This is a genomic window from Flavobacterium potami (assembly GCF_020026915.1).
GTDB classification, from domain to species: domain Bacteria; phylum Bacteroidota; class Bacteroidia; order Flavobacteriales; family Flavobacteriaceae; genus Flavobacterium; species Flavobacterium potami.
Genome location: NZ_JAINUY010000002.1, coordinates 519,043 through 576,713 on the forward strand (window position 1 = coordinate 519,043; position 57,671 = coordinate 576,713).

Genomic DNA, 57,671 nt, shown 5'->3' on the forward strand with positions numbered 1-57,671 from the left:
TGATATCGTTAAGAAAACTACAGTCGTTTTTTAGAATTAGATCATCTAAGTTGTAACGATATTTTTGAGCCATTTCATCATATTCGCTTTTAAGAAAAATATTGCGCGAAGGATCTAATTCGTTAATGAGATTATCAAAAACGAAAACAGATAAACTGTCATCAACAGGTTTTGGTCTAAAATGTTCCGCTTGAACTAGGACATTTATTTTGTTTACTATTTCACAAGTTTCAGCGTTGTTCTGACCAAAAATCAAAGTTGAAGTCAGCAAAAAAAGGAGTAGTGAAATCTTTTTCATAAACCGAAATTCAATGTTTATGATTAAAGTTACACTAATTTTTTTACAAAAGACCGTATTTTTAATGAAATATCGACGACTAAAAGCATTTCATGGTTAAACGGATAATTGAAAAAGATTAATCCCTTTTTTTATTTAAAGACAAAAAAAAATGCATTACAAACGTAATGCATTCCTTGTAGTATAAATTGGAAAAACTATTTCTTATAAAAAGGTAATTTTACCACTTTTGCAGCAACATCATTTTTTCTGATTCTGATGAAAATATCACTATCAACGGCACTATTGGCAACTGTAACATAACCTAAACCAATACCTTTATTCATAGAAGGTGACATAGTTCCAGACGTTACAATTCCTATAACTTCTCCCGAAGCGTCAACAATTTCATAATCATGTCTTGGTACAGCACGTTCCTGCATTTCAAAAGCTACTAATTTTCTTGTAACACCAGCTTCTTTTTGTTTTTTAAGCGCTTCAGAATTAGTGAAATCTTTAGTAAATTTCGTAATCCATCCTAAACCAGCTTCAAGAGGAGAGGTAGTATCGTTAATATCATTTCCGTAAAGACAGAATCCCATTTCCAAACGCAAAGTATCACGTGCAGCAAGACCAATTGGTTTAATACCATAAGAAGCACCAGCTTCAAAAACCTTGTTCCAGATTTGCTCTACCTCATTATTTTTACAGTAAATTTCAAATCCGCCAGAGCCAGTATATCCTGTAGCAGAAATAATTACATGTTCGATTCCGGCAAAATCACCCACTTCAAAATGGTAATACGTAATCGCAGAAAGATCAACAGAAGTCAAAGACTGCATAGCTTCAACCGCTTTTGGACCTTGAATCGCTAAAAGAGAATAATCATCAGAAAGATTTCTCATTTCAACTCCCAAATCATTGTGAGACGAAATCCAGTTCCAGTCTTTTTCAATATTCGAAGCATTTACAACTAGCAAATATTGCTCTTCTTTCATTTTATAAATAATCAAATCGTCAACAATTCCGCCTTCATTATTAGGAAGACAAGAATATTGCGCTCTTCCAATTGTCAAAGTAGATGCATCGTTTGAAGTTACTTTTTGAATCAAAGCCAAAGCATTTGGACCCGTTAACAAAAATTCACCCATATGCGAAACATCAAAAACGCCCACGCCGTTACGAACTGTTTCATGTTCAGCATTAACCCCTTCATAAGTAATAGGCATGTTATAACCCGCAAAAGGAAGCATTTTCGCTCCTAAACCTTCATGTATGTGCGTAAGCGCAGTATTTTTCATTGTGTTGTTTTATAAAATTGTTTTGCAAATCTATTCAAAAAATATCTAATTAAGATGTCTTAAATTATAAATTTCGCAATAATTAGGAGCTATTTCCTGCTATCCGCTATATCTTTTGCTTTTTAAAGAAAAAAGCAAAAGGATGCCGCTCCTATCAGGGCTAGAGGTTTAGGTTTCAAAAGAACGATCGGGATTTCAAAATTTTATGTAACTTTAGTTGATAAAAGCGTTCAGATGAAATCACCGTATTTAATCAATAAAGAAGAAATTCTAAAATTATACAAGCCAATAGATTCCAAAGCACACAAGGGAACACAAGGTCACGCAGTGATTATTGCCGGAAGTTACGGCAAAATAGGAGCAGGAGTTTTAGCTTCAAAATCCTGCCTAAAATCTGGGTGCGGACTCGTAACAACTTTTATCCCTAAATGCGGTTATCAAATCCTTCAAATTTCCATTCCCGAAGTCATGACCGTAACTGATGAAAACACCAATTTCATTACCAACATTCATTTACCACTAATTCCGCAAGCTGTCGGAATTGGTCCAGGAATAGGAAAGGAGCTCGGAACGCAAAAAGCCTTATTTGAGTTTTTAAGAATAAACAAAGCACCTTTGGTTCTAGATGCCGATGCTTTAAATATCATTTCTGAAAATTTATCTTGGTTGGAATTAGTTCCCGAAGACACGATTTTAACACCGCATCCAAAAGAATTAGAACGCCTAGTTGGAAAATGGAATTCAGAATCAGAGAAATTTCAAAAAACAATCGCTTTTTCAGAAAAGTACAAAGTCATTGTCGTCATGAAAGGCGCCCCGACATTCATCATAAACAGAACTTCAGTTTACGAAAACACAAGCGGAAACGCAGCATTAGCAACCGCAGGAAGTGGCGATGTCTTAACCGGAATCCTCACAAGTCTTTTAGCACAAGGTTACGAACCCAAATACGCATCCAAAATGGGAGTTTATTTGCATGGTTTAACAGCAGATTTAGCTTTCCCTAAAACTGGTTACGAATCTTTTACAGCTTCAACGATTATTAAATATCTTGGAAAAGCTTTTCTTGAATTAGATAATTAGGAAATGTGCCAATTAGATAATTTTTGCGAACCGTTTTGTCCTCCTGAGCGAAGTCGAAGGATCACAAGTAGTTAGGCAAAGAAATTAACTGTTGAGGAATAACTTTGCGGTCCTTCGACTTCGCTCAGGAAGACATAAAATGAGAATATGCTCTACGATCTTAAAAAGCAAAGCAATCTTAAAAAAAACTTAGCGCTCTTTGCGAAAAACCTTTGCGAACTTTGCGTTACGATAAACTTTTCAATAAAAAAATCTAAAATCAAAAAATCGTAAGTTTGTAACGTCAAAGATTAGAAACTTAGCAACTCAGTTTCTTAGCATCTTAGAATCTTTAAAAAAATGAAAAACAACTTCGATCTCAGAACGGTAAACGTTACCCGTTATATAACCCCATTACGCGAAGGCGGTTCCTTGCCAGCCCTAGCAGAAGCCGACGACGATTTTAAATACGTCTTAAAATTTAGAGGTGCCGGACATGGCGTAAAAGCCCTAATTGCCGAATTAGTAGGCGGACAAATCGCAAAAGCTTTAAAACTACAACTACCAGAATTAGTTTTCGCCAACCTCGATGAAGCTTTCGGAAGAACCGAAGCCGACGAAGAAATTCAAGATTTATTACAAGGAAGTCAGGGATTAAACTTAGCGCTTCACTTTTTATCTGGCGCGATAACTTTCGATCCGGCTGTTACAACAGTAGATGCAAAATTAGCTTCACAGATTGTTTGGCTAGACGCTTATATCACAAACGTAGACAGAACTTTCAGAAACACGAATATGCTAATTTGGCATAAAGAATTATGGCTGATTGATCATGGAGCGTGTTTGTATTTTCATCATTCCTGGAACAATTGGGAACAACATGCAAAAAGTCCGTTTGCGTTGATAAAAGATCACGTTTTATTGCCACAAGCTTCAATGTTGAAAGAAGTCGATGCCGAATTTAAAGCGATTTTGAAACCAGAAATTTTAGAAGAAATTGTCAATACAATTCCGCTAGACTGGTTGCAATGGGAAGATGCAGACGAAACGCCAGAAGGATTGCGAAATGTGTATTTGCAATTTTTAAAGACAAGATTAGCCAATTCAGAAATTTTTGTAAATCAGGCTCAAAATGCAAGATAATCACTTATACGAATATGCTGTGATTCGTGTTGTGCCAAGGGTAGAGCGCGAAGAATTCCTGAATATCGGAATCATTTTGTTTTGCAAAAAAGCCAAATTTATAAAGGTTCTTTTTCATTTGAATAAAGAAAGAATAGAAGCCCTTTCTGCCGATTTCGACATCGAACAGCTAGAATGCAATTTAACTTCATTAGTAAAAATAGCAAACGGAGCAAAAGACGGCGGTCCAATCGCCGAATTTGAAATTCCAGAGCGTTTTCGCTGGTTAACAGCCATTAGAAGTTCGGCAATTCAAACTTCAAGGCCTCATCCGGGTTTATGTCTGGATTTGGAGAAAACGATTCAGAGACTATTTGAAGAACTGGTTCTTTAAGAGGTTCAAAGGGACATAGGTTCAGAGGCACAAAGGTTTTCTGTAGAGACGCACTGCTGTGCGTCTAACACAATACAATATTTTTTCCCCAATCTTGTCATTTCGACGAAGGAGAAATCACACTCGTAAATCGACAAAGATGATGATTCGCTTTGCAGAGTTTCTAGTGTAGATTTGCTTCGCCTGTTCGCTATCGCTCGGGTCTCCTTCGTCGAAATGACAAACTACACGGTAACTTTGTCAAAAAAATCTTTGCGAACCTTGCGTAATTCCTTGCGTCCTTTGCGGTTAAATTCTCAAAGCTTTTTCTCCAAATAAATAAACTCCAAAGGAACTGCAGAAACCGTAACATGAATTTCACTTTCAGGAAAAGCCTCACGTTCGCCCGTATCCACATAACCATGACGTTTATACCACGCAATAAGTTCCTCACGAACCGAAATAACTGTCATAATAATACTCGATATTCCCAAAGATTCAGCATGAATTTCAGCTTCCGCTAAAAGTTTTTTACCGATTCCACTGTTTTGAAGTTCTGGGGAAACCGTAAGCATTCCTAAATACAATTGATGTCCTTTTTCTACCAATAGAACCGAACCGATAATTTTATTGTTTTCAGTAAACTTTAGAACCGTATTTTTTGGATCCAGAAATATTTCCTTCATTTCCTGTTCGTCGGTTCTTTTTCCTTCTAGTAAATGCGCTTCTGTTGTCCAACCTTTTTTAGAAGTTTCGCCTCTGTAAGCGGAGTTGATTAAAAGGGTTAATGCTGGAATATCTTCGAGTAATGCTTTTGTAATCATGTTGTAGAGTAAAAAAATGAATTGCCTACAGCTTTAGCTGTGGGAGACAAAGTTATAGTAGAAAATGGCTTTAGCCTAATCTTTTGTATTTTTTGGCTAAAGCCCGATATATCTAAAAAAGAAAACCTCCAGCTAAAGCTGAAGGCGAATCAAATTATATATCTTAAGTTTTTGTTTCAATAAATTATGACGCAGTTTTCAGTTTTCTATTAATCAAATAACAATAAACGAAGTGCGAAGATAGAACTAATGTCATGCCAATATTCCAATAAATTTCAAAGTAGGCAAAGGCATTGTACAAACAAAGAATAGATTTTTTTACTTCTTCTTCACCAATTTGAAAACGTAAAGGAAAAACGATTAAAAAAAGCATTAGAAATATGGACAGAACAGTAAAACGACCATATTTAATTTTGTAATAATCTACTATTCCATAAGATAGCATTTGCATCATTAATAGTATTATAAAAAATCCTTCCATGCTTCTTCGTTTCTTTTTATAAATGTAAGGAAATATTTAAATAAAATTATTGAAATTTGTAAGGAATTGAAAACTAAAATGCTATGGCAAGAATTCATTTATTCGAGTTTGAAGATCAACAATGGCTTCCGGAGTTTATTAGAAATTATATGACTGATTTTTTACAGTTTCTGTCTAATAAAACTGCCATGTACAAAGGCATAGTTCCTATAATCGAAAAAGGATTAAAAGAAAGCCAAACCAATCAAATTATTGATCTTGCATCGGGTGGAGGCGGCGGACTAATTTGGCTCAACGCCGAATTGCGAAAAAACAATCCCGATTTAAAAATTTTGCTGACGGATTATTTTCCCAATATTCCCGCATTCGAACATACGCAAAAACAAGCTGATAATTTCGATTTTGTAAAAACACCAGTCGATGCCAGAAATGTTCCCGAAAACCTAAATGGACTTCGAACGCAATTTCTATCTTTTCATCATTTTAAACCGAAAGATGCGCAGCAGATTCTGCAAAATGCTATTGACACCAACAGTTCAATAGCAATTTTTGAAGGGCAGGAAAGAAGTGTTTCAAGTATTGTGGCGATGATTTTTTCGCCGATTTCTGTTTTGCTGACGACGCCTTTTATCAGACCGTTTAAAATTGGCAGAATCATTTTTACTTATCTAATTCCCATTGTACCGATTTTGGTTTTGTGGGATGGCGTAGTTTCGTCTTTAAGAACCTATTCTGTTGAAGAAATGAACGAATTGATTTCTAAGTTAGAAAATAAGGAAAGTTTTAATTGGGAAGTTGGAAAAGTAAAATCTGGACCTGCTAAGATTTTGTATTTGTTGGGGACTAAAAAGTAAACGATTCTATCTTTATAATTATTTGCAAGGTTTGCGAAGTCTCCCGACTTCGCACCCGCAACGATATTCCGTTCTAATTGTTTTTTACTTTGCTTTGTCGTTAATTGGAACATGTACGAAGTCGGGAGACTTCGCACAGCGATGGTAACGCTTCTTAGAGCGGGAAAGTTTATTAACAAATTTATCAAATAATCAACAATTTATGAGTTATGTTGGTTTTTGTTTGGAGTTAAGTGTAGATTTACAAAATAATTTTTATTTTTTAGAATGAAGGGAAAAGTGAGTTTTATACTTGGAGTTATTGGTATTGCAATCTATTTTATCTTAAGTGATACTTATCGAGGAGCAAAAGATACTATTTTAAAAATATCAATCGGTTTTCTTGTGGCTGTAGTTGTAGATTTGTTAGTTTTTTTAGTAGAGAATAGAAAGAAATGGAATATTATAAAAACATTATTCATAAAACCAAATAAAGAAGTTAGGGTGACTGTAGCATATTTATTCCGAATAGAGGTAAATGGCAAATATGCTTTAATAAAGAGACATAAAAAAGATCGAATTGGATATCAACCAATTGGTGGTGCTTTTAAATATTTTAAGGAAGAAAATCGAGAATGTTTTGATAAACTTGGTATTGAGCCGTGCAATTATGTTGAACGTGATGAAGATACTGATAGTGATCTGAGAATAAGAATAAATAAAAGAAAAAATTTAGGGAAATTTCTAAAATGGTTTGAGAGTCGTAAAAACCGCGAAGTTGATCCTTGGCGTGAATTTTATGAAGAGTTAGTCGAGCCTGGTATTTTAAGCTCAGATTTATTTAAACATGTAAAATATGTATTTGTTGGTAAACATTGTGAGGGAATATTTCCTGCAAGAGCTTTTCCTATTGATGAGTTTCGTTACGCTGAAATATATGAACTTAGACCTGATACAGAAGCTCAAAAAAATGCTATAGCGGAAATGAAAAATTCAGATCAAATTATTTTTGTGACGCCTGATGAAATAAGAAATGGTTCAATAAACGGTTTAACTATATTACCACACTCATTTAAAATTTTACCAAGATGATATTTACCACAAACAAAACTGCACAGCTAGACGATTTGCTTGATAAAATGGCAGAAAGTCTTCAGCTTGATGATACTAGGTATGACAGAATGAAAAGTAGTTATGAGGCGCTGAAAAACTGGATTGAAAGTGATGAACTGTTTTTTAAACCTTATAACTATGACCTTTATCCACATGGTTCAGTTAGAATTTTGACTACGGTTAAGCCATATGGAAAAGACGAATTTGATTTGGATGTGGCTTTACATTTAGCTCATGGCACACCTCATACACCAGAAAAGATTTATACTGAACTAAAAAGAAGGTTGAATGAGCATGAACGATATAAGCAGCAAGTAGAGCTTAAAAACAGGTGTATTAGACTTAATTATGCGGGAGATTATCATATGGATATTCTACCTGGTATTCAAGAATATAATTGGGATGATAACACGTTAAAGATTCCAGATCGCGATTTAGGGCACTGGGTAAGTACTAATCCTAGGGGGTATGCTGATTGGTTCAAATCGAAAGCAAATCTAGCATCAAGCAGTATTTTAGAAAAAGCTCTTCGTGCAGAAAATCTTCCCACTGATAATTTCAAGTATAAGAAGCCTTTACAACGAGCGGTACAATTGATTAAAAGATATAGAGATATTTATTTTAGCGAAAATAATGATTATAAAACTTCAAGTATAATCTTAACTACAATTGCTGGAATCTATTACAATGGAGAAGAAAGTATTTTTGAAACAGTTGAGAATATTGTTAAGGCAATTGAATTACATACAAGTTCTTTAGAAAGTCGAATGAAAGTGGTGAATCCTGTAAATAATAAAGAGGATTTTACCGATAAATGGGAATCTGAACCAGAATATTATGATGCTTTCAAAAGCTTTGCTAAACATCTCCGTGACGAATGGCAAAAATTAAAACTTGATAATGGGGTTTTGGTTGAGGGGTCAATTTTAACAAAACTATTTGGTAGTGAAGTATTTTCAGCAGCACAAATTCGTCAAGGAAATCAAATTGAAAATTATCGTAAAAGTGATAAATTAAGTGTTGGTGCTAGTTTAGGAACTCTTTCTAATAAATTATCTGAACACACTACTAATATCAAACCTAATACTTTTTTTGGAAATTGAAAAAAATATTTAATTTTAAGAGACCTAAATCAATAGCGGCTCAGATAAGCTCATTAAGAAGTCACTTTCCAAATTTTAATGTTGTTTTTTCTGGGCATAATAGTTTGAAAGTTAATGGTGTGCTTTGTCCCACATCTAGAAGTGTTCAGTATAGTTTTGAACTTGATTACGTCTTAAAAGGAAAACCAATAATTAAAATTTCTAATCCCACTTTAGTTAAAAATTTTAAAGGGGATAAAATTCCGCATATATATTCTGACGATAGTTTATGTTTATATAGGCCTAAGTATGGTGAGTTTACGAGCTCGGACTTATTATCTGAGACGATTATTCCTTGGGCAGCTCTTTGGCTTTATTATTATGAGGTTTGGCATATGACAGGAGAATGGCTCGGAGGTGGAGAACATATTGGAGCAAAATAGAAGTTTTTAACTTACTTTAAAATTGTGTCAGTCATCATTCTAATGGAAAGCAATAATTTTGAAATTCATGAATCAAAATTTAAATAGAAGAAGTGATCAGATATAAACAAATAAAAATGGCTGAAATTTATTTCAGCCATTTTTATTATTGTAATATAATTTTATACTAAAAAATCCTTCAACTCCTCATAACTCCCAATCTTCACACTTACTTTCTCCTCATTAGTAACACTTTCAATTTGTGTTGGAATTGGAAGCGTAATTCCTAGCGCCGGTTCAACTACATCTAAGAATTTAATTGGGTGAGCGGTTTTTAAGAAAATACCAATGGCGTTCGGGTATTTTTCAAGCTCTTTACGTTAGCGCTAGAAAGGCGCTTTACTTGTAAAAAGTATAATAATTCTTTAAATTATAAATGGTGTCAATCTCATTTGTCTTTTTGATGATTTTTAGTGGAATGCCAAATTTATCAAGATAATATTTTTCAAATCCAAAATAAGAACCGTCTGCCCCTTTATAATGGTATCGTATTAAGGTGTTTTTTTTAAATTCTTTTCTTGAGATTTCAATATTGTTCTCTTTTCTGATTACAATTTTATTTGGGCTTTTATAATCGTATTCAGTACTTTTTAACGTATCACCTTTTTTATTTATGGAGTATGCCTTTTTTAACTTATTGAATTTGTCATACTCGAAGTATTTGGTATTTATGTCCCATTTTTTATTTTTTGCAAAATTTTCGATTCTCTGAATTTTATTGTTTTTATTTAGGATATACAACTTGTACGATTCTTTATCCTTATTATTTGAGAAATTGAAATATTCTTTGATTTCGTGGTTTGAAAATTCTCTTTCAACAACGTAATTGGGTCTTTTTTTATTTTCGGTTTCTATTTTCTTGATAAAATCAATGCAACTTGGGTAGTCTTTTAATTTCTTTATAAGTAAGTGTGGATTGTTATTATAACCTTTTGTATAACCTAAGAGAGAAGATTTTATTTCTTTAATATTGTCACCATCATAATAATACTCAAACATTTCATACTCCGTATTCGAATGTAAATAATACGTTTTTATAAGCTTATTATTATCATAAATATTGGCTTCTATCATGTAGATAAATTTGCCATTCCAAGTTTCATCTACATATTGTTTGTAATACTTAAAAATTAGATTTTTGTTTTTATCAAATTCAAGAATGTTCAATGTATCTTGATTTTGCAATTGATAGAATTTTTTGATTTTATTCGGAAATTTATTTTCAGATAAAATCAGATTAAAAGGCATTTCAGAAGAAGAGGGTAGAATGTTTTCCAAAAGAGGAGGTAAGTCAATTTTATCTTTTTTGCACGATAAAAGAAGAAAAGCAATAAGAAGGCTAATTAGTTTTTTCATCTGAGGGAAAATGATTTTTATCAAACTTATAAATTATATAATTGATAAAAGCCAGAATTGTAAAAATATATTTTACCATTCTGGCTTTTAATTTTTATAAAAACAAATCGGTTACCCCAAAAAAGCTTTCAACTCGTCATAAGTCCCAATCTTCACACTAACTTTCTCCTCATTAATAACACTTTTAATTTGTGTTGGAATTGGAAGCGTAATTCCTAGCGCCGGTTCAACCACATCTAAGAATTTAATTGGGTGAGCGGTTTCTAAGAAAATACCAATAGCGTTCGGGTATTTTTCAAGCTCTTTTTTCAAACCTAAATAACCAACCGCACCGTGAGGTTCTGCAATGTAACCGTCGGTATTGTAAATTTGTTTCATGGCTTTTAGTGTTTCTTCGTCTGTGTAGCTGTACGAAGAGAAATCTTTTTCAAAAGCCTTTAAATCATTATTGTATAATTCCTGAATTCTAATAAAGTTACTTGGGTTTCCAACGTCCATTGCGTTAGAAATTGTCGCTTTAGAAGGTTTTGGGTCGTATTTTCCGTTTTCTAAGAATCTTGGCACCGTGTCGTTTACGTTTGTCGAAGCAACAAAATGTTCAATTGGTAAACCTAATTTTTTTGCCATAATTCCAGCACAGATATTTCCGAAGTTTCCGCTTGGGCAAGAGAAAACCAAAGGTTTGTTTTGGCTCTTCAATGCTTTGTAAGCAAAGAAGAAATAAAACATTTGTGGCAACCAACGCGCAATATTGATAGAATTCGCCGAAGTCAGGTTTTTGTGCGCTAAAGTTTCATCTAAAAACGCTTTTTTCACCATATCCTGGCAATCATCAAAAACACCATCAACTTCAAGCGCTTTAATATTTTGTCCTAAAGTCGTCAATTGTTTTTCCTGAATGTCGCTCACTTTTCCAGACGGATATAAAATGACAACATCAACGCCATCAACGCCTAAAAATCCGCTGGCAACTGCGCCTCCCGTATCTCCAGAAGTCGCTACTAAAACGGTATTTTTAGCGTCTTTTTTGTCTTTATTGAAATAACCCAAACAACGCGACATAAATCGCGCTCCAACGTCTTTAAACGCCATTGTTGGTCCGTGGAATAATTCTAACGAATAGATTCCGTTTTCTACTTTCACGACAGGAAAATCAAAAACTAAAGTTTCAGCGATGATTTCTTTTAATTTTTCTGCAGGTATTTCGTCGCCAACGAATTGTTTAATTGCTTCATAAGCAATTTCTTCGTGGCTTAAACTTTCGATTTTATCAAAAAATGAAGGATCAAGTGGCGTAATGCTTTCCGGGAAATATAATCCTTTATCACTCGCTAATCCTTGTATTACAGCTTCCTGAAAAGAAACTTTTGGGGCATTATGATTTAAACTGTAGTATTTCATTGTTATTAAGTTCTTAGTAATTAGTCCCTAGTAATTAGTCTTTAACTTTTCTGCTAAGGACTAATTACTAAGAGCTAATTACTTATTTTACAAAATTCGTACGCCGTCTGGATTAATTTTCGAAACGTGAATTTCATACGGCAAATTCATTTTTTCGTAAACCTCGCTCATGGCTTTTGCGATTTGATCTGCGGTTTCTTTTCCTCGGCTTAAAGCAAAAATCGACGGACCAGAACCTGAAATTCCAGAACCTAAAGCACCGTTTTCGTAAGCTGTTTGTTTGATTTGGTCGAAACCTGGAATTAAAACACTTCTTAAAGGTTCTACGATTTCGTCATGAAGCGATCTTCCAATCAACTCGTAATCTTTGGTGTAAAGACCCGCTACAAGTCCGCCCACATTTCCCCATTGCATGATGGCGCTTTTTAGGGAAACGTTTTGTTTTAAAACCGAACGAGCGTCAGAAGTTTTCAATTCAATCTGCGGATGAACTACCGTTGCATACAATTCTTCTGGACTGTCAATTCTGATAATATCCAAAGGATCGTAACTTCTTACCAAAGTAAATCCACCAAGAAGGGCAGGAGCAACGTTATCAGCATGCGCATTTCCACTCGCTAATTTTTCGCCCTGCATCGCAAACTGAACCAAATCTTTACGAGAGTATGGTCTTCCCAATAATTCGTTGATTCCGAATACCGCCCCGGCAGAACTTGCAGCACTACTTCCGATTCCGCTTCCTGCTTTTATATTTTTATAAATTTCAATTTCAAATCCGAAATCCAATTCGTCCAAAGTTGCTAACATCGCCAAAGCCGCCACACCTGAAACGTTTTTCTCTGTTTCAAGAGGCAAATCGGCACCCACGATTTTAGTAATTCGAACTCCTTTTTGATCTGATTTTCGAACAATCATTTCATCACCCGCATTGTCTAAGCAAAGTCCCAAAACGTCAAATCCGCATGAGAGGTTTGCAATTGTAGCGGGACAAAAAAGTTTTATTTCTTTCATTTTTGGTTGTTTCAGGTTTCAGGTTTAAAGTTTCAAGTTGCCAAACTTTGCGATCTTAACCGCAAAGTCCGCAAGGTTTTTTCGCAAGGTTCGCAAAGAAAAAAGATTTTGCGAACCTTGCGTCATCCTTTGCGTGCCTTGCGGTTAAACTTCAAACCTGAAACAAAAATTTATATGTTTCCAATTCTAATAACGTCCGCAAAAATTCCTGAAGCCGTAACCGCTGCGCCGGCACCAGCTCCTTTGATCAATAAAGGCTGATCTACGTAACGATCTGTGTAGAAAAGCACGATATTGTCTTTTCCTTCTAAGTTGTAGAAAGGATGATCTTTTGGAATGAATTGAAGTCCTACGCTTGCTTTTCCGTTTTCGAACTGCGCTACGTATTTCAATCTTGAATCTTTTGCTAGAGCTTCTTTGTAAATGTTCTCGAAATGAGATGCATGTTTGATTAACGAAGCAAAGAAATCGTCGTTGTTTGTTGTTGCAAGACATTCTGCAGGCAAGAACGATTCGTTTGCAATGGCATCAATATCCATTTCGTAACCGCTTTCGCGAATAAGAATCAAGATTTTACGAGCCACATCGATTCCGCTTAAGTCGATTTTTGGATCTGGTTCTGTGAAACCTTGAACTCCAGCTTCTTTTACCACATCGTGGAAAGAATTATTTTCATCAAAATTGTTGAAAATAAAGTTTAAACTTCCAGATAAAACCGCTTGAATTTTATGCACTTTATCTCCAGATGCAATCAGATTTTTTACGGTATCGATAATTGGTAATCCCGCACCAACATTCGTTTCAAACAAGAAAGGAGCGTTGTATTGACGTGATAAGCTTTTTAGTTTTTTATAATTGTCGTAAGCAGAAGAACAAGCAATTTTATTACAAGTTACAACGGCAATACTTTCTTTTAAGAATTTCTCGTAAGCTTCAGAAACTGTTGCATTTGCCGTAATATCTACAAAAATGCTGTTACGTAAATTCAGTTCTTTTGCTTTTTTGATGAATTCTTCAATGCTAGCCGGTTCACCTTCGCTTAAAGCGGCATCCCAACTTTTTAGAGAGATTCCGTCTTCATCAAATACCATTTTTCTTGAATTCGATAAAGCAATAACGCGAACATTAATCTTTAAAACATCTTTCAAGAATTTCTTCTGGTTGTGGATTTGCTCGATGAATTTCTCACCTACATTTCCAACCCCCATTACAAATAAATTCAGCTGTTTTGTGTTTTCTTCAAAGAAGTTTTCGTGTAATGTATTCAACGCTTTTTTAACGTCTCTTTCGTTAATTACAGTCGAAATGTTTCTTTCAGAAGCACCTTGCGCAATCGCACGAATGTTTACGTTGTTTTTCCCTAAAGTGCTGAACATTCTTCCGCTTAAACCTTGGTGATTTTTCATGTTTTCACCCACCAAAGCAATAATGCAAAGGTCTTTTTCTACGTAACAAGGATCAATTTTGTTCTGAGAAATTTCGATTTCAAAAGCTTTATTGATCGCAGCTTCAGCATTATCCGCATCAGAATTCAAAATTCCGATACAAATGGAATGCTCTGAAGAAGCCTGAGTAATAAAAATTACGTTGATTTTTTCCTGAGATAATACTTCAAACAAACGTCGAGAAGAACCCGCAACTCCAATCATTCCTGGACCTTCAAGCGTTAAAAGTGAAATGTTATCAATATGGCTAATTCCTTTTACAACAGTATCTTTTGATAAAACAGTATCAGAAATTAAAGTTCCTTCTGCTTCTGGTTCAAAAGTGTTTTTGATTAAAATCGGAATATTTTTTCTTAAAACCGGCTGAATTGTTGGTGGATATAAAACTTTTGCACCAAAGTGCGACAATTCCATTGCTTCCTGATACGAGATATTAGCAATTGGCTGTGCTTGTTTTACGATTTTAGGATTTGCAGTAAACATTCCGTTTACGTCAGTCCAGATTTCTAGTTGTTCAGCATCTAGTGCTCCTGCGATAATTGCTGCAGTATAATCAGATCCGCCGCGTCCTAAAGTCGAAGTGATTCCGTCTAAAGTCTGTGCGATAAATCCCGGCAGAATATTGATTTTTGCTTCGTTTTGAGCAAAATATTCTTTTATTAATTGGTTTGAAACTTCGAAGTTAACAGCAGCTTTTCCAAAGTTATTATCTGTTTTGATTAATTCACGACTGTCTTTGTAAACCGCATCATTGTTAATTTGCTGATAAGCTTTTGCAATAATAAAAGAAGAAAGCAATTCTCCAAAACTTAAAATAGTATCCGCAGTTCTTGGAGATAATTCACCCAAAAGAAAACAACCGTCTAATAGCGTTTCTAAATGGTTGATGATTCTTTTTACATGACTTAAAAGACTACTTTGTTCACTAACAGGAATTAGTTCTTTTAAAGTGTCAAGGTGTTTTTTCTCGATTTCTGCAACAACATCTCTAAAGCTTTCGTCGTTTGCGGCTGCTTTTGCGGCTGCTGATTGCAATAAATCTGTCACTTTGCTAAGAGCAGAAACTACAACAACTAATTGATCTTGTTTTGCTTTTTGATTGACAATTTCGAGAACGAGTTTTATATTTTGAGCATTGGCTACCGAAGTTCCGCCAAATTTTAATACTTTCATTTTATGATATTTTTTTTTTTGATGCAATAGTTTTTATGTATCCAATACCATTCTTCTTTCAAGAAAAAAGTATAGATAACCTAGGATTATATGTAAAAATGTATACCCCTAAGGGGTAGTAGTTGTTGTTGTAGAAATAATGGTAGCAGCAATTGCAACTCCAGTTGGAGTCGTCATTGTAGATTGATATTTTATGCTGTTACTTTTCATTTTTGATTTTTCAAAAGTACAGTTTTTAAGTAGGATTAAAAACTCTTCTAGTCTTTTTGCGAATATTTTAATAATTCAAATTTCAAAAAATCAATATTGAGTATTTGTTAAAATTAGATAAGCTAAATTGAAGTTTTGATAGATTTGATGTTTGTTTTTTTAGATGTAAAACCTAGACAATGAATTGGTTTTTAACTAAAAACTTGTCATAAACCATTTGAAAAGCTGAAATTAGGTTTTATTTATTTAATAAAACAAAGGAATGCTGTTAAGTCAGATTTTAATTATTGTGATAAAATGTTGCTTTTTAATATTGATTTGTTGAATTTTGACGTCTTAAATTTAAAATAATCATGAGAGAGATTCATTATATAAGTACTGAAACCATTACTTTAGAAACATTACAAGAAATTTTAGCTCATAATAAGATGCTTGAATTATCTGAAGAGGCAAAAGTGAATGTTCAGAAGTGCCGTGATTATTTGGATAAAAAAATGGCCTCGCATACAGCGCCAATCTACGGAATCAATACAGGATTTGGTTCTTTATATAGTGTAAAAATCTCAAACGAAAATTTATCTAAACTTCAGGAAAATTTAGTAAAATCTCACGCTTGCGGAACAGGAGAGGAAGTTCCTGCTGAAATCGTAAAGATGATGTTGTTGCTAAAGATTCAATCTTTGAGTTATGGACATTCAGGAGTTCAGTTAATTACTTTACAGCGATTGGTTGATTTCTATAATAATGACATTCTTCCTATAATATATACTCAAGGTTCACTTGGAGCTTCTGGAGATTTAGCGCCATTGGCACATTTATCTTTACCATTAATTGCTGAAGGAGTTGTTCTTTTTGAAGGAAAGAAAATGGCTTCGGCTGAAGTTTTAAAGTATTTTAATTGGGAACCAATTGTTTTGCAGTCAAAGGAAGGTTTGGCTTTATTAAACGGAACGCAGTTTATGAGTGCTTATGGAGCGCATATTTTAATTAAAGCATATAAATATTCATACTTATCCGATTTAATCGGAACAATTTCCTTAGAAGGTTTTGATGGAAGGATTGAGCCGTTTAACGAATTGATACATTATATACGTCCGCACAAAGGACAAATCGTAACTGCTCAGAGAATTACTGAATTCTTAGACGGAAGCGAAATTATCGCTCAAGAAAAGAAACATGTTCAAGATCCATATTCTTTCCGTTGTATGCCGCAAGTTCACGGCGCTTCGAAAGATGCGATCGATTATGTTCGAAAAGTATTTAAAACAGAAATCAATTCGGTTACCGATAATCCTAATATTTTTATTGAAGCCGATCAAATTATTTCTGGAGGAAATTTCCACGGACAGCCTTTAGCTTTAGCTTTAGATTTTATGGCAATTGCTTTGGCAGAATTAGGAAGCATTTCGGAGAGAAGAACCTATCAGTTGATTTCAGGATTACGCAATCTTCCTGCATTTTTGGTTGATAATCCAGGATTAAACTCAGGATTTATGATTCCGCAATATACTGCAGCAAGTATTGCGAGCCAAAACAAACAATTGGCAACACCGGCAAGTATTGATAGTATTGTTTCAAGTAACGGTCAAGAAGATCACGTAAGTATGGGGGCAAACGGAGCTACAAAAGCCTTACGAATTTTAGATAATTTAGAGCGTATTTTGGCAATTGAGTTGTTAAATGCTTCTCAGGCAATTGCGTATAGAGAACCGCTAAAATCAAGTGATTTTATCGAAATGTTTTTGAATAGTTATAGAGAAGTGGTGCCTTTGGTGAAAGAAGACAGAATCTTACATAATGACATAGAAAACACGGTTTTATTCCTTTCGAGTTTTCAAATTGAAAACGATTTGTTAACAATGGCTTAACACTGAAAACTCATAATGAGGGTAATTTTGCGCTATCAAAAATAAACAAATGTCAATAAACAGTATTTTCCAATTTTTAGTGCCGAAAGACAAAAAATTCTTTCCACTTTTTGAAGAAGCTTCAAGCAATCTAATTGAATTAGCTTCTAACTTACACGAAGCTGTAAATTTACCATTAAAAGAAAGAGAAGTTCTTTTTCAAAAAATTGACGAATTAGAGCAAAAAGGTGAAGACATTACACGTCAAACCAATTTGGAATTGAGTAGAAACTTTATCACTCCGTTTGATAGAGAAGATATTCACACATTAATTACTTCTATTGATAACGTTGCAGATTATCTTCATGGTGCTGCAAGCCGTATGAAGTTGTATCAGGTTGATAAGATTACAAAATCTATCAGAAAAATGACCGAAATTAACCTTGAAGCTTGTCAGAATATCGACAGTGCTGTAAAAGAGTTAAGCAACTTAAAAAATATCAACATCATTAAAGAAGCTTGTGCCAGAATTAACAAACTGGAAAACAAATCTGATAATGTATATAACAAAGCAGTTTTTGAAATTTTTGAAAACGAAACAGATGCTAAAAATATTATCAAATATAAAGAGGTATTATCTGTTTTAGAATCAGCAACAGACAAATGTAAGAGTGTTGCGAACATACTAGAATCTATTTCTGTAAAACATTCTTAATTCAATTTTTCAATCTGAAGTTATAATTTTATGACGCTACTTTTATTAATTATAGTATTAGCCTTAATTTTTGATTACATCAATGGTTTTCACGATGCGGCAAATGCTATAGCGACTGTTGTTGCGACAAAGGTTCTTACGCCTTTTCAGGCCGTTCTTTGGGCAGCATTTTTTAACTTTTTAGCTTATTGGGTTTTTGGATTTGGTGTTGCCGATACTGTTGCCAAGACAGCGCACACTATGGAAATTAACCTTGTAGTAATTCTTGCCGGTGTAATAGCAGCGATCTGTTGGAACTTACTAACCTGGTGGTTAGGAATTCCTTCGAGTTCTTCGCATACTCTTATCGGAGGTTTTGCTGGTGCAGCAGTTGCACATGCAATTGCAGTTCACGGGTTTTCTGGTTATGTTGGAGCTGATGGAGCAACACACTATTGGTATGAAATTGTAAGTTGGTATAAAGCAGGAAAAGATGGTGGTATGCCTTCTGGGGTAATCATTATTATTGCCTTTATTGTTTTGGCACCTTTAATCGGAGCCATAGCTTCTTACTTGATTTCTATTTGGTTGTTAAATGCTTCACGTAAAAACATTGGGCCAAAAATCTTTACTGTGGCTTTAATGATTGCTACTGTTTTGTTTGTATGCTTCTTGATCAAACCTTATTCTGAAATTGAAAAACCTCGTTTCGAATCACACTTTTGGAGTGTAGCTTTTGAACCGCATAATATTAAATGGTTTTTAGTTGCTTTTATTGTTTTGACAGTAAGTGCATTCTGTTTGATTTTTAGTAGCTTAAACTTACATCAGGCAGATGCTGCTTTGAAAAAAATGCAATTACTATCTTCTGCAGCCTTTAGTTTAGGTCACGGTGGAAATGACTCTCAAAAAGTAATGGGTATTATTGCTGCTGCTGTAGCGGTTTATATCAATACTAATCCAGGTGTTCATATGGATTCTTGGTTGGATGTTGTTTTGCCAAACGAAGATTTAGGTATTAAAGGTGTAATGCCTGGTTGGATTCCTTTGGCTTGTTATTCTGCAATTGCAGCCGGAACTTTAAGTGGTGGTTGGAAAATTGTGAAAACAATGGGTTCTAAAATCACTAAAGTAAGTTCGTTTGAAGGAGTTACAGCTGAAACTGCAGGAGCCTTGACGCTTTACTTTACAGAGCACTTAAAAATTCCAGTAAGTACAACACATACCATCACTGGTTCTATCATTGGTGTTGGATTAACAAAACGTGTATCTGCTGTTAGATGGGGAGTTACAGTAAGCTTAATCTGGGCTTGGATCTTAACTATTCCGATTTCAGCTATTTTAGCTGGTATGGTTTACTTCGTTTTAAGCGTATTTATCTAGATTTTTTTTTTTTTTTTTTGGATGTGAAATTAATCGCATTAATATAGAAAAAGCTGATTTCAATTTGAAATCAGCTTTTTTGTTTTTATGATTTTTTAGTTTAGAATTTCTGTAGATTCTTTCGATTATGTCTCCGCTTATAATGTGTTTGTTTTAAGTTTTTCTGATCTTCGGAGATAATGCTAATAGTTCCGTCGATTTCCAGCATGGCTAGTTTGACATTCTTAAAAAATTCAATTCCATGTTCTCTCATGGCTTCTTTTAATTCTTCGTCAGAAATATCAAGTTTACTTAGGGTTTTAAAGTCTAATTTTCCATCGTGAATCAGAATTTGGGGTTTGTCTAATAGTAGGTCGCCAACAACTTTGTATCTGTGGATTAGCTTTTTTATGATGAAGTTGATTATGAATAATACCAATGCTGCAATCAAACCACCTGTCAAACTAGTGTCGGGGCCAACCATCGCATTTTGAACCGAGTTGCTAATTAGTAAAATCAGAATTACATCGGCAGTATTTAATTGTGAAAGTTCTTTTTTGCCGAATATTCGCAAAACAATCGTCATGAAAAAATAAACGGCTATGCTTCTTAAAACGATATCTTGATAAGGGAAATTCATTTTTTTATTTTAAAGTTAAATAAAAAAGCTTTGCCAAAGTTTTAAACTTCGACAAAGCTGCTAAAATATTTATGTGTAATTAAGTTTAAATGAAGTTAATTACAATTTGAAATTCTTTTCAATCGCCCTGATCATTTCTCCAGCGACGTCTTTATTAGTTGCGCCTTCAATTCCTTCCAAACCAGGAGAAGAGTTTACTTCTAGTAATAAAGGCCCTTTAGAAGATCGAATGATGTCAACTCCAGCTACTTTTAAATCCATAGCTTTTGCGGCTTTAATGGCGATTTTTTTCTCTTCTGCCGTTACTTTGATGACAGAAGCTGTTCCGCCTAAATGAATATTAGCTCTAAATTCGCCTGGCATAGCCTCACGTTGAATGGCGGCAACTACTTTTCCGTCGATTACAAAACAACGAATGTCTTTACCGTTTGCTTCTTTAATAAATTCTTGAACTAAGATATTGGCGTTTAAACTTTTAAAGGCATTAATTACGCTTTCTGCTGCTTTTTTGGTTTCGGCTAAAACAACGCCTTTTCCTTGTGTTCCTTCTAATAATTTTACAATTAGAGGTGAACCACCTACCATTTTGATTAAGTTGTCTGTATCAAGCGGAGAATTAGCAAATCCTGTTGTTGGAATATCGATTCCGCTATTCAATAATAATTGTAATGAATATAATTTGTCACGAGATTGCGTGATAGCTGTGGCTGAATTTAAAACAAAAACTTTTAAAGCTTCAAACTGACGCGTTAAAGCACAACCGTAAAAGGTAATACTTGGACGAATCCTCGGAATAATAGCATCAAATTCATTTAAAATTGTTCCACCTCTGTAGTGAATTTCAGGTTTTTTAGCATCCAATTTCATGTAGCATTCCTTAATATTTAGAAAATGCATTTCGTGCCCGCGCATCTCGCCGGCTTCCATGATTCTTTTGTTGCTATATAATTCCGGGTTACTTGCTAAAAGTCCGATTCGTAAACCTGTTTTTGCTTTTTCAGAATTTTGGTATAATTCTTTTAGAGATTCTGCTGTCGGCTGTCCTAAAAGATATTTTTGTTCAGGATCGACCAAAACTCTTCCGCTCATGGCTTCGCGTCCTAAAAGCATTCTAAAACCCATAGAATCGCGATTAGTCAAAGTCATTTCGATTGGCCATTTTGTGTCGCCAATTTTTAGGCTAGTTTGAATAACATAGCGGTGTTCTCTAAAACCACTAGAACTTTTAACGATTCTTTTGTCAACCAATGGAGCTTCGCAATGAATAACAGTTTTAATATTATTCTGAATCGGATTAATATCAAATTTAACCCAATTGGCATCATTTTTTATAAAAGGAGCTATGTTTAAAGCGTGCATTGCCGAAGTTTTGGCACCAGAATCGACACGAGCCTTGATTGTCGGGATTCCAAGTTCTGGAAATGAGCACCATTCTTCGCTACCTAAAATGACTTTGTTTTGAAGCATATTCGTTTTTTTATTTTATAGAATTAAATTCAAAAATAGCTATTTGCTTTTACTAAAGATAGTAAATTATCCAAAAAAAACACCCGTTAAGTTATGAAAACGTAACGGGTGTGTTATTAATGTTATAAAATTTGACTAATTTATTGATTAGTCGGCTCTTCAGCTTTGTGAATTTCTACTGATAATTCTTGTGAATCATCTTTTAGGTCCATCATAATTTCGTCACCAGAATGTATTTTTGAAGTAATGATTTCTTCTGCAAGTAAATCTTCAACATATTTCTGGATGGCTCTTTTTAGAGGTCTTGCACCAAATTGCTTATCGAAACCTTTGTCTGCAATAAATGCTTTTGCTTTATCGGTTAAGCTTAATTTGTATCCTAACTCAGCAATACGAGAATATAGTTTTTTCAATTCGATTTCGATAATCAAATCAATGTCAGCTTTCTCTAATGCGTTAAATACAATTACGTCATCAATTCTGTTTAAGAATTCAGGAGCAAAAGTTTTTTTCAAAGCGTTCTCGATAATGCTTTTTGAGTTTTCATCAGCCTGAGCAGTTCTTGCAGCAGTTCCAAATCCAACACCTTGTCCAAAATCTTTCAACTGACGAGCACCAACGTTAGATGTCATGATGATGATTGTGTTTTTAAAGTCAATTTTACGACCTAAACTATCTGTCAAATATCCATCATCTAAAACTTGAAGCATCATATTGAATACATCTGGATGCGCTTTTTCGATCTCATCTAAAAGAACAACACAATATGGTTTTCTACGTACTTTCTCAGTCAATTGACCACCTTCTTCGTACCCGACGTATCCCGGAGGCGCTCCAACTAAACGAGAAATCGCGAATTTCTCCATGTATTCACTCATGTCGATACGAACTAAAGCATCTTCAGAATCAAACAATTCTTTTGCTAAAACTTTAGCCAATTGTGTTTTACCAACACCAGTCTGACCTAAGAAAATAAATGAACCAATTGGTTTGTTTGGATCTTTAAGTCCAGCTCTGTTACGTTGAATAGAACGAGCAATTTTCAAAACAGCTTCGTTTTGACCAATTACTTTGTTCTGAATTAATTCTGGTAATTGAGCCAATTTATTACTTTCTGTTTGAGCAATTCTGTTTACAGGAATTCCAGTCATCATAGAAACAACATCAGCTACATTATCTTCAGTAACTAAAATTCTGTTATTTTTAGAATCTTCTTCCCATTGTTCTTGCGCTACAGCTAAATCTTTTTCGATGCGTTTTTCGTCATCGCGAAGTTTGGCAGCTTCTTCATATTTCTGTTTTTTAACTACCATATTCTTCATTTCGCGCACTTCTTCCAATTGGCGTTCTAAATCTAAAATTTGTTTAGGGACGTCAATATTGGTAATATGTACACGAGATCCTGCTTCGTCAAGAGCATCGATAGCTTTGTCTGGTAGGAAACGCTCAGACATATAACGATCTGTAAGTTTAACACAAGCCTCAATAGCTTCTGGTGTATAAGTTACATTGTGGTGATCTTCGTATTTGTCTTTTACGTTATTCAAAATAGCGATTGTTTCTTCAACAGAAGTTGGTTCTACAATTACTTTTTGGAAACGTCTTTCTAAAGCACCGTCTTTCTCGATGTATTGTCTGTACTCATCAAGAGTAGTAGCACCAATACATTGGATTTCACCTCTTGCTAATGCAGGTTTGAACATGTTTGAAGCATCAAGCGAACCTGTTGCTCCACCAGCTCCTACAATAGTATGGATTTCATCAATAAAAAGAATGATATCATCATTCTTCTCAAGCTCATTCATAACGGCTTTCATTCTTTCTTCAAATTGTCCTCTGTATTTAGTTCCAGCAACTAAACTGGCTAAATCTAAGGTAACAACACGTTTGTTGAAAAGAATACGAGAAACTTTCTTTTGAATAATACGTAGTGCTAATCCTTCTGCAATCGCAGATTTACCAACTCCAGGCTCTCCAATAAGAAGTGGATTGTTCTTTTTTCTTCTACTTAAAATTTGAGAAACACGTTCAATTTCTTTTTCGCGTCCTACAACAGGGTCAAGTTTTCCCTCTTCCGCCATTTCTGTTAAATCTCTCCCAAAATTATCTAAAACCGGAGTTTTTGATTTTTTGTTTGACTTATTGGCGGGATTATTAAAGCTACTTTCTTTAAGACTGTCATCTTGTCCTGAATCATCATTGTATGATTCGTTTCTTGGCAAGTTTTCTAAGAATTCTTCTTCGTTCGGAGTCATATTTAAATACTGTTCTTTAGCTATGTCGTAATCTATTTTTAGTTTATTCAATAGCTTGGTTGTTGGATCGTTTTCGTTGCGTAAGATACATAATAGCAGGTGAGCTGTGCTAATCGACGAACTTTGAAATACTTTTGCTTCTAGAAAAGTGGTCTTCAGGGCTCTTTCGGCCTGTCGGGTAAGGTGAAGATTTTTCTTTTCTGCATTGACTTCAACGCTCAGATTGGCTGGACTCAGTATTTCTACTTTCCTGCGTAAATGATCTAAATCGACTGCTAGGTTATTAAGTATATGAATAGCTTTTCCGTTACCATCTCTTAAAATGCCCAGCATAAGATGTTCTGTACCAATAAAGTCGTGACCCAAACGAAGAGCCTCTTCTTTACTGTACGTAATAACATCTTTTACTCTTGGTGAAAAATTATCATCCATAATATATAATTGGTATTGTAAATTTAATGAATTACTGATTTAAAAACAAAAACCGTACCCTTCAAGAATGCCTGTCAGCTAATAGACGAATAAAAAGGCAATAAAAGCGTTAAAAAACGCTTAATTTATTAACTAAAAGCCAAATTAAAGTTGTTAATAAATCATTTAAATAAGTGTAAGGAAATAGCTGAAAAAATTTTAAAAAGACGTATCTTGGCTCGCTTTGAAACTAATATAATTATTTAAACATAACAACTTATGTCTGAAGGAGAAAAGTTAATTCCCATTAACATTGAAGATGAAATGAAATCAGCTTACATCGATTATTCGATGTCTGTAATTGTATCGAGAGCACTTCCTGATGTTAGAGATGGCTTGAAACCAGTGCACCGAAGAGTTCTTTACGGAATGTATGATTTAGGTGTAACATCAAGATCTGCCCACAAAAAATCTGCGAGAATCGTAGGGGAGGTTCTGGGTAAGTATCACCCGCATGGAGATACCTCTGTTTATGACGCGATGGTTCGTATGGCTCAAGAATGGAGTATGCGATATTTATTAGTTGATGGTCAGGGTAACTTTGGTTCTGTTGATGGTGACAGTCCTGCAGCAATGCGTTATACTGAGGCTAGAATGCGTAAGATTTCTGAGGAAATTATGGCAGATATCGAAAAAGAAACGGTTGATTTTCAATTGAACTTTGATGATACTATATATGAGCCAAAAGTAATGCCTACAAGAGTTCCTACTTTATTGGTAAATGGAGCAACAGGTATTGCGGTTGGTATGGCAACCAATATGCCACCACACAATTTAACTGAAGTTATCAACGGTACTTTGGCTTATCTTGATAATAATGATATTGAAGTAGATGAATTAATGACTCATATCAAAGCTCCTGATTTTCCAACGGGAGGTATTATCTATGGATATGAGGGTGTTCGCGAAGCTTTTAAAACGGGTAGAGGGCGTATTGTAATGCGTGCTAAAGTTGGTTTTGAAGAGGTTGATGGTAGAGAATGTATCATCGTTACTGAGATTCCATATCAGGTGAACAAAGCCGAGATGATCAAGCGTACTGCTGATTTAGTTAATGATAAAAAAATTGAAGGTATTGCCAATATCCGTGATGAGTCGGATAGAAGCGGTATGCGTATCGTTTATATCCTTAAGCGCGACGCTACACCAAACGTAGTTTTGAATACTTTATATAAATATACTCAATTACAATCTTCTTTCAGTGTAAATAATATTGCATTAGTAAAAGGACGTCCTCAATTGCTGAATCTAAAAGACATGATTCACTACTTTATTGAGCACCGTCACGATGTTGTAGTTAGAAGAACACAATTTGAATTGCGTAAAGCAGAAGAAAGAGCGCATATTTTAGAAGGATTGATCATTGCTTCTGACAATATTGACGAGGTAATTGCGTTAATTAGAGGGTCTAAAAATACTGATGAAGCAAGAGAGAAGTTAATCGAAAGATTTAAATTGTCTGACATTCAAGCTCGTGCAATTGTTGAGATGCGTCTTCGTCAGTTGACAGGTCTGGAGCAAGATAAATTGAGAGCTGAGTATGATGAATTAATGAAATTAATCGAGCACTTAAAAGCTTTATTAGCAGATATTAATTTAAGAATTGATTTGATTAAAGAAGAGCTTACTGAAATCCGTGATAAATATGGTGATGAAAGACGTTCTCAAATCGAATATTCTGGAGGTGATGTAAGTATTGAAGATTTAATTGCTGACGAAAATGTAGTAATTACAATTTCTCACGCAGGTTATATCAAGCGTACTAACTTATCTGAATACAAAACTCAAAATAGAGGTGGAGTTGGACAGAAGAGTGCTGGAACAAGAGATCAAGATTTCTTAGAGCACATGTTTGTGGCGACAAATCACCAATATATGATGTTCTTTACGCAAAAAGGAAAATGTTTCTGGATGCGTGTTTATGAAATTCCTGAAGGAAGTAAAACTGCAAAAGGAAGAGCAATTCAGAATCTTGTAAATATTGAAAGTGATGATAAAGTAAAAGCTTTCATTTGTACGCAAGATCTAAAAGATAAAGATTATATCAATACACATAATCTTGTAATGGTAACGAAACAAGGCCAGGTAAAGAAAACTTCTTTAGAGAAATATTCTAAACCAAGGGTAAATGGAGTTGCTGCTATTACAATTAAAGAAGGAGATGAATTGATTGGAGCTCAGTTAACAAACGGAGAAAGTCAAATTATCTTGGCTGTTAAATCTGGAAAATTGGTTCGTTTTGAGGAAACAAAAACACGTCCGATGGGAAGAACGGCTTCTGGAGTTCGTGGAATTACTTTAAAAGATGAAACTGACGAAGTAATCGGAATGGTTACTGTTGATAAAAACGATATCGCTACATCTCAGATCTTAGTTGTAACTGAAAACGGATACGGAAAACGTACGAAATTAGTTGATGATGATGGAGAAGATGTGTACAGAATTACAAACCGTGGTGGTAAAGGGGTTAAAACGCTTAATATTACCGAAAAAACAGGTAAATTAATCTCTATTAACGCTGTAACTGATGCTGATGATTTGATGATCATCAATAAATCTGGATTAACAATTCGTATGGCAATTGAAGATCTACGTGTAATGGGACGTGCTACACAAGGTGTTAGATTGATTAACCTAAAAGGAAAAGATTCTATCGCTGCCGTTACAAAAGTAATGAAAGATGATGCAGAAGAAGTTGTTGTTGATGAAGACGGAAACGTAATCGAATCTGCTATCGAAAGAGTTAAGCCTGACATGGAAGTTCTGGAAGATGAAGGAACTGCGGAAGATGATGACGACTCTGAAGAGGAAGAAGTTGAAGAGGAAGATGATGCTGAAGGAGATGACGAAGATTCTGAGGAATAATAATAAGATTAAAAATTAAATACAAATAAAAATCACTATGAAAAGTAAATATGTAGTACTTGCTTCAGCCTTATTGATCTCGATAGCTTCTTTTGCTCAGAAAGATCAAATTAAAAGTGCTGAAAAAGCTTTAAAAGGAGGAGATGCTCAAGGTGCAATCACAATCCTGACTGGCGCAGAAAATATTATTGTAAATGCTAAAGATACTGAGCAGGCTCAATTTTATTTCGTAAAAGGAAATGCTTATTTAGATCTTGCAAACAAAAAAGTAGAAGAAAGTAAAAATCTATCTTTAGCAGCTGAAAGCTACAAAAAGTTAATTGAGGTTGAAAAAGCTTCTGGAAAACAAAAGTATTCAACAGATGCTGCAACTTCAATTACAAATATCAAAGGATTGTTGATTAACTCGGCAATTGCTGATACTCAAGCTAACAAGCATAAAGAAGGTGCAAAAAAATTATACGATGCGTATGAATTAGATAAAAAAGATACGATCAATTTATACTATGCTGCTTCTACAGCGGTAAATTCACAAGATTTTGATCTTGCATTGCCAATGTATGAGGAGTTGAAAAAATTAAACTATTCTGGAAAAGGAACTTTGTTCCTTGCTACTAATAAAGCTAATGGAAATGAAGATAACTTTAGTAGTGCGAAAGATAGAGATTTAGCAATTAAATTAGGTACTCACGAAAAACCTAAAACAGAAGCTATTCCATCTAAAAGAGGAGAAATCTACAAAAATTTAGCTTTAATTTTAGTTCAAAAAGGACGTACAGAAGATGCTAAAAAAGCAATTGCTGATGCAAGAAAAGCAAATCCGGAAGATACTTCACTAATTTTAACAGAAGCTAATTTGTATTTAGAAACTAAAGATTTCGATACTTACAAAAAATTAGTTGGTGAAGCTTTAGAAAAAGATCCAAACAATGCTGATTTAGTATTTAATTTAGGTGTAATCAGCGCTGGTGCAAAAAACAATGCTGATGCAGAGAAATATTATTTAAGAGCTATCGAAATTAATCCTAACTATGCAAATGCTTATTTAAATCTTGCAGCTTTAAAATTAGAGGCTGAGAAACCGATTATTGATGAGATGAATAAATTGGGTACTTCTGCTAAAGATATGAAACGTTACGACGTTTTAAAAGCTCAAAGAGAAAGCGTTTTCAGAGGAGTTATTCCTTACCTTAAAAAAGCAAATGAATTAGATCCTAAAAATGATGACGTTGCTAAAACGTTATTAGGAGTTTATAAAGCTTTAGAAATGACTGCTGAAGCAAAAGCTTTAAAAGCTACGATGAACTAATTTAACGAATCACAAATAAGAAAAAACCATCCCGCCACGGGATGGTTTTTTTTATGCTTAATATAAACTTTTAAAGCAAGGTTGCAGATAAAGTAATAGTTGTATTTAATAATTTCGAAATCGGGCAGATTTCTTTCGCTTTAGCTGCTGTTTTTTCAAATTCTTCTGCAGAAATTGACGGAACTTTACCTTTTAAATCCAAATGGATTAATGTTATCGTACCATCTTCAAAAGTAACAGTAGCTTCTGTTGTTAAATCGTCTGCCGTAAATCCACCTTCATTTAAAAGGAAGCTTAATTGCATAGTAAAACATCCTGAATGAGCTGCTGCGACCAATTCTTCTGGATTTGTTCCAACTCCATCAGCAAATCTCGTTTTGAAAGATAATTGTGCGTTATCTAAAGTAGTACTTTGTGTACTGATTGTTCCAGTTCCTTCCATACCGGTTCCTTTCCAGTTGGCGTGTGCTTTTCTTGTAAATTTCATTTTAATAGTTATTAAGATTAATAGAATAATTTGTTATTTGTTTGATTTTCAATAGTTCGTAATCTATCAAATATAACTAAAATTTTGCAGTAAAGCTTTATTAATTTGTTAGGAGAAAGTAAATCACAAAAAAAATCCAAATCCCAATTGAGTGGAATACTCAGATTGGAATTTGGAATTTATCCTGAAGATAGGATTGGAATTTTCTGAAATTAAGAATTTATTCTTGTCCTAAGTTTCTCAATTGCTTTAGTTTGTCTTTCCAAACCTCTAAGCTTTCCTTGTGAATAGCAATGTTTTTTCGAACTTCGGTAACTATAGAATTTTCTTTTTTAGCGTTTTTAGTATTCGTAAAAAACTGAATGTTGTTTTCTAATTGGAAAATTTCATTTTGTACCTCTTCAATTTTACGCATAATAAAAATCTTTTCATTATCTAACTTACGCGTATCGTTACTGTCTGATAAAGAATCTATACGGTTTGCAAAACGCATCATTTCAGATTCTTTTTTGCTCAAACTTAGTTTTTCAAAAAGGGCATCTAAGATTTTATTGAATTTGCCCTCGATATGTCTTCTTGAAAATGGAACTTTTCCAAATCCTTTCCAGGTTTCAATATGTGCTTTTATAGCGTCTAAGTCGGTTTTGTGGTCTCCTGTTAATTGAAATGCTCTTAACGTATCTAAATAGGCTTTTTTATTGTCAAAAGCTGCTACTTCTTCGCTGTTTTCTTCCGATTTATGTTCTTTTAATTTGTCGAAATAATGATTGCAGGCATCTTTAAATTCTTTCCAGATTTTATCTGAATATTTTTTCGGAACATGACCAATTTGTTTCCACTCTTCCTGAATTTGCTTCATTATTGGTGTTGTGGCAGAAAAATCTGTGCTTTCTTGTAATTCTTTGGCTTTTGTAACAAGAGCCATTTTTTTATTTAGATTATCGTTTTGGTCTTTTTTAATGTCCTTGTAAAATGAGTTTTTGAAAGCATTGAAATTTCTAACAGCCGTTTTAAAAGCAGCCCAAGTCTCTTCATTTACTTCTGACGGTACTTTTCCAGCTGCAAAAAACTCATTTCGAAGTTCTTCTACTTTTTGAATTTGTACAAGCCATTGTGAGTGAGAGTTTACTTTTTCAGTTCCTAAAACTTCGATTTTAGCGATAATTCCTTTTTTAATTTCAAGATTTTGCTGTTCGTTAGCTCTTTGGTTTTCAAACAAAACTTCTCTTTTGTCGTGAATCTTTTTCGTCAATTCGCTGAATTGATTCCAGATAGTATCACGGTGTTCTTTAGAAACCGGACCTATTTCTTCCTTCCAAATTCTATGTAAATCCTGTAATTCACGGAAAGATTTATTGATATCGGCATCGTTTACTAATTCTTCGACACGTGCTATTATTTTTTGCTTTAATTCTAAGTTGTGTTTGAAATCTAAATCTCTGGCTTCACGGTCTAAATGAAGATAATCGTAGAAATTTTCAACATGAAAATGATAATTATTCCAAACGTGATTGTATTTGTCTTTTGGAATTGCACCAGCATTTTTCCATCTTTCTCTTAATTCATTAAAATGTTTCAGAGTATCCTTGATGTTTTCCTGCGGATTAATCAGTTCTTTTAGTTCTTCGACGATTGCCAGACGGTTATCTAAATTTGTTTTTAGATTGGTCTGTAGGTGTTTAAAATGAGTGTTTCTTTTCTCTCTAAAAACATTATAATATTCATCAAATTTAGATTTTAGAGGCAAATGGTATTCAAATTCTTCATTAGGATCTGGATTTGAGGCAAGAAATTCTTCTTTTTTCTCCTCAATAAGATGATGATATTGTAATAGAAAAGCTTTTTTGATTTCTTCGATATGATCTTTTACAGACATTACCTTGTCTATATTGACCAATTTTTTAAGTTCATCAACCAAAGCATCTAAAGAAAATGTATTGTAATCCTGGATAGGGATATCATGACGTTCCTTTAAAGTTTCGTCTTCGCTTTCCTCTGCATTTGAATTAGTTATTACATCTAATGCTTCCTGATGAAGATTTTGATTGTTTTCTACTTCATTTTCAGTTTCTGAGTTTGAGTCTTCATTAGGAATTTCAGACTGAGATACTTCAATTGCATCATTTGTTGTTGAATCATTTGTCTCGATTCCAGATTTTCCGTCTGCTTCTTGCAGGTTATCATTCTTTTCTTCTAACATCTTTAAAATGTATAAGGTTTTTATTTTAAACAATGCGAAAGATAGTAAAGGTGTTTCTAACTACAAAATAAATCGTTTGTTTATGCGCTATTTTGCGATGAAATTCCTATTCTTTGACCGTATTCGCTACTATCTTGAATCTGTTTTTATAGATTAGATGAAGTATCTGTAAATTATATATATGCATTGTTTTTACTATTTATTCTCGATAAATGTAAATTAGTAGGGTTCTATTGATTTTTTTGGTGCTAGAAAAGAATTAAAACACCCATTTCAATTCCGAAATTATACGTTCTATTTGCTCCGAATCCAGCACTAGGATGTATGTAAATTAAATTGGTGGGAGTAATTTTTCGACCAAACTCAACAAAAGCGTTATTTTGAAAACCTTTGATAATGGCATTATATCGAAATGCAACATCTCCTGCAATCCAGTTTTTTCCAAAAAAGTGAAAAAGTACATTTTCAAAAAGAGTAACGCTAATATCATTTCGGTCGTCTTCACCAGCAAAACTTGTTTGGTATTCTAGTGTCGAAAGCCAAAGAAATTTTTTATCATAAATATATTTTCCATAAAGTGCTGCGGGCATAATAACCCATTTGCCTGTTCCAAAATTAGGATCTGCAGCGGTATTGGCGTACACTCTGGTTCGTAAAGCAATTCCATTACTGTTTTTCATGTAAGGAATGTAGCTTATTCCCATGCCTACGTCTCCAATTGCAGTTTTGTTGATTGAGTTGGTGTTTGCAGAAACTAACGGAAGATCAAATCTTAAATTCCATGCTTTGTTTCCAATAGGAAGAAGAACGCGTACTTGTGTGGTATTAATTGATCCGTTATCGGTATCTAAATATTCATCGAAGAGAATAATTGTTTTGAGAAAATAATGATAACGCGGCTCGGAAAAAGGACTTTGCAAAGTATCATTTTCCTGAGCAAAAAGTAGATTGTGAAATAAAAAAAATAAAATGCTAAGTAATTGTATTTTATTCATAATCACTTGTTATTTAGTGATTTAAAAATACAAAAAATACATTAACATTTTATTTTTTAATTGTATATTTTATTTATTCCAAATTTTCCAAGCTTTTTCAGCCTGAAAAATCAACATATCATAACCATTTTTTATGACTGCACCTTTTTCTTTAGCCTTTTTTAGGAAAGTAGTTTCTGCAGGATTGTAAATCAAGTCGTATGCAATATGTTTTTCTGTAAAGAACTCATAAGGTAAATTAGGACAGGCCTCGATGTTCGGGCTTGTACCAACAGGAGTACAGTTGATTATAATTTGAAAATTGTCAAAAGTAGTGGCATTAATCAAATCGTAATCAATGATATTTTCTTTTGCTTCTCTTGAAACAAAAGTATAAGGAATATTTAATTCGTCTAAAGCAAAAGCAACACCTTTAGAAGCACCTCCAGTCCCTAGAATAAGCGCTTTTTTATGATGTGGTTCTAATAATGGTTCTAATGATTTTTTAAAACCATAATAATCTGTATTGTAACCTTTTAATTTGCCGTTTTTGGTAAATTTAATGGTGTTTACAGCTCCAATTAAAGCTGCTTTTTTTGATAATTTATCTAAGAAAGGGATAACTTGTTCTTTATACGGAATAGTTACATTTAAACCCTTTAGGTCAGGATTGTTTTTAATTAATTCGGTAAAGTAATTAATTTCAGAAATATCAAAATTTTCGTAGCTGTTACCTGCAAAAACTTCATTATCAAATTTTTCTGTAAAATAACCTTTTGAAAATGAGTAACTAATGTTTCGTCCTAATAATCCAAAGCGTCTTCTTAATAAAATATCAACCATTATTGTTTTCTATGTTTTTCTATATAATTTTTTACCATTTTTTTTGACCAAACTACAGGAAATAGATCTTCAATTAAAATATAATTATCAAAGTTTAATCGTAAGCCGTTGCTTAAGTGAAATTTGGCCTTTGTGTTGTCCTGAATCATAAAATACAATCCTGCCAAACGATATTCGATTTCATTTTCTTCAGGAAAATATTCTGAAGCTTGTAGTAACGTCTGAATAGCACTTTCAAATTCACCTAAAAATTGAAGAATATCAACCCAAAACAACCAAGTATCAAGGGCATAATCTCCAAACTCCACAGCTTTTCTATAGCCAAATTCAGCTTCTTCAAAAAAGTTCATTTGTTTATTGATAGTTGCATATCGCTTCCAATACAAACGATTTTGATTGTCAATTGCTAAAGCCTTATTCACAAAAAATAATGCTTTTTGATAGTTTTTCTGACGCAGATGAAAATCTGTAATCGCAATCCATCCTTTGTCTAGAAGAGGATCTTCATGAACGGTTTGGTTATAGTATTGAATTGCTTTTGCTAGATTACCAAGCTTTTCGTAACATTTACCAATTCGAAGTAAAGCGTATGATGTTGCATCGTCCAATTCGATTGTTCTGTTATAGCTTTCGATAGCTTCATTGTATTTTTTTAGACGTTCATAAGCTTTTGCTTTTTCCATAAAAGCGCCTAAAAACTCGTCATCAATAAGCGTAGCATAGTCAAAGGCACGAATAGCATTTTCATACTCTTTTACACCGTAATGAAGACGTCCTAATTGATGCCATGCGATTTCGCTGTAAGGGTTTTTGTTAATGTAATCGTTTAGATAAACAATAGCATCCTGGTTTTGGTCTAAAAATTCAAAACAGTACACTACGTTGTAAAGTGCAGACTGATCTTCTAAATCTTCTTCAAGACATTTGATGAAGTTTTCTTTTGCCAGTTCAAGATTATCCATAAAAAGATATTCCATTCCAATCAAGTTGTACACATCAGCGTAATCATCAGTATATTGCAATGCAATTTTTAATAATTCAACTGCTTTTTCGTGTTGATCTCTTTTCGAACAAATATTGGCTTTTTGGATATAAATTTCCTCGTTGTTAGGTTCAATTGCGTACAACTCATTCAAAAGCTTTTCAGCCAGTTCGAGTTTGTCATCATAAACCAGCATTTCTACTTGTACTAATTTTAAGCCTGTAGATTTTGGGTGCTGATCTAATGCAAGTTTTAAGGCCTTTTTTGCTAAATTAGCCTTACCTATGTCTAAATAATGAAGAATTATTTCTTCGAATTCTTCAGAATCAAAAAAGAGTACTTTGTTGGTTTTTAACATCGACTCAAATTTGGATAGGGATAGGTTATAATCTTCTTCTTCGTTGCTTAATTGCATACTTCGTATATTTGAAATTAGCCTGATATAAATTTAGGCAACCATATAATTGTTGTAAGGATAAGAAATTAATTGTTTTGAACAATTTAATTAACAATATATAGCGTTTTTTATTCTGTTTTGGGAAGAAATCTCTCTTATTCTTAAGGGATTAACTTCTGTTTTGTCATTTTTTAATTGCTGTAGAAAAAAATATAACCTTGTATTTTATCCGTTATTTTTTTTCAAAATTTCATCCATAACCTTCAAAATTATTGCGCAACCTTCTCTAATTTCATCTTCTGAAATGGTTAATGGAGGTGTAATTCTAATTGCGCATCCTTCAAATAAAAGCCAGAATAAAATCAATCCTTTATCTTGACAGTTCAAAATGACTTCGTTGGTAATTTCTGCCGATTCTGTCATGGCAGCCAACATTAATCCTTTTCCTCTTACTTCTGTAATCAAAGGATGTACCAGAAGTGATCGGAAGAGTTTTTCTTTTTCCAGCGTTTCCGCTATTAAATTTGTTTCAGTTAATTCTTGTAAAGTAGCCAAACAAGCTGACGCAATGACAGGATGACCTCCAAAAGTAGTAATATGTCCTAATTTTGGATTTTCGGTTAATAGGTCCATTTTTTCAGCAGAAGCTGTAAAAGCACCAACTGGCATTCCGCCACCCATTCCTTTGCCCATTACAACAATATCTGGAACAACGTCATAATTTTGAAAACCAAATAGTTTTCCTGTTCTTCCAAAACCTGGCTGAATTTCATCCACAATCATTAAGGCTCCAACTTCATCGCAACGTCTTCGAACTTTTTCAAGAAAATTATTTTCTGGTTGAATAAATCCTGCGCCTCCCTGAATGGTTTCTAAAAGAATGGCCGCAGTTCGTGTAGTTATTTTTTGTAAATCTTCTTCGTTATTGAAAGTGATAAAATCAACATCAGGAAGCAAGGGTCTAAAAGCTTGTTTTCTTTCTTCAAATCCCATAACACTCATAGAACCCATAGTGTTTCCGTGATACGCATTATGACAAGAAATTAACTGACTTCTACCTGTGGTTCTTTTGGCTAGTTTTAGAGCGCCTTCAATCGCTTCTGTACCAGAATTTACTAAATAGGTTTTGTTTAAAGATTCGGGAAGGAGAGAAGCCATTAATTTGCAATATTGAACGGCGGGACTTTGAGAATATTCACCGTAAACCATTACATGCGAATATTTGTCCAATTGATCTTTTATCGCCTGATTTACTCTGGGATGTTGATGTCCTAAAGTGCAAGCCGAAACTCCGGCAACAAAATCTAAATATTTTTTATCGTTGGTATCGTATATGTAAGAACCAATAGCATGAGAAACTTCCATTCCGAGTGGGTAAGGAGAAGTTTGCGCTTGGTATTTTATAAAATCTGGATTCATTTTTTTAGGGTACTAAGTGGCAAAGGTACTAAGGTTCTAAGGTTTTGACTTTAGGCTTAGGTTAATTTTTAGAGGTTCAAAGTTTCAGAGTTAAAAAGGTTCAAAGGTTTTTGATTATTTTAATTCTAAATCACTGAAAACTGAGACTGCGATTGAGACTGAAAACTGCGACTGAGACTGAAAACTAAAAAAAACTACTTAATCTGAGGCTTCGTTTCTACTTTAACAGCAGGCTTCTTTTTGTCGTAATTCAAAGTTTCCTTCCTGACTTTCATCGGAACATTTTTTCCTTTTTCTTCTTCCTCTTTACCTTGTTTGATTAGTTTTTCATTCAATTCATTATCTTCTGCGGTAAAAATATCATCTTTAGATTTTATTCGTTCATCGCCTCGCCAGATCATTCCTCTAAGTTTTCGGGCATTTTCTGGAAGTTCATCTTCAGGATACATATCGCCATCAACTTTATTGTAAAATGTAATGGTTTCAATTGCATTATTCTCCAAAAGCAAATTAATTTTACTGCTGACGCTTTTGTTTATCCCAATTAATTCATTGGCATCATTTCTCATAAAATAAACGACTTCGGTATTCTTGATTACATCAACATCATGGAGTTTTCCATCCCGGAATTTGCCAAATAAATTGAGTCCTTTAACCTGATTATAGCCAGTGCCGAGGGTGTCTTTGGAAATGAGGAATGTGTTGTTCAATACTTTTAGCGAATCAATTTTTCTGGTATTATTGTCTCCAATTAAGTGCATTACATCTCCTGTAATCTGACTTTCTCCATTCCAAAGAATTGGTTTTCCAATTAATTTTGTCAATGCGGTTTTAGAGTCTGAGTGAATCGAATCGCATTTACCGCTCATGTCGATTTTGTAAAAACGCACATTTTTAAAAGCTCTCAAGATTCTTTCTCCTTCTTTTCCAGTAACCAATAGTTTTTGACCGTGAATGTAAACCGAATCGTTTTCGACTAAATTTATCGCAACGGCTCTTTTGGTAACAAACATGGAATCTTTTAGCTTGTAAAGTTCAGCGTAATGCCCCTTTACAATTCCTTTATTAATGGAATCAGTAATTTTTACATTCCGTGTTGCCGACGCAAATTCGGTATTTCGATTATAAAACAAACTATCGCCTTCTATAAGTCTGTCATCATATTTTATATAGGATTTCCTCAGAAAATGAGCGAGGTTTTTCTTGGTGTCGTAAAAGCCTTTTTCAGTATAAATATAATTTTCTTTGCTGGTAATAGTTGAAGGACCAAGAAGATAAGTGTGTCCAGAATTACTATAATAATCCAAATGATTGGACTTAATCACATATTTCGGATTTGTAATAACAACTTCGGTTAAGAACTGAAACTTTTTTTCTTTCACAAAATATTTACCAGATTTACTTACCAAAGTATTGTCTTTGTTGACGATAGTACCTTTTGTATTGTAAAAAGCTTCTTGAACATTTCTGTCAAAATTAATAGTATCGGTTTGTAAAGTGGCATCAGGAGAAGTCATTACGGCATTTCCTGTGGCAAAAGCTTTCTTTAAATTTCCACTATATTCAGCATATTTGCTATTTAAAAACAAAGTGTCACCTTGTACCAATTGTACATTTCCAAATGCTTTAAGATAGTTTTCTTTATTAAAAACATATGCTCTATTGCAAGTCAGAACTACACCGTCATGGGTAATTTGTACATTGCCGCTCAAAAGAACTCCGCCAGGAACCAAGTCTTCATTACGTTCAAAATTATCAGCACGGTCTATGTGAATCTGCTTTGGGGCATTTTTTGCTGCTTGCGCGAAAGATTGAGTGCTTAAAAAAAGCAGACAAGAAAATATGTAAAAGAGTGATTTATTCAACTGATTAAATTTTTGTCAAATTTATGAAAAAGGTTACAACCTTATATTGTTATTAGCATTAATTTATAATTCAAAATTAACAAGCTACCATCAAATATTTTAATTCTTCAAATTATCAACAAATTGGAGAACTCTCACGTTGTAGTGAAGGTTTTTAGCAACTGTAAAAGACAAATAGAAGTAAGTTTCTTTTAGGTCTTAAAAAATAAACTAAATTTAGTAGCTGATTCCATGATTTTATGTCGATTATGGAATCTAATAAACAGAAGTTTAGATTAAAAAATATATGATAAAAAGTAAATTTATTGCGGTCGGAGTTGTCGCAACAATGCTGTTTTCAGGATGCAAAACAAAAGATTTAAAAATGAGTGAAGTTAAAGAAGATCCTTCTAATGATAAGAAGGTTGTAGTGTATCAGGTTTTTACACGCCTATTCGGAAATAAAAATACCAACAACAAACCTTGGGGAACAATTGAAGAAAATGGGGTTGGAAAATTTAATGATTTTACTGATACAGCACTTCACGAAATAAAAGATTTAGGTGTAAATTATATTTGGTATACAGGTGTGCCTCATCATGCATTAGTGCGCGATTACACCGCTTATGGTATATCAAATGATGATCCTGAAGTGGTAAAAGGTCGTGCAGGTTCTCCTTATGCTGTCAAAGATTATTATAATGTAAATCCAGATTTAGCGGTTAATCCTGCCAATCGTTTACAGGAGTTTGAAGCGTTGATTAAACGTACTCATAACGCTGGTTTGAAGGTGATTGTTGATATCGTTCCAAATCATATTGCCAGAAAATATGAAGGAAAATCAAATCCTTCGGGAGTAAAAGATTTTGGCGCAGATGATGATGTTTCGGTTGAATACAAAAGAGATAATAATTTCTATTACATTCCGAATGAACATTTTGAAATTCCGGATGGAGATGTTCCCTTAAATGGAGAAAAGAATCCATTGATTGATGGTAAATTTGATGAAAATCCTGCAAAATGGACTGGAAATGGCTCCCGAAAATTCAAACCGGATCAAAACGACTGGTACGAAACCGTGAAAGTAAATTATGGCGTTCGTCCAGACGGAACTAAAGATTTTCCTGAACTTCCTGCAGGATTTGATCAAAAATCGTATCAGGAACATTTTGCTTTTTGGCAAGATAAAGATGTTCCAAATTCTTGGAAAAAATTCAGAGACATTGCTTTATACTGGACAGATAAAGGTGTTGACGGATTTCGCTATGATATGGCAGAAATGGTTCCGTACGAGTTTTGGAGTTTTATGAATTCTTCTATTAAAATGAAAAATCCGAATGCCTTTTTATTGGCAGAAGTTTATAATCCGAATGAATATCGCAATTACATTCGTTTAGGAAAAATGGATTATTTGTATGATAAAGTAGAGACGTATGACAAACTGAAAGATATTATTAGAGGGAAATCTTCGCCTGATGAATTAACAAATATTCAAAAAGGAATGTCTGATATTGAACATCATATGCTGCATTTTCTTGATAATCATGATGAACAACGTTTAGCAAGTCCAGAATTTGCAGAGACACCAGAAAGAGGAAAACCATTGATGGTGGTTTCTGCTACGATCAGTACTTCGCCAACTATGATTTATTTTGGTCAGGAAGTAGGAGAGGCGGGAAATGAAGATGCAGGTTTTGGTAAACGCTCAAGAACCTCGATTTTTGATTATATTGGAGTTCCAAATCACCAGCGTTGGATGAACAACGGAAAGTTTGATGGCGGACAATTATCAGATTCAGAAAAACAGCTTCGTGATTTTTATAAACGTTTACTAAATTTTACAATCAACAGCAGTGCTTTGATGGGAAGTTTTGAGGAACTTCAGTCTGTAAATCGAGTAAATAATCAAGATTATGATGCTTTGTTGTATTCTTATGCGCGATGGTCAGAAAAACAAAAACTGATTGTATTGGCTAATTTTTCTTCTGAAAAACAAAGTGAATTTAATTTGAAAGTGCCTTCGTCCCTAATTTTAAAATGGAATTTAAAAGATGGAGAATATCAATTAAAAGAACAATTGTATCAAACCAAGACTTTTGTTTTAAAAGTTCAAAATGGAGAAGGAACAGCAAAAGTTGAGATTCAGCCGTCTGAATCTTTGATTTTAGAATTGAAATAAAAAAAAGAACTTGCATAAAAAAAACTTGTTTAGTGTTGAACAACCTAAACAAGTTTTTTGTTTTTATATATCTTTTAAAAGAGAAAGGATTTCTTTGATCGAAAATGTTGCACCACAAACAAATTCATCAGAAGCACCGTAATAAACGGTCAATGTATCTCCGTCCGGTTCTACAATATGACCATTTGTGAAAACTACATTTCCAAAAAAGCCACTCAATTCGTAATCTGTTTTAGGGAACATAATAGGCTCTTCGGTTCTGGAAATTACTTTTGAAGGATTTTTTAAATCCATTAAAAAAGCCCCTAAGCAATACTGATGAAACTCATTTGCACCATGGTAAATTTCTAGCCAGCCTTTTTCTGTTTTTATTGGAGATGCACCTGCGCCAACTCTTTTACTGTCCCAGAGCTTCTTTCGGGTTTTAACGATACATTTATGATTTCCCCAATGAATGCCATCCGGAGAAGAAGCAATCCAAATATAATTTCCTCCAATATCAACACTACTTGGCCGGTGTAATGCATAAAATAAACCATTTATTTTTTCTTCGAATATTGCGCAGTCTTTGTTATGAGCAGGAAAAATCATTCCGTGTTTCTGGAAATTTTTCCAATCGGTTGTCGTTCTTAAACCAACGCCAACACCATTATCTGAAACAGAAGTAAATGTTAGGTAATATTTTCCTTCAATTAAGGAAACTCTGCAATCTTCAATCCCGAAAGTTTCTAAAATACCTTCACCAACTAAATGAGGGTAATCTTCAGGTTCATAGAAATGTTTTCCGTCTTCGCTACACAATAATCTTATGTGGGATAAAGTCGTTAAATAATCAATTCCCTGATAGTTTATAACCCGAGCGTCTGTTGCAATAAGTTCAGGATGATCTTTTAAAATCTCAATAATTTGAATAGTTCCTGATGCTGTAAGGATTGGAAATGAAATAATATTTTCAATTTGTTTAGGTCTTTCTGCAACTCGTACAGCCAGCCAGGTTTTATTTTGAAACTGAAATACGCCCGGATTTAAGAGACAGGTTATTTCTAAACCTTCTCTGCTTGGTGGTATGTCTGATGGTGATAATAATGGGTTTTCTATAAAACGATTGGCAATATCTCTCATGTTGTTCGTGTTCTAGTTACCATTAAGGTATAAAAAAAAGCTGATACTTAATTGTATCAGCTTCTTTTCTATACTTTTTTAACCTTTTTGAGGGCTTCAATGTAGTATTCGTTTACTTTTTCCCAGTTGATATGTTGGTAGAAAGCATCAACATAACTTCCTTTTCTGTTTTGATAATCGAGATAATAAGCATGTTCCCAAAGATCAATTCCCATAATTGGAGTTCCTGGAATCAAAGCGTTTTTCATTAACGGATTATCTTGGTCTTCAGTTGTTGTGATCTGCAATTTACCATAGCGATCCACAACCAGCCAGACCCATCCAGAACCAAACTGTTTTTCTGATTGCGCTTTAAATTGATTCGTTAAGTTGTTAAAAGAACCAAATTCTTTATTAATAGAACCAGCAAGCGTATCTTTAGGAGTTTGTTCTTTAGGTGTCAGAATGTTGAAATACAAGGTATGATTGTAGTATCCACCCGCATTCTGACGAAGCTTTGCATTACTTAAATCCATTTTTTTCAAAATATCCTCAATAGGCATATTTTCAAACTCAGTAGAAACAATCTCTTTGTTGAAATTGTTTGTATAAGATAAATAATGCTTAGAATAATGAGTTTCTAATGTCAAGGTTCTAATGTCAGGCGCAAGACCATCATAATTAAATGAGAGTTTTGTCATTTCAAAAGAACCGGGATCAGCTTTTACGTCATTTGGCGAACCAATAGATATTTTTTCTTCTTTCGTAGGAAGTGGTACTTCTACAACTTCAACAAGTTTATCATCTTTACAGGAAAATAATAGTAAAAATGAAGCTAAAGTGCTAAAAAGAACAACGTTTTTCTTCATAATATAATTTATTTTGATGTTAATGAATTGATAATCTCAATATAATTTTCTTTAGCTTCATCAACAGACATATGGCTAATTTGCATCCAGGCATTGGTTTTGAAAGCGTCCCTTAAATCAAAATTTTCAGATTGATTGTAAACCGCTGTTCCAAAAGTCGCCTGTTTGTAAAAAGCATACAGCCTTAGCTGCACATCTTGCGGCAATGAAGCCTGAGTCATTGTCATTGCAACTTCTACGGCTTCTGCAAAACGAATATCTAGATCTTTTTCTGCCATTTATGCTTTAGTAGCAATAATTGTTTTTCCGCCAACAGCTACCTGATTTAGCTCAACGTTAATTGGTGTGCCTAAAGGTAAAAATAAATCTACTCTTGAACCAAATTTAATAAAACCAGCATCTGTTCCTTGTACTACTTGCATTCCTTCTTGCGCATAGTTTACAATTCTACGAGCCAATGCACCAGCAATTTGTCTGTATAAAATAGCGCCGAAAGTTTCATTCTCGATTACAACGGTAGTTCTTTCATTTTCTTCACTTGCTTTTGGATGCCATGCTACAAGAAATTTTCCCGGGTGATATTTGCTAAATTTAATGATACCATCCATTGCGTATCGTGTAACGTGTACATTGATTGGTGACATGAAAATAGATACTTGAAGACGTTTGTCTTTAAAGTATTCTCCTTCGTAAACCTCTTCAATAACCACAACTTTTCCATCAACAGGAGCAAGGATATGATCGCTGTTTCGAATTGCAATTCTTTTAGGGTTTCTAAAAAATTGTAAAATGATAATTAAAACTATTAAAGCGAAAATTTGTACAAGCTTTTGCAACCAATAAATATCAATAAACTGGTCAGCTAATAAAACCACAACAACAGTAAAAATTACACCTATTAAAATAGACGGGCCACCTTCTTTATGAAACATAATATAAAATTTGATAAAATAAAAATATAATTGGTGCTACAAATATAACACTATCTAATCGATCTAGAATACCTCCGTGTCCAGGCATGATGGAACCACTGTCTTTTATGCCAGCAATTCTTTTGAATTTAGATTCAATCAAATCTCCAATTGTTCCAAAAACACTCACGATTAACGCAATTATGGTCCAGATTAAGATTGATTTATTGCTAAATTCAGCATTAGGCTGAATGTATAATTTAGAAATTAAAAATCCTGCAAAAGCTGCAAATACAACCCCTCCAAGAAAACCTTCAATTGTTTTCTTAGGTGAAACGCGCTCAAATAATTTATGTTTTCCGATTGATTTTCCAACCAGATATGCAAAAGTGTCATTGGTCCAAATCAATACAAATAATCCAATAATAATTTTAGGATTATAGTTGTTGGTCCCAAAAGAGATTTTAACAATAAAAATAAAAGGAAGTGTAATATATCCTAATAGGTAAAGATATTTTGAAGAAATACTTATTTTCTGAACTGAATCATAAAATAAGAATATGATGCATTTTATTGAAACAACAATTGTAATAGCTAAAAGAATTAAATCCAGTTGCTTAATGTTGGTTTCTAAACTAATATTAGAATTGAATGTATCATTTAAGAATTTGCTAGTTTGTTTGTTGTAATGACTTACAAGAATTGTAGCAGAATAAATTAAAGTACCAAAAAGAATGGAAAAGACTTTGTTTAAGTTTACAATATTAGAAAACTCATATATTGTTATCATTAGAAAAACACCAAAAAGAGTGATGAAGCTTTCTGTAGAAAACAATATGGAAGCTAATAATAAAGCGATATAAACAGCACCAGAAATGGTTCTCTTCAGTGTTTCGTTCATCTTAAAGGTTTTCAAGAAGCAATAAATAAAGATTCTTTGCAACACTTCCGTATTGAGTAAAATCTTCTTCTTTCGCTTTTTCGAAATATTTTATGGTAGTAATGTTGGTAGGGTAGTCCCTTTCGTATTTACGTTTTATGGCACTTAATCCATCACTCTTCATTGGAAGAATTTGGCTTGTTGTTGCTATAATGACAATATTTGTCGGTAATTCGTTTGGTTTATTTTGTCTGATCTGTTTAGAAGAAAATAAAATTGAACCTTCATCAGCAATCAGGTTTTCACAGCTTGCTAATAGAAATTTTGGTTTTGTAGGAGCTTGAAAAAAAAGTTTGTTTTCTTCTAATAATGTAAAAAGTCCTGGCTCGTAACACAAAACTTCGCTTTCAAACCAATCATTTTCTTCTAATATATTTTCAAATTGTTCAGCAAGTTCTTCTGCATTTTCACAGTATAAAAATTTACCTCCATTTTTTTTAAAATTGAAAATAAATTGCTCGTCTAAAGATAAATGACTGTTCTGCGCAGATGTACCTGCATATTCGCTTTCGTTCTCTTCGTCTGAAGCGGCTTCACTAGAGCCAAATATTTTTTTGAAAAAATTCATTTTTTATATGAAATGCTTTACATGTTAATTGAAAACGTTCAAAGATAAAAAAATCTTAATTCAAAAGGGTGTTTTGAATTAAGATTTTGAAAATTTATTACGTTTTTCGTAATTATTTATGAAACAACTTCTTCTAAATTTTTATCAAAAGTTCGTTTTCCGAAAATGTTTTCCAAATCATCTTTAAAGATAACTTCTTTTTCAATCAGAATATCAGCAAGTTGATTCAGTTTGTCTTTGTTTTCCTCTAAAATTTGAATAGCTCTTTGGTATTGGCCTTCGATTAATTCTGAAATTTCAGCATCAATGATTTTTGCAGTTTCGTCAGAATATGGTTTAGAGAAATTGTATTCGCTTTGTCCAGTTGAATCGTAATACGTAACGTTACCAATCTTATCGTTCAATCCGTAGATTGTGACCATGGCACGAGCTTGACGTGTTACTTTTTCTAAGTCGCTCAACGCACCAGTAGAAATTCTGTCGAAAGTTACTTTTTCAGCAGCTCTTCCTCCCATAGTAGCACACATTTCGTCTAACATTTGATCTGTTCTTACGATTTGTCTTTCTTCTGGTAAATACCATGCAGCTCCTAAACTTTGTCCTCTAGGTACAATAGTTACTTTAATAAGAGGAGCAGCGTGCTCCAACATCCAGCTTACAGTTGCATGACCCGCTTCGTGAATAGCAATTGCTCTTTTCTCTTCTGGAGTAATGATTTTGTTTTTCTTTTCTAAACCACCGATAATTCGATCCACAGCGTCAAGAAAATCTTGTCTATCCACAGCTGGTTTGTTGTTACGTGCAGCAATTAAGGCAGCTTCGTTACAAACATTCGCAATATCAGCACCAGAGAATCCTGGAGTTTGTTTGGCTAAGAAATCTAAATCAAGACCTTCAACTTTTTTGATTGGTTTTAAGTGTACTTGAAAGATTTCTGCTCTTTCGCGAATATCTGGTAAATCAACAAAAATTTGTCTGTCAAAACGTCCGGCACGCATTAAAGCTTTATCCAGAACGTCAGCTCTGTTTGTTGCAGCCAAAACAATTACGTTAGAGTTTGTACCAAAACCATCCATCTCTGTTAGTAATTGGTTCAATGTGTTTTCTCTCTCATCGTTTCCGCCAGACATATTGCTTTTTCCTCTCGCTCTACCAACAGCATCAATTTCGTCGATGAAAATGATAGCAGGAGATTTTTCTTTAGCTTGTTTGAACAAATCACGTACACGTGAAGCTCCGACTCCTACGAACATTTCTACGAAATCAGAACCTGATAAAGAGAAGAAAGGTACTTGTGCCTCACCAGCAACAGCTTTTGCCAATAACGTTTTACCAGTTCCTGGAGGTCCTACAAGTAAAGCTCCTTTAGGAATTTTACCTCCTAGATTGGTATATTTCTCAGGATTTTTAAGGAATTCAACGATTTCCTGAATTTCTTCTTTAGCGCCTTCTAAACCAGCAACATCTTTAAACGTAGTTTTGATATCTGTTTTTTCGTCAAAAAGTTTAGCTTTCGATTTTCCGATATTGAAAATCTGTCCGCCACCTCCAGCGCCTCCGCCAGACATTTTACGCATAATGAAGATCCATACCCCCACAATGATGATGATAGGAAGTAAGCTGATTAAAATATCGCTCCAGTTGTTTTTTTGAAGAAAGTTGAAATCTTTCAATTTTCCTTCACTAACTGCTTTTTCTAATTTAGTCTGAAAGATTTGATCATTACCAATTTCCAAAGTGTAATGTGGACCTTTGTTTGGTTGTTTAAAAATATCTTCTGCAACTTTTTTATTTGCCGGGTCTTTAAGAGCCGCAGCATTTAAATATACTTCTGCTTCTGCTTTGTTAAAAACAATAACTTTTTCAATCTGACCTTTTTCTAAAAGCGTATTGAATTTAGAAGAAGTTAATTGAGCAGGTTCGCTTAAGCTTGATCCTCCTGTGGCAAAACTTATGAATAAAAAAACTAAAAGTATTGCGGTATATATTAACCAAGGACTTATTTTAAATTTATTCGGATTTGGATTATTATCTTTAGCCATTTAATGAAAGTTTCTTTAGTATTTGTTCTCGATTGTAGTTATTTTGGCATCACCCCAAAGGCTCTCGATGTTGTAATATTCGCGAATGTGTTTTTGGAAAACGTGCACTACGATGTGTACATAATCCATTAAAACCCATTCTGCATTATCGGTTCCTTCTACGTGCCAAGGCTTATCTTTTAAGTCTTTTGATACAGTTTTTTGAATTGAGTTTACGATGGCGTTAACTTGGGTATTTGAACTACCGTTGCAGATTACGAAATAATCGCATACAGCTGTATCTATTTCTCTTAAGTCAAGAATATCGATATCATTTCCTTTTACTTCTTCAATCCCTTTGATTATGTTCGCCAGTAGAACATCATTATTAATAGTCTTTTTCGCCATGAATTATTTTATATGTGAATTTGTAAAGTTACCAAATTTTGTGATTATTTTTGAACCTTAACAAAATATTAAATTAAGAATTTTAAATTATTTAATGAAACTAATCAAACTCGATGCCATAGATTCTACAAATGACTTCCTTAAAGCATTGGCAAGTCAGGATGAAGTGGAGAATTTCACGATCGTAACGGCTGAAAATCAGACAAAAGGGAAAGGACAAGTTGGTGGTGTATGGAAGACTCAAGCGGGTAAAAACTTAACTATGAGCGTTTTGGTGAAAGATTTTCTCTTTAATAATGAAGAATTTTTTAATTTGAGTGTATTGGTGTCTTTATCGGTTGCAGAGATTTTAAAATCGTTAAATATTCCTGATATCTTTATTAAATGGCCAAACGACATTCTGTCATACAATAAGAAATTGGTTGGCATATTAATCGAAAATACCTTAAAAAGCGATGGCAGAATCGTGTCAGTTGTTGGAATTGGAATAAATGTAAATCAAACCGATTTTGACGAATTACCAAATGCTTCTTCATTGGCAGTAATTGCAGGAAAATCTTTTGATAAAGAAGGATTGGCAATTTTAATCGTCGAAAAACTAAAAGAGAAAATCCAATCTTGGAAAACCGAATCGCAAAATTTCTGGAACGATTACTTTAATTTTTTATTTAAAAAAGGCGTTCCAACTGCCTTTAGAGACAATAATAACAAAGATTTCATGGGGATCATTCAAGGCGTTTCTTCCATTGGAAAACTGCAGGTTTTGTTGGAAGATGATTCTGTAGTGGAATTTGAGATTAAAGAAGTGAAGATGCTTTATTGAGAGGGACAAAGTGACATAGTAACAAAGGTTAAAAGGTTTTCTTTCGTTGTGAATAAATCGTTTAGTTTGTCATTTCGAGGAACGAGAAATCACACTAGTAACTCGATAAAGAATATTTTCAGTCTTTTGCGAAATCCCGCGTGTGATTTGCTTCGCCTGTTCGCTATCGCTTGGGTCTCGTTCCTCGAAATGACAAAAATGCGGTAAAAACTTTGCGACTCCGCGACTTTGCGAGAGCATAATAAAAAAAGTCCAATCGTTAGATTGGACTTTTTAATTTATAATTCAAAATTAATAATTAACCATTATTAAAGTTTGTGCATATTGTTTGCTAAAGTTTCAATAAACTTACTGATTGGGCCTTTAACCATCATTGCCATCATAGCGTTGAATTCTCCTTCAAAGAACAATTGAACAGCGCTTTCTGAATCAGAAATAGTGTCAATGTTTGAAGTTAGCGTAAACGGAAGTTTATCGCTAGCAGCGCCCAAAACAATTTTGTTTGGAGCTGTTTTTTCTTTCATTTTTAATTTGATTTCAGGCATCCCTTTCAATCCAAAAATAAAAGCGTCTTCGCCAGTCACTTCAAATTTAGCGATATTGTCTGGCATTAATTTTTCGAAATTCTTTACGTCAGTCAGTTGATCAAATAAATCTTGAGCTGATTTCTGAACTGTAACTTTTGGACTTTCTAAGTTCATAATTATTTTGTTTTTTATTTTACCGCAAAGTGCGCAAAGTTTTTTAAATATGCAAGGCTTTATAAAAAGCGCAAAGTCCGCAAAGCTGGAACTTTAAAAAAAATCCCATTTTAATCTCAAATTCCAAAAATCTATTTATAAAGAAGAGAAATCTAAAATCTGCAATCAAAAATCTACTCTTCTTGTCCCCAAGTTGATGGACTTTCGTTCCATTCTAACAGGGTAGATTGTTGGTCTTCTGTGATATATTGTTTTTGAACCGCCAAATCAAGAAGATTTTCGTAGTTGCTTAAAGTGAATAAATCCAAATTAGCTTCTTTGAAATTTTCTTCGGCAACACCAAAACCGTATGTGAAAATTGCTGCCATACCTTTAATGTTCGCACCTTCGCTTCTTAATGCTTCAACAGCCAATAGACTGCTTTTTCCGGTACTAATTAAATCTTCGACAACCACAACATTTTGTCCTTTTTGTAAAAAACCTTCCACTTGGTTTTGTCTACCGTGTTTTTTTGGTTCCGGACGCACGTATACGAATGGAAGACCTAAACTCTCGGCAACCAAAATTCCAACTCCGATGGCGCCAGTAGCAACACCAGCAATCACATCAGGCTTTCCAAATTGTTTTTCGATGTTTTTAGCAAATTCATCACGAACATAGTTTCTGATGCTCGGAAATGAAAGAATTAACCTATTATCACAATAAATAGGAGATTTCCAACCAGAAGCCCATGTAAAAGGATTTTCGGGATTCAATTTAATTGCATTTATTTGCAAAAGCAATTCGGCTGTTTTTTCGGCAGTATCTTTATTAAAAATCATAGTACAAATGTATAAAGTTTTTGTAAACGACAAACCACTTTTTTTGACAAATGAAATCTCGAAGGAAACAGATTTCCAATTGTTCTTGTTGGAGAGTATTGATATCGAACAGCTTATCATAAAAATTTTTCAAAATAAAATTCAAAAAGCTATTTTATATCATCCTGACGAAAGTGAAATGATGAAAACACTAAAGGCCAAAATTCCCGTAAATAAAGCGGGTGGAGGTTTTGTGTACAACAAGAAAGGGGAGGTTTTGTTTATCTTTAGAAACGGAAAATGGGACTTGCCTAAGGGCGGAATCGAGAAAGGCGAGGAGATTGAAGCCACGGCAATGCGTGAAGTCGAAGAAGAAACAGGCGTAAATCAGCTTCGTATTACGAATAAACTTCAAAAAACCTATCATATCTTTAAACGTAACGGAAAATACAAACTCAAAATCACGCATTGGTTCGAAATGCAATCTGATTTTGAAGGAACTCCACACGGGCAATTAGAAGAAGGAATTGAAAAAGTAGCCTGGTTAAACTCAGAGCAAATCAAGGAGGCGCTTAAAAATTCTTACGAAAACATTAAATTGTTATTCGAAGAAGAAAAAAATCCTACGGAAAAAAAATCAATAGAAAAATTCCAATAATTATTCAACATTTCACATTGGAATTTGAAATTTTAGTTTTTATTTGGACGTGCCACCAATAAAAAAAAAAAGACCCAATCAACTTTGCGTTCATTGGGTCTTTTTTTTATTGCTGTCGGGCTTTCGCTGCTACTTCGGTAGCTTAGCTCTATCCCTCACGCAGAAAGTACTAGGTTTTAAGTTTAGTTTTTGAATTTTTTCTTTTAGTGAGATTATTCTACACTTTGTCCTTGCGTAAGTTCACTAATTTTTGCTTCTACAAGTTTATTGCATTCAGCAATTTGTTGATCATATTGATTAGAGTTTTCAGAAACTGATTTATACATCAAATCGTAGCTTTTAATTCGCAATTGGCAGTATTCTTTTAAAATCTCATTTCTGTTCTGAATTTCTTCTGGTAATTCCAATTCTTTAAAGCTTTCGACTAGTTTGATATTTTTTTGCCAATTATAAATTCCTTTATCTTTAATTTCTTGGAGAATTTTTTCTTTAGGAGTGCTTTTTGATATATTATAAATTTCTAAAGCTATTTTTTCCGATGTAATAAATTGCTGTATTTTTGCGTCGTAAGTCGCGATATCATTTGGTATTTTTTTATAAATAGCAAAAGACGAAAAAAGTACTAGAGCAGATATTATTGCAATTGATCCAAATTTCAATTTTGTTTCTGTTGGTTTTTTAAGACTCGGGATAAAAATATATCCAATCACAAGTCCTCCCACCAGACCTCCAATATGTGCAGCATTATCAATTCCTCCTTTGAGTCCGTAGATTAAATTATAACCAACAAAAATTGAAATACTAGTGAGTAATGCTTTTCGCTCTGTTTTTTCGATTAAATTGGTAGTTAGCATTGCCAGAAATACACCATACATTCCGAAAATAGCTCCAGATGCACCGGCGCTTATAGTCAAATCATGCCACCATAGACTTGTAATGCTTGCGGTAATACCAGTTAGTAAATAAGCTGAAATAAATCTAGTTTTACCTAAATGCGGTTCCAATAAAACTCCAATATAAAGTAACGCATACATATTCATCAGAAGATGAAAAATTCCGATATGTAGAAAGCAGTTTGTTAAAAGTCTCCACCATTGTCCATCTAAAGTTAGTGGTCTAAAATTGGCTCCCCAGTTGAGTAAACTTTCGTTACTTGGTTCAAAAATATTCACACCTTTTATTGCCATCAAGATGAAAATTAATATATTAAGATTCAATAGGATTGGTGTTATGAAATAACCTTCTATTGGCTTAAATATAGAGAAGAAACTTTCAATTTTTTCTGTTGTTGTCGACGGTGGAAGTTTTAGTACATCTTCTTCATCAGTAACAATTTTGTCTTTTAGTTCCTCATATTTTGTTGCTAATTCTTCTTTGGTAAACGTTAATTTCAGTTCTTCAAGACTGGAAATAAAATTCAAGACGTTTTTTTTATTTTTATTCCAATCAACCATTTCGCTACCGGTTGAAGCACTTTGAATACTTGCGATATCATTTTCTATTTTAATTTTGATTTCAGCATTCCAAGAAAACATTCCATTATTGGTATAGGCAATAAGGCCATTTTCGCTTATATAGTTTAGGTTGTAATTTTTTTTAAGTCCTGTTTCGACTGCAAGAACAAGAAATTCCTCTTTTGTTAACTCGTTTAAAGAAAATTCTTCAATGTGTTTTGGTGTAAATCCCACTGCCATAGTTTGTAATTATTTTTGGTTGATGATTTAGGTGCGTTTTCTAAAATTTGTAAAATAACAATTATTAAAAGTCATTTGAAAACAATTGAGAGCTATTTGTTACAGTAGTCGATAAACGGGATACTGCATATGTGCCTTTTCATAATAAACAGAATGTTTGTAAATCCAGTTTAATTGCGCTTCGGCGCTTTTTGCAAATTCGCGGTCGTTTTGTTTTTTAGTTTCCAATTCTGCTTTTAAAGTTGGATTATCTTTTAAAAGCTGCGCTGCAGTATCTTCAAAAATATATTCTGAGTAATGTTCTTTTTGCTGTAAAATAGCATCGAAGAAATTCCAGTTAAAAAACGAATCAACACCTTCTGGTTCAAAAGCTTCCAGCAGATATTTTACTCCTTTTTGATTTGTTGGAACGTAATAATCTCCTTTAGCAAAATTCATTTTAACCATTTTAGAAGTTATGGTTGTATTTCGGTGTAAATAATGTCCTTCGTAAGCAGATGGAACCGTTTTAAAATCTGCAATTCTATAACTTTCAACCTCAACAACAGTATCATTTTTGAATTGTCTAAAGGATATGTTATTGTTTTTCAGCAGTTCAATAATATTCCAATAACCACGGGGAATGATATAAGCAGACGGAATAACAACTTCTTTTTGCGATTTGAATTCTTTAATATAAGGAACGTCTTTTTTATAAGGTTTGCTTCGATCATAATACAAGCGATCTCCAGTTGTAGCTTCGCTTTTTTTGTAACCTGCTTCATAACCTAAAAAGGTAAATTTGGTAGTTTTAGTACTGTCCATTTCCCATTGCAAGGTATATTTCTTTTTTGGCTGAAATTGCTCTAGATTCTTGACGCGGAGTTCTTTGATTTTCTGATAATTGGCATCGGTAAAATCCATAGTCGTTTTCATGTATTCGTAGGTCATTTTTACACGTTCAGCGTATTTTTTCAGCATGTGTGTTTCTACCACAAAACCAATCGTATTAAACAAAGAGGTATAACCCGTTGTATATCGTGGACTGTCAACAAACTGCCCGAAACCTTTGTCTGGTGTATCTTTAAACGAATCGACATAAGGCGTAGTTTCGATTTTCTTTTTCTGAAGATCTTTTACCAAAGCCGGCATCATTTCGTTATTCATAAAATCGCCCAAAACCGTTCCGAGTTTGTTGTGCTGGGTCATGATGTACGTTAATTTGTATTGATAATCAGAACCGTTACTTACGTGATTGTCGATAAAAACATCTGCGTTTATTTTATGGAAAATCTCCACAAAACTTTTTGTATTTCGAGTATCCGATTTCATTAAATCACGATTCAAATCATAGTTTCTGGCATTTCCTCTAAAACCATAAATTTCAGGTCCATCCTGATTGGCGCGAGTTGTCGAATTTCGGTTTAAGGCTCCACCAATATTATAAACTGGAATGGTAACCAAAACGGTATTTTTAGGCGCTTTCATTTTTCCAGTTGCCAAATCTCTGTAGAATTGCATGGTTGCGTCGATTCCGTCAGGTTCTCCAGCGTGGATTCCGTTATTTACAAACAAAACTGCTTTGGTTTTCTGGATTTTATCAAAATCAAATGCTGCGTCAGCATTAAAAGTAATCATGTGTAAAGGTTCACCAGAATCTGTCCATCCCATTTCTTTCATTTGAATGGTTGGAAAATCCGCAGCAAGCATTTTAAAATATGCAATGGTTTCTTGATATGATGCTGATTGATTTCCGTTTCCTTTCTCAAAAAAAGTATCGTATTTTTTGTTGTTTTGAGCGAAAAGGGAAAGTGTGAAAAGTGAAATGAAAATGGTAAAAAGTTTCATGGTTTTGGTTTTAACAGGAATCAAATATAGTTTTTTTGTTTCAGGTTTCAAGTTTCAAGTTGATGTGCTTTGTCTATATTTTTTTTACCGCAAAGACGCTAAGGTTTACGCAAAGTACGCAAAGTTTTTTTTGCAAAGCTTTGCGTTCTTTGCGTTTGTTCAACTCAATCAAAAACAAAAAAACTTAGCGTGCTTTGCGGTAAAATCAGCAGAATTCAAACTTCAGCTTGATGTGCTTTGTTTATATTTTTAGCCGCAAAGACGCTAAGGTTACGCAAAGTTCGCAAAGTTTTATAGACAAAGCTTTGCGTTCTTTGCGTTTTTTCAATTCAATCAAAAACAAAAAAAAACTTTGCGTGCTTTGCGGTAAAATCAGCAGCATTCAAACCTGAAACTTGAAACCTGAAACAAACAAAACAATTTTCCCTACTTTTGCAGCATGAAAAATCACTATTCCAACAATATACTTTCGAATCTAGGAATTGAAAGCCTGAACGAAATGCAAGAAATGGCACAAGATGCTATTTTGAACGAAAACAATGTTTTATTGCTTTCTCCAACGGGATCCGGAAAAACATTAGCGTTTTTACTTCCGATTTTAGAATTATTACAGCCTGAAATTTTATCAGTACAATGTTTGATTTTGGTTCCTTCGCGAGAACTTGGTTTGCAAATCGAACAGGTTTGGAAAAAAATGGGAACACAATATAAAGTTAATATTTGCTATGGTGGCCATTCAATTGATACTGAAATCAAGAATTTAAGCAATCCGCCAGCAGTTTTAATTGGAACTCCCGGAAGAATTGCAGATCATATTGATAGAGAGACTTTTAGAACCGATAAAATTCAGACTTTAATTTTAGACGAGTTTGACAAATCGTTGCAATTGGGTTTTCATGAGCAAATGTCTTTCATTATTGGAAGATTAGCAAAAGTTAACAAGCGAGTTTTGGTTTCTGCGACTTCAGATATTGAAATTCCGAAATATACACGAGTTGTAAATCCGACTGTTTTGGACTTTATTCCAGAAGAAGAAGAAAGAACGAATCTTTCCATGAAAATGGTAGTTTCTCCATCCAAAGATAAATTACAGACTTTGTTTAATTTGATTTGTTCTTTAAAATCAGAATCAGCAATTATTTTTTGTAATCATAGAGATGCGGCAGAACGTATTAGTGATACCTTAAATGAAAAAGGAATTTATTCGGTGTATTATCATGGCGGAATGGATCAGGAAGAGCGGGAGCGTGCTTTAATTCAGTTTAGAAATGGAAGTGTTACCTATTTGGTTACAACTGATTTGGCTGCCAGAGGTTTGGATATTCCAGAAATGAAGCATGTTATTCATTATCATTTGCCGCTAAAAGAAGACGAATTTACGCATAGAAATGGGCGTACAGCTCGTATGAAGGCAACAGGTACTGCATACATCATCATTCACGAAAGTGAAAAAGAACTCGATTATATTGATTATGAAATGGAAGTTTTGAATGTAGTAGGTAATGTTTCGTTGCCAAAACCACCTCAATTTCAAACTATTTACATTAGTGGAGGAAAAAAGACGAAACTGAACAAATTTGACATTGTAGGTTTCTTTTCTCAAAAAGGAAAACTAGAAAAAGACGATTTGGGGTTAATTGAAGTGAAAGATTTTGTCTCGTTTGCAGCTGTAAAATACAATAAAGTAAAAGATTTGCTGAAAAATGTGAGAGACGAAAAAATGAAAGGAAAGAAATTTAAAATTGAAGTTGCACGTAATGTGATCAAGAAAGTAGAAGAAGAAAAACGAGGGAAATATTAGATTAAAAGAAATAGTTTTTGAGACTTGAATTTTAATTTAGCCTTTGTTTATCAGTCTTTTAAAAGTATGTAACTAAGTTTTACAATTTTATGTTAAAAAAATAATGAATTGATAGGTGTTTTTTCAATATTTCTATGTTTTTTTGCTACAGTAAAATTGTAAACCCCAAATTCACTATGAAAAAGATTATTACCCTTGCTGCATTGTTTTTCAGCTTTGTTTCGTTTGCGCAGATTAAAGTTCTTGAAACTGTTCCAGTTGAGAAATTAGGAAAAGTAAACAACAACTACATTCAGAAAATTGGAGATGAGTATACAGTGTATTACACTACAATCCTAACTGATGATGATGATTCTTCTAACTTAAGAAAATTTTCATTCAAGAATCTTAATAATGATTACAATAACCTTTACAATATCATTATGGGAGGTTTTACAGCTACTCCGTTGTACGATATTAAATTAGAATTACCTAACAACTATATTTGGTTGCACTACACAGGAAATGTTGTTCCAGATAAAGCTACAGTTCAATTTATGGTTTCAAGCAAAGAAAGAGATGCTGCTACAAACAATGTTTCTGAGCCTTTAGTAAAAGATCAAATCAGTAAATTGTTCCAGAAATAATTCTTTTTGAGGTTCAAAGGGACAAAGTAACAAAGAGACAAAGTAACAAAGTTTTAACCTTTGTCTCTATAACATAAAAAAAGCTGTTCGATAAGAACAGCTTTTTTGTTTTTATTTATGGTGTTGAGGGGGCAAAGCGATAAAAGTTAATTTAGTATGTAAAACTTTGTCCCTTTGTTACTTTGTCCCTTTGAACCTCAAAAATTAAATTTTTTTCACATATTGCGTAATAATCACAATCTGCTGGCCATCTACTTTTCCTTCGATATATTCAGCGTTTTCGTGGTCTAGACGGATGTTTCTAACCGCAGTTCCTTGCTTGGCAACCATACTTGATCCTTTTACTTTAAGATCTTTGATTAAAACAACAGAATCTCCATGTTGTAGGACTACACCGTTACTATCGCGGTGAACTAATTTATTTTCGTCATCTTCGCCTTCTCCAGTTGCTTTTGCCCAATCAAGAGTTTCATCATCTAGATACATCATATCCAGTAATTCCTGTGGCCATCCTGCAGCACGCATTCGACTTAACATTCTCCAGGCTACAACTTGTACAGCAACGTTTTCATTCCACATACTGTCATTAAGGCATCTCCAGTGATTTAAATCTACGTTGTTTGGATTTTCAATTTGGTCAATACAGGTATTACAGGCTAATATAGCTTCATCAAGACCACCTTTTCTATTTGGAAGGACTTGATAAACTTTTAAATTTTCTTCATTTCCGCAAAGTTCACATTTAGACCCGCTACGTTTGCTTAATTCTCTTTCGATGCTCATTATTATTGTTTGTTTTAAAAATGCGAAATTACTTATATTTTGCTTCGCTTGCAAATGTATGATTTATGCAGTATTATTATTTTTTAGCTCTGACCGCATTTGGAACCAACATTTCATATTCGCCACCATGACGCAATACATCGCGTACAATACTCGAGCTGATAAATGAGGTACTCGCAGCAGTTAGTAAAAATACCGTTTCAATTTTAGAAAGTTTTCTGTTGGTGTGTGCAATCGCTTTTTCAAATTCGAAATCAGCTGGATTACGCAATCCTCTTACTATGAAATTGGCTTTCAGTTTTTTTGCCAAATCAATGGTTAGGCCTTCATAAGTAATAACCGAAACTTTGGGTTCATTTTTGAAAGTTTCTTCAATAAAACGCTTTCTTTCTTCTAATGAAAACATGTATTTTTTTTCGGCGTTTACACCAATTGCAATTACGATTTCGTCAAATAAAGGAAGTCCTCTTTTAATAATGTCTTCGTGTCCAAGTGTAATCGGGTCAAATGATCCTGGGAATATGGCTTTTCTCATTTTTTGAGGTTCTAAGTTGATAAGGTTCTGAGATGCTAAGGTACAAAGGTTTTACTTTGTCACGGGAATTTTATATTCTGATTTTTGTGTTTCTACTGAATAAGCGTTGCGTCTGATTTTTATAATTTCATCATTTTGATAAAGTCGTATTAATTCCTTTTTTGAATAAGAAACTTTTCTGTCGGTGTAATTCTCAGTTTTGTCCAAATCATCAACTTCATAAGGTAGGTATGCATCAAAATCGTTATGAGTAGCATAAATACTGTCATTTGTTATTTTGTCAATTTTGAAGGTCGAATAATAACCGTTTGAGAACTTTACATTATAGACGTCGCCAACGATGGGTTTTTGAATTAAAACATCTGTTTCGTTTTCGTCTTGGAAATATTGGTTTATACCGTAAATGAGGAGTAAAAAAAGAATAAACGTTCCTGAAAACATCCAAAGTGAACTATCCAATTTTTCATTCTTAAGTTTTTCTTGTCCTTCTAAAGATAAATCTTCGTAATAAAACCAATTTTTGCAACTTGTACATTGAATGTCCACAATCTTTCCCACAGGAAAAAGCGGAATTGACGTAATAGAAACATAACGTCTAAAAATGCTGAAATTTAAAGTATTGTCAATCTTGCAATTCGGACATTTTTCATTTGAAATAAATCCGTTTTTAACGTTTGAATCTTTGGTTCCAATTAATAATAGCATTTTTTTGAGGTTCTAAGTTGCTAAGGTTCTGAGATGCTAAGTTTTAAGCTTCTTATTAAAATTGAATTTTGATATTGTAATTGATGTTGTGTTTGGATTTTAAATTTTGGAATTCTCCT

Annotated in this window: 51 protein-coding genes (2 of these 51 only partly in view); 17 read left to right on the forward strand and 34 right to left on the reverse strand. The window is 33.7% G+C overall.

Annotated features, from left to right (window positions below):
* Window positions 1-298, reverse strand: the 5' end (the start) of a protein-coding gene (locus K6T82_RS08110) for a S41 family peptidase (RefSeq protein ID WP_223705430.1). The gene continues 1,739 nt to the left of window position 1, outside the view; only the first 298 of its 2,037 coding nucleotides appear in the window; its start codon is at window positions 296-298; its stop codon lies beyond the left edge, outside the window.
* 197 nt (window positions 299-495) lie between these two features.
* The gene (gcvT, locus tag K6T82_RS08115) at window positions 496-1,578 is read right to left on the reverse strand and encodes a glycine cleavage system aminomethyltransferase GcvT (protein ID WP_223705431.1); all 1,083 of its coding nucleotides are present in this window, start codon (window positions 1,576-1,578) and stop codon (window positions 496-498) included.
* A gap of 234 nt (window positions 1,579-1,812) precedes the next feature.
* On the opposite strand from gcvT, the gene K6T82_RS08120 reads away from it, so the two are divergent.
* The 3 genes from K6T82_RS08120 to K6T82_RS08130 all read left to right on the forward strand — a co-directional run bounded on the left by K6T82_RS08120 (window position 1,813) and on the right by K6T82_RS08130 (window position 4,156).
* Window positions 1,813-2,661: an NAD(P)H-hydrate dehydratase gene (locus tag K6T82_RS08120; protein WP_223705432.1), complete on the forward strand. Its 849-nt coding sequence runs from the start codon at window positions 1,813-1,815 to the stop codon at window positions 2,659-2,661.
* 339 nt (window positions 2,662-3,000) lie between these two features.
* Window positions 3,001-3,783, forward strand: a complete 783-nt coding sequence (locus tag K6T82_RS08125; RefSeq protein ID WP_223705433.1) for a HipA family kinase — start codon at window positions 3,001-3,003, stop codon at window positions 3,781-3,783.
* A complete protein-coding gene (locus K6T82_RS08130) occupies window positions 3,773-4,156 on the forward strand; it encodes a DUF3037 domain-containing protein (protein ID WP_223705434.1) in 384 nt (127 codons plus the stop codon). Before K6T82_RS08125 ends, K6T82_RS08130 begins: the two co-directional genes overlap by 11 nt.
* Window positions 4,157-4,452: 296 nt before the next feature.
* Here K6T82_RS08130 and K6T82_RS08135 read toward each other — a convergent pair whose 3' ends face one another.
* On the reverse strand, window positions 4,453-4,959 hold the full coding sequence (locus K6T82_RS08135; RefSeq protein ID WP_223705435.1) for a GNAT family N-acetyltransferase: 507 nt from the start codon (window positions 4,957-4,959) through the stop codon (window positions 4,453-4,455).
* Window positions 4,960-5,523: 564 nt separating this feature from the next.
* Between K6T82_RS08135 and K6T82_RS08140 the strand changes: the two genes are divergently transcribed.
* From K6T82_RS08140 to K6T82_RS08155, 4 genes are all read left to right on the forward strand, one after another.
* Entirely contained in the window at window positions 5,524-6,294 is a 771-nt protein-coding gene (locus K6T82_RS08140) for a hypothetical protein (protein ID WP_223705436.1), read from the forward strand.
* A 267-nt stretch (window positions 6,295-6,561) separates the two neighbouring features.
* Window positions 6,562-7,365, forward strand: coding sequence for an SMODS-associated NUDIX domain-containing protein (locus K6T82_RS08145; protein WP_223705437.1), 804 nt, complete (start codon window positions 6,562-6,564; stop codon window positions 7,363-7,365).
* A complete protein-coding gene (locus K6T82_RS08150) occupies window positions 7,362-8,489 on the forward strand; it encodes a nucleotidyltransferase domain-containing protein (protein ID WP_223705438.1) in 1,128 nt (375 codons plus the stop codon). Before K6T82_RS08145 ends, K6T82_RS08150 begins: the two co-directional genes overlap by 4 nt.
* Window positions 8,486-8,911 (forward strand): type II CBASS E2 protein, encoded by a 426-nt coding sequence (locus K6T82_RS08155; protein ID WP_223705439.1) that lies wholly within the window; start codon window positions 8,486-8,488, stop codon window positions 8,909-8,911. The genes K6T82_RS08150 and K6T82_RS08155 overlap by 4 nt, the downstream gene beginning before the upstream one ends.
* Window positions 8,912-9,072: 161 nt before the next feature.
* On the opposite strand, the gene K6T82_RS24800 is transcribed toward K6T82_RS08155, so the two are convergent.
* From K6T82_RS24800 to thrA, 5 genes are all read right to left on the reverse strand, one after another.
* Complete coding sequence (locus K6T82_RS24800) at window positions 9,073-9,240, reverse strand: hypothetical protein (protein WP_476702582.1); 168 nt, start codon at window positions 9,238-9,240, stop codon at window positions 9,073-9,075.
* A gap of 49 nt (window positions 9,241-9,289) precedes the next feature.
* Window positions 9,290-10,306 (reverse strand): hypothetical protein, encoded by a 1,017-nt coding sequence (locus K6T82_RS08160; protein ID WP_223705440.1) that lies wholly within the window; start codon window positions 10,304-10,306, stop codon window positions 9,290-9,292.
* A 111-nt stretch (window positions 10,307-10,417) separates the two neighbouring features.
* On the reverse strand, window positions 10,418-11,707 hold the full coding sequence (thrC, locus tag K6T82_RS08165) for a threonine synthase (protein WP_223705441.1): 1,290 nt from the start codon (window positions 11,705-11,707) through the stop codon (window positions 10,418-10,420).
* Between the two features lie 87 nt (window positions 11,708-11,794).
* The gene (locus K6T82_RS08170) at window positions 11,795-12,718 is read right to left on the reverse strand and encodes a homoserine kinase (protein ID WP_223705442.1); all 924 of its coding nucleotides are present in this window, start codon (window positions 12,716-12,718) and stop codon (window positions 11,795-11,797) included.
* 170 nt (window positions 12,719-12,888) lie between these two features.
* The gene (gene thrA, locus K6T82_RS08175) at window positions 12,889-15,336 is read right to left on the reverse strand and encodes a bifunctional aspartate kinase/homoserine dehydrogenase I (RefSeq protein ID WP_223705443.1); all 2,448 of its coding nucleotides are present in this window, start codon (window positions 15,334-15,336) and stop codon (window positions 12,889-12,891) included.
* Window positions 15,337-15,899: 563 nt separating this feature from the next.
* Between thrA and hutH the strand changes: the two genes are divergently transcribed.
* The 3 genes from hutH to K6T82_RS08190 are packed head-to-tail and all read left to right on the forward strand — an operon-like array spanning window position 15,900 to window position 19,470.
* Window positions 15,900-17,414 carry a histidine ammonia-lyase gene (gene hutH, locus K6T82_RS08180; protein WP_223705444.1) on the forward strand — a complete coding sequence of 505 codons (1,515 nt, stop codon included), beginning with the start codon at window positions 15,900-15,902 and terminating at the stop codon, window positions 17,412-17,414.
* A 49-nt stretch (window positions 17,415-17,463) separates the two neighbouring features.
* On the forward strand, window positions 17,464-18,108 hold the full coding sequence (locus K6T82_RS08185; RefSeq protein WP_223705445.1) for a DUF47 domain-containing protein: 645 nt from the start codon (window positions 17,464-17,466) through the stop codon (window positions 18,106-18,108).
* A gap of 30 nt (window positions 18,109-18,138) precedes the next feature.
* Window positions 18,139-19,470: an inorganic phosphate transporter gene (locus K6T82_RS08190; protein WP_223705446.1), complete on the forward strand. Its 1,332-nt coding sequence runs from the start codon at window positions 18,139-18,141 to the stop codon at window positions 19,468-19,470.
* Window positions 19,471-19,570: 100 nt separating this feature from the next.
* Here the strand turns inward: K6T82_RS08190 and K6T82_RS08195 are convergent, their stop codons facing one another.
* From K6T82_RS08195 to K6T82_RS08205, 3 genes are all read right to left on the reverse strand, one after another.
* Complete coding sequence (locus K6T82_RS08195) at window positions 19,571-20,089, reverse strand: DUF421 domain-containing protein (protein ID WP_223705447.1); 519 nt, start codon at window positions 20,087-20,089, stop codon at window positions 19,571-19,573.
* Between the two features lie 99 nt (window positions 20,090-20,188).
* Window positions 20,189-21,556, reverse strand: coding sequence for a 30S ribosomal protein S6--L-glutamate ligase (rimK, locus tag K6T82_RS08200; protein ID WP_223705448.1), 1,368 nt, complete (start codon window positions 21,554-21,556; stop codon window positions 20,189-20,191).
* Between the two features lie 140 nt (window positions 21,557-21,696).
* Window positions 21,697-24,243, reverse strand: a complete 2,547-nt coding sequence (locus K6T82_RS08205) for an ATP-dependent Clp protease ATP-binding subunit (RefSeq protein ID WP_223705449.1) — start codon at window positions 24,241-24,243, stop codon at window positions 21,697-21,699.
* A 258-nt stretch (window positions 24,244-24,501) separates the two neighbouring features.
* On the opposite strand from K6T82_RS08205, the gene gyrA reads away from it, so the two are divergent.
* Both gyrA and K6T82_RS08215 read left to right on the forward strand, forming a co-directional pair.
* Window positions 24,502-27,147, forward strand: a complete 2,646-nt coding sequence (gene gyrA, locus K6T82_RS08210) for a DNA gyrase subunit A (protein ID WP_223705450.1) — start codon at window positions 24,502-24,504, stop codon at window positions 27,145-27,147.
* A gap of 37 nt (window positions 27,148-27,184) precedes the next feature.
* A complete protein-coding gene (locus K6T82_RS08215; protein WP_223705451.1) occupies window positions 27,185-28,456 on the forward strand; it encodes a tetratricopeptide repeat protein in 1,272 nt (423 codons plus the stop codon).
* Between the two features lie 70 nt (window positions 28,457-28,526).
* Here the strand turns inward: K6T82_RS08215 and K6T82_RS08220 are convergent, their stop codons facing one another.
* The 7 genes from K6T82_RS08220 to K6T82_RS08250 all read right to left on the reverse strand — a co-directional run bounded on the left by K6T82_RS08220 (window position 28,527) and on the right by K6T82_RS08250 (window position 37,623).
* Window positions 28,527-28,943 carry an OsmC family protein gene (locus K6T82_RS08220; protein ID WP_184164718.1) on the reverse strand — a complete coding sequence of 139 codons (417 nt, stop codon included), beginning with the start codon at window positions 28,941-28,943 and terminating at the stop codon, window positions 28,527-28,529.
* A 220-nt stretch (window positions 28,944-29,163) separates the two neighbouring features.
* On the reverse strand, window positions 29,164-31,143 hold the full coding sequence (locus K6T82_RS08225) for a DUF349 domain-containing protein (protein WP_223705452.1): 1,980 nt from the start codon (window positions 31,141-31,143) through the stop codon (window positions 29,164-29,166).
* 248 nt (window positions 31,144-31,391) lie between these two features.
* Window positions 31,392-32,138, reverse strand: a complete 747-nt coding sequence (locus tag K6T82_RS08230; protein ID WP_223705453.1) for a lipid A phosphoethanolamine transferase — start codon at window positions 32,136-32,138, stop codon at window positions 31,392-31,394.
* 69 nt (window positions 32,139-32,207) lie between these two features.
* On the reverse strand, window positions 32,208-32,960 hold the full coding sequence (locus K6T82_RS08235) for a shikimate dehydrogenase family protein (RefSeq protein ID WP_223705454.1): 753 nt from the start codon (window positions 32,958-32,960) through the stop codon (window positions 32,208-32,210).
* Entirely contained in the window at window positions 32,960-34,357 is a 1,398-nt protein-coding gene (locus K6T82_RS08240; RefSeq protein ID WP_223705455.1) for a tetratricopeptide repeat protein, read from the reverse strand. Before K6T82_RS08240 ends, K6T82_RS08235 begins: the two co-directional genes overlap by 1 nt.
* A gap of 207 nt (window positions 34,358-34,564) precedes the next feature.
* Complete coding sequence (locus K6T82_RS08245; RefSeq protein ID WP_223705456.1) at window positions 34,565-35,758, reverse strand: aspartate aminotransferase family protein; 1,194 nt, start codon at window positions 35,756-35,758, stop codon at window positions 34,565-34,567.
* 194 nt (window positions 35,759-35,952) lie between these two features.
* Window positions 35,953-37,623 carry an OstA-like protein gene (locus tag K6T82_RS08250; RefSeq protein WP_223705457.1) on the reverse strand — a complete coding sequence of 557 codons (1,671 nt, stop codon included), beginning with the start codon at window positions 37,621-37,623 and terminating at the stop codon, window positions 35,953-35,955.
* A gap of 286 nt (window positions 37,624-37,909) precedes the next feature.
* Here K6T82_RS08250 and K6T82_RS08255 point away from each other — a divergent pair, with 286 nt between their 5' ends.
* Entirely contained in the window at window positions 37,910-39,781 is a 1,872-nt protein-coding gene (locus K6T82_RS08255) for an alpha-amylase family protein (RefSeq protein WP_223705458.1), read from the forward strand.
* Between the two features lie 63 nt (window positions 39,782-39,844).
* On the opposite strand, the gene K6T82_RS08260 is transcribed toward K6T82_RS08255, so the two are convergent.
* The 8 genes from K6T82_RS08260 to rsfS all read right to left on the reverse strand — a co-directional run bounded on the left by K6T82_RS08260 (window position 39,845) and on the right by rsfS (window position 46,599).
* On the reverse strand, window positions 39,845-40,903 hold the full coding sequence (locus K6T82_RS08260) for a glycoside hydrolase family 130 protein (protein WP_223705459.1): 1,059 nt from the start codon (window positions 40,901-40,903) through the stop codon (window positions 39,845-39,847).
* A 68-nt stretch (window positions 40,904-40,971) separates the two neighbouring features.
* Window positions 40,972-41,751 carry a superoxide dismutase gene (locus K6T82_RS08265; RefSeq protein ID WP_223705460.1) on the reverse strand — a complete coding sequence of 260 codons (780 nt, stop codon included), beginning with the start codon at window positions 41,749-41,751 and terminating at the stop codon, window positions 40,972-40,974.
* Window positions 41,752-41,759: 8 nt separating this feature from the next.
* Window positions 41,760-42,029, reverse strand: coding sequence for an acyl-CoA-binding protein (locus tag K6T82_RS08270; protein WP_223705461.1), 270 nt, complete (start codon window positions 42,027-42,029; stop codon window positions 41,760-41,762).
* Complete coding sequence (locus K6T82_RS08275) at window positions 42,030-42,683, reverse strand: phosphatidylserine decarboxylase family protein (RefSeq protein ID WP_223705462.1); 654 nt, start codon at window positions 42,681-42,683, stop codon at window positions 42,030-42,032. It lies immediately after the preceding gene.
* Window positions 42,673-43,563 (reverse strand): phosphatidate cytidylyltransferase, encoded by an 891-nt coding sequence (locus K6T82_RS08280; RefSeq protein WP_223705463.1) that lies wholly within the window; start codon window positions 43,561-43,563, stop codon window positions 42,673-42,675. Before K6T82_RS08280 ends, K6T82_RS08275 begins: the two co-directional genes overlap by 11 nt.
* Window position 43,564: 1 nt before the next feature.
* Entirely contained in the window at window positions 43,565-44,170 is a 606-nt protein-coding gene (locus tag K6T82_RS08285; protein ID WP_223705464.1) for a lactate utilization protein, read from the reverse strand.
* 116 nt (window positions 44,171-44,286) lie between these two features.
* Entirely contained in the window at window positions 44,287-46,212 is a 1,926-nt protein-coding gene (ftsH, locus tag K6T82_RS08290) for an ATP-dependent zinc metalloprotease FtsH (protein ID WP_223705465.1), read from the reverse strand.
* A 15-nt stretch (window positions 46,213-46,227) separates the two neighbouring features.
* Window positions 46,228-46,599 carry a ribosome silencing factor gene (rsfS, locus tag K6T82_RS08295; RefSeq protein WP_007809313.1) on the reverse strand — a complete coding sequence of 124 codons (372 nt, stop codon included), beginning with the start codon at window positions 46,597-46,599 and terminating at the stop codon, window positions 46,228-46,230.
* A 94-nt stretch (window positions 46,600-46,693) separates the two neighbouring features.
* On the opposite strand from rsfS, the gene K6T82_RS08300 reads away from it, so the two are divergent.
* On the forward strand, window positions 46,694-47,422 hold the full coding sequence (locus K6T82_RS08300) for a biotin--[acetyl-CoA-carboxylase] ligase (RefSeq protein WP_223705466.1): 729 nt from the start codon (window positions 46,694-46,696) through the stop codon (window positions 47,420-47,422).
* Window positions 47,423-47,730: 308 nt separating this feature from the next.
* Here K6T82_RS08300 and K6T82_RS08305 read toward each other — a convergent pair whose 3' ends face one another.
* Both K6T82_RS08305 and pyrE read right to left on the reverse strand, forming a co-directional pair.
* On the reverse strand, window positions 47,731-48,123 hold the full coding sequence (locus K6T82_RS08305; protein WP_144214340.1) for an SRPBCC family protein: 393 nt from the start codon (window positions 48,121-48,123) through the stop codon (window positions 47,731-47,733).
* A 173-nt stretch (window positions 48,124-48,296) separates the two neighbouring features.
* Window positions 48,297-48,944, reverse strand: coding sequence for an orotate phosphoribosyltransferase (gene pyrE / locus K6T82_RS08310; protein ID WP_223705467.1), 648 nt, complete (start codon window positions 48,942-48,944; stop codon window positions 48,297-48,299).
* Window positions 48,945-48,951: 7 nt separating this feature from the next.
* Here pyrE and K6T82_RS08315 point away from each other — a divergent pair, with 7 nt between their 5' ends.
* On the forward strand, window positions 48,952-49,581 hold the full coding sequence (locus K6T82_RS08315) for an NUDIX hydrolase (protein ID WP_223705468.1): 630 nt from the start codon (window positions 48,952-48,954) through the stop codon (window positions 49,579-49,581).
* A 212-nt stretch (window positions 49,582-49,793) separates the two neighbouring features.
* Here K6T82_RS08315 and K6T82_RS08320 read toward each other — a convergent pair whose 3' ends face one another.
* Together K6T82_RS08320 and K6T82_RS08325 are read right to left on the reverse strand one after the other, a co-directional pair.
* A complete protein-coding gene (locus K6T82_RS08320; RefSeq protein WP_223705469.1) occupies window positions 49,794-51,275 on the reverse strand; it encodes a rhomboid family intramembrane serine protease in 1,482 nt (493 codons plus the stop codon).
* Window positions 51,276-51,374: 99 nt separating this feature from the next.
* On the reverse strand, window positions 51,375-53,102 hold the full coding sequence (locus tag K6T82_RS08325) for a M14 family metallopeptidase (protein WP_223705470.1): 1,728 nt from the start codon (window positions 53,100-53,102) through the stop codon (window positions 51,375-51,377).
* 439 nt (window positions 53,103-53,541) lie between these two features.
* On the opposite strand from K6T82_RS08325, the gene K6T82_RS08330 reads away from it, so the two are divergent.
* Together K6T82_RS08330 and K6T82_RS08335 are read left to right on the forward strand one after the other, a co-directional pair.
* Window positions 53,542-54,903: a DEAD/DEAH box helicase gene (locus K6T82_RS08330; RefSeq protein WP_223705471.1), complete on the forward strand. Its 1,362-nt coding sequence runs from the start codon at window positions 53,542-53,544 to the stop codon at window positions 54,901-54,903.
* A 176-nt stretch (window positions 54,904-55,079) separates the two neighbouring features.
* The gene (locus tag K6T82_RS08335; protein WP_184164785.1) at window positions 55,080-55,529 is read left to right on the forward strand and encodes a hypothetical protein; all 450 of its coding nucleotides are present in this window, start codon (window positions 55,080-55,082) and stop codon (window positions 55,527-55,529) included.
* 204 nt (window positions 55,530-55,733) lie between these two features.
* On the opposite strand, the gene K6T82_RS08340 is transcribed toward K6T82_RS08335, so the two are convergent.
* The 4 genes from K6T82_RS08340 to K6T82_RS08355 form a co-directional block, all read right to left on the reverse strand.
* Window positions 55,734-56,312, reverse strand: coding sequence for a PhnA domain-containing protein (locus K6T82_RS08340; RefSeq protein WP_223705472.1), 579 nt, complete (start codon window positions 56,310-56,312; stop codon window positions 55,734-55,736).
* Window positions 56,313-56,388: 76 nt separating this feature from the next.
* Window positions 56,389-56,847 (reverse strand): pantetheine-phosphate adenylyltransferase, encoded by a 459-nt coding sequence (gene coaD / locus K6T82_RS08345; protein WP_223705473.1) that lies wholly within the window; start codon window positions 56,845-56,847, stop codon window positions 56,389-56,391.
* A 51-nt stretch (window positions 56,848-56,898) separates the two neighbouring features.
* Window positions 56,899-57,552, reverse strand: coding sequence for a hypothetical protein (locus tag K6T82_RS08350; protein ID WP_223705474.1), 654 nt, complete (start codon window positions 57,550-57,552; stop codon window positions 56,899-56,901).
* Between the two features lie 117 nt (window positions 57,553-57,669).
* A protein-coding gene (locus K6T82_RS08355) for a DUF421 domain-containing protein (RefSeq protein WP_223705475.1) crosses the window boundary here: on the reverse strand, window positions 57,670-57,671 show a 2-nt sliver of it. It continues 691 nt past the right edge of the window; just 2 of its 693 coding nucleotides fall inside the window; the start codon falls outside the window, past its right edge; the stop codon is cut by the window's right edge — 2 of its three bases fall inside, at window positions 57,670-57,671.

Coding starts and splice junctions, on each gene's coding strand:
- gcvT (WP_223705431.1), bottom strand. CDS start 1,578: ATGAAAAATACTGCGCTTACGCACATACATGAAGGTTTAGGAGCGAAA.
- K6T82_RS08120 (WP_223705432.1), top strand. CDS start 1,813: ATGAAATCACCGTATTTAATCAATAAAGAAGAAATTCTAAAATTATAC.
- K6T82_RS08125 (WP_223705433.1), top strand. CDS start 3,001: ATGAAAAACAACTTCGATCTCAGAACGGTAAACGTTACCCGTTATATA.
- K6T82_RS08130 (WP_223705434.1), top strand. CDS start 3,773: ATGCAAGATAATCACTTATACGAATATGCTGTGATTCGTGTTGTGCCA.
- K6T82_RS08135 (WP_223705435.1), bottom strand. CDS start 4,959: ATGATTACAAAAGCATTACTCGAAGATATTCCAGCATTAACCCTTTTA.
- K6T82_RS08140 (WP_223705436.1), top strand. CDS start 5,524: ATGGCAAGAATTCATTTATTCGAGTTTGAAGATCAACAATGGCTTCCG.
- K6T82_RS08145 (WP_223705437.1), top strand. CDS start 6,562: ATGAAGGGAAAAGTGAGTTTTATACTTGGAGTTATTGGTATTGCAATC.
- K6T82_RS08150 (WP_223705438.1), top strand. CDS start 7,362: ATGATATTTACCACAAACAAAACTGCACAGCTAGACGATTTGCTTGAT.
- K6T82_RS08160 (WP_223705440.1), bottom strand. CDS start 10,306: ATGAAAAAACTAATTAGCCTTCTTATTGCTTTTCTTCTTTTATCGTGC.
- thrC (WP_223705441.1), bottom strand. CDS start 11,707: ATGAAATACTACAGTTTAAATCATAATGCCCCAAAAGTTTCTTTTCAG.
- K6T82_RS08170 (WP_223705442.1), bottom strand. CDS start 12,718: ATGAAAGAAATAAAACTTTTTTGTCCCGCTACAATTGCAAACCTCTCA.
- thrA (WP_223705443.1), bottom strand. CDS start 15,336: ATGAAAGTATTAAAATTTGGCGGAACTTCGGTAGCCAATGCTCAAAAT.
- hutH (WP_223705444.1), top strand. CDS start 15,900: ATGAGAGAGATTCATTATATAAGTACTGAAACCATTACTTTAGAAACA.
- K6T82_RS08185 (WP_223705445.1), top strand. CDS start 17,464: ATGTCAATAAACAGTATTTTCCAATTTTTAGTGCCGAAAGACAAAAAA.
- K6T82_RS08190 (WP_223705446.1), top strand. CDS start 18,139: ATGACGCTACTTTTATTAATTATAGTATTAGCCTTAATTTTTGATTAC.
- K6T82_RS08195 (WP_223705447.1), bottom strand. CDS start 20,089: ATGAATTTCCCTTATCAAGATATCGTTTTAAGAAGCATAGCCGTTTAT.
- rimK (WP_223705448.1), bottom strand. CDS start 21,556: ATGCTTCAAAACAAAGTCATTTTAGGTAGCGAAGAATGGTGCTCATTT.
- K6T82_RS08205 (WP_223705449.1), bottom strand. CDS start 24,243: ATGGATGATAATTTTTCACCAAGAGTAAAAGATGTTATTACGTACAGT.
- gyrA (WP_223705450.1), top strand. CDS start 24,502: ATGTCTGAAGGAGAAAAGTTAATTCCCATTAACATTGAAGATGAAATG.
- K6T82_RS08215 (WP_223705451.1), top strand. CDS start 27,185: ATGAAAAGTAAATATGTAGTACTTGCTTCAGCCTTATTGATCTCGATA.
- K6T82_RS08220 (WP_184164718.1), bottom strand. CDS start 28,943: ATGAAATTTACAAGAAAAGCACACGCCAACTGGAAAGGAACCGGTATG.
- K6T82_RS08225 (WP_223705452.1), bottom strand. CDS start 31,143: ATGTTAGAAGAAAAGAATGATAACCTGCAAGAAGCAGACGGAAAATCT.
- K6T82_RS08230 (WP_223705453.1), bottom strand. CDS start 32,138: ATGAATAAAATACAATTACTTAGCATTTTATTTTTTTTATTTCACAAT.
- K6T82_RS08235 (WP_223705454.1), bottom strand. CDS start 32,960: ATGGTTGATATTTTATTAAGAAGACGCTTTGGATTATTAGGACGAAAC.
- K6T82_RS08240 (WP_223705455.1), bottom strand. CDS start 34,357: ATGCAATTAAGCAACGAAGAAGAAGATTATAACCTATCCCTATCCAAA.
- K6T82_RS08245 (WP_223705456.1), bottom strand. CDS start 35,758: ATGAATCCAGATTTTATAAAATACCAAGCGCAAACTTCTCCTTACCCA.
- K6T82_RS08255 (WP_223705458.1), top strand. CDS start 37,910: ATGATAAAAAGTAAATTTATTGCGGTCGGAGTTGTCGCAACAATGCTG.
- K6T82_RS08260 (WP_223705459.1), bottom strand. CDS start 40,903: ATGAGAGATATTGCCAATCGTTTTATAGAAAACCCATTATTATCACCA.
- K6T82_RS08265 (WP_223705460.1), bottom strand. CDS start 41,751: ATGAAGAAAAACGTTGTTCTTTTTAGCACTTTAGCTTCATTTTTACTA.
- K6T82_RS08270 (WP_223705461.1), bottom strand. CDS start 42,029: ATGGCAGAAAAAGATCTAGATATTCGTTTTGCAGAAGCCGTAGAAGTT.
- K6T82_RS08275 (WP_223705462.1), bottom strand. CDS start 42,683: ATGTTTCATAAAGAAGGTGGCCCGTCTATTTTAATAGGTGTAATTTTT.
- K6T82_RS08280 (WP_223705463.1), bottom strand. CDS start 43,563: ATGAACGAAACACTGAAGAGAACCATTTCTGGTGCTGTTTATATCGCT.
- K6T82_RS08285 (WP_223705464.1), bottom strand. CDS start 44,170: ATGAATTTTTTCAAAAAAATATTTGGCTCTAGTGAAGCCGCTTCAGAC.
- ftsH (WP_223705465.1), bottom strand. CDS start 46,212: ATGGCTAAAGATAATAATCCAAATCCGAATAAATTTAAAATAAGTCCT.
- rsfS (WP_007809313.1), bottom strand. CDS start 46,599: ATGGCGAAAAAGACTATTAATAATGATGTTCTACTGGCGAACATAATC.
- K6T82_RS08300 (WP_223705466.1), top strand. CDS start 46,694: ATGAAACTAATCAAACTCGATGCCATAGATTCTACAAATGACTTCCTT.
- K6T82_RS08305 (WP_144214340.1), bottom strand. CDS start 48,123: ATGAACTTAGAAAGTCCAAAAGTTACAGTTCAGAAATCAGCTCAAGAT.
- pyrE (WP_223705467.1), bottom strand. CDS start 48,944: ATGATTTTTAATAAAGATACTGCCGAAAAAACAGCCGAATTGCTTTTG.
- K6T82_RS08315 (WP_223705468.1), top strand. CDS start 48,952: ATGTATAAAGTTTTTGTAAACGACAAACCACTTTTTTTGACAAATGAA.
- K6T82_RS08320 (WP_223705469.1), bottom strand. CDS start 51,275: ATGGCAGTGGGATTTACACCAAAACACATTGAAGAATTTTCTTTAAAC.
- K6T82_RS08325 (WP_223705470.1), bottom strand. CDS start 53,102: ATGAAACTTTTTACCATTTTCATTTCACTTTTCACACTTTCCCTTTTC.
- K6T82_RS08330 (WP_223705471.1), top strand. CDS start 53,542: ATGAAAAATCACTATTCCAACAATATACTTTCGAATCTAGGAATTGAA.
- K6T82_RS08335 (WP_184164785.1), top strand. CDS start 55,080: ATGAAAAAGATTATTACCCTTGCTGCATTGTTTTTCAGCTTTGTTTCG.
- K6T82_RS08340 (WP_223705472.1), bottom strand. CDS start 56,312: ATGAGCATCGAAAGAGAATTAAGCAAACGTAGCGGGTCTAAATGTGAA.
- coaD (WP_223705473.1), bottom strand. CDS start 56,847: ATGAGAAAAGCCATATTCCCAGGATCATTTGACCCGATTACACTTGGA.
- K6T82_RS08350 (WP_223705474.1), bottom strand. CDS start 57,552: ATGCTATTATTAATTGGAACCAAAGATTCAAACGTTAAAAACGGATTT.